The following is a 54,871-nucleotide window of genomic DNA, read 5'->3' as shown; positions in this document are numbered from 1 at the left end:
TCGCCTCTGAGGTGGATATCGAAGGCGACAGCGCCAAGATCACCCGCGAGGTTGACGGCGGTCTGCAGACCATCAGCGTCAAGATGCCGACCATCGTGACCGTTGACCTGCGCCTGAACGAGCCGCGCTATGCTTCGCTGCCCAACATCATGAAGGCGAAGAAAAAGCCGCTGGACGAGAAAACTGCTGCCGATTACGGCGTCGACGTCACTCCTCGTCTGGAAATCGTCAAAACCGAAGAGCCGCCGGCACGAGCCGCTGGTATCGTCGTGGGCTCGGTTGACGAGCTGGTTGCGAAACTCAAAGAAGCGGGGGCTGTGTAATGGCTGTTCTTCTTCTCGCCGAAGTCAATAATGGTGAACTGGCGCTGGACGCCACCGCCAAAGCCGTCAACGCCGCGAAGGCGCTGGGTGACGTGACCGTTCTGGCCGCAGGTGGTTCTGCCGCTGCTGCCGGTGAGGCTGCCGCAAAGATCGACGGTGTATCCAAGGTTCTGGTGGCCGAAGACGCATCGCTGGGTCACCGCCTGGCGGAATCGACCGCGGCCCTGATCGTGGGCCTGGCCGATGGCTATGAGCACATCGTCGCACCGGCCACCACCGACGCCAAGAACGTGATGCCCCGCGTTGCAGCCCTGCTGGACGCGATGGTGATCTCGGATGCATCCGGCGTGGTTGACGGTTCGACCTTCGAGCGTCCGATTTACGCAGGCAACGCGATCCAGACCGTGAAATCGAACGACGCCAAGAAAGTCGTCACCTTCCGTACCGCGTCCTTTGATGCTGCAGGCGAAGGCGGTTCGGCTGCGATCGAGACTATCTCGGTCGGCGACAACCCCGGTCTGTCGTCCTGGGTTGAAGATAAGGTTGCCGAAAGCGACCGCCCCGAGCTGACCTCGGCAGGCGTTGTTGTTTCGGGTGGCCGTGGCGTCGGCTCGGAAGAGGACTTCAAACTGATCGAAACTCTGGCAGACAAGCTGGGCGCCGCCGTTGGCGCGTCGCGCGCCGCCGTTGACTCGGGCTACGCTCCGAACGACTGGCAGGTGGGTCAGACCGGTAAGGTTGTTGCCCCTGATCTGTATGTTGCCGTCGGCATCTCGGGCGCGATCCAGCACCTTGCTGGTATGAAGGACTCGAAGGTCATCGTTGCGATCAACAAAGACGAAGAAGCACCGATATTCCAGGTTGCTGACTTCGGTCTGGTTGCCGACCTGTTCCAAGCCGTACCGGAACTGACCGAAAAACTCGACTGATCTTAAGCGGAGGCTTTTCGGCGAAAATCTGACAGGCCCGCCAAAGTGGCGGGCCTTTTTCTTAATGCAGATCTCGAATTGGGCCCGCCAGTGCCTCGGCTATGGTCCTGTGCGCAGCGGGCCCTATCATGTACTCAGCCATCGGCTGCTGCAAAGTTCCAAATAGCATGTCTTCAAGCTCGTCCGATTGCCCAGAAACGCTGACAGTCTCACGCACGATTGCCGCGCAAAAAGGTCTAACCGCGTCCAGCATTCCAAGAGACAATGGCACGTCTGCTTCATCGGCAGGGTCCCCGCCATCCGATTGACCAACAACCTGCAAACACAGAAGAATCACTGGCACGTCCAGTTTTTCCAGCAGGGCCCGCATCTGCTTTAACCAATTGCGCCGTAGCTCATCCGCGACGGCTTCGAAACGTGCGTCCTGATGGTCGCGCAACAGCGCCATCAGGTGATGCACGAAATTTACGTCGGCAAAATCGACATCGGGGTATAGCGAGATCAGATCATCCTTGGCGGCCAGAAATCGATCATTCCGCCTTGGATGGACGCGATAGAAGCGATTCGATTGTCCAAGTAGGTCCGGCGCTTGCAACACGCACAGTTCAGCCTTGTCCATCAACGACTGAAGACCGGAATCGCGACACAACGCGTCGACACCGCAGAACAGGCTGCCAAGGTTTAAACACCGCCTGTCAAGCTTGTCTTCCAAAACGGACGCGAACGGAGTTTCGACGAAACGGCCAAACGTCTCTGTCCCACCGATGCAAGCCATATATGGCGTATCCAGTGATCGCTCGGGACCACGAAACCAAAGCCGCGAGCCCGAATACTGGCAGACGGCATCCTCGGGAACCCCCGAGCCTGTTTGGTAATAGCTCATTACACTCACCCATTTTTCACCCGGGAGACACTTTGCAGCCGCATATCTTGAGAAATTACTAATGTGCGCATTTGAAGCAAATTCGATGGGTCTCATCCTCTTGCCGCCCGCCCCCATCTGCCGATACTGTCGCCATAACCCGTGGGACAGAGGCACCTGAATATGGATGTAAAATCAGTCGGAGTGATTGGCGCAGGTCAGATGGGCAACGGTATCGCCCATGTGTTGGCCTTGGCGGATTATGATGTTGTTCTGAACGATGTCAGCCAGGATGCGTTAAACGCTGCGATGGCCATTATTGAAGGCAATTTGACCCGCCAGGCATCACGCGGAAAGATAACGGATGAGGCGGTACAGAACGCCTTGAAACGCATCACAACCACGCTGGAATTGCCGCAACTGGGCAAGACCGATCTGGTGATCGAGGCGGCCACCGAACGCGAAGCGATTAAGCAGGCGATTTTTGAGGATCTGCAACCTCATCTTCTGCCGCATACGATTCTGACATCGAATACGTCGTCTATATCGATCACGCGTCTGGCCAGCCGTACGGACCGCCCCGAAAGGTTCATGGGTTTTCATTTCATGAACCCGGTTCCCGTTATGCAACTGGTCGAGCTGATTCGCGGCATCGCCACAGATGAAGAAACGTTCAGCGCGTGTAAGGCCGTCGTCGACAAGCTGGGGAAAACTGCAGCCAGCGCCGAGGACTTTCCGGCCTTTATCGTGAACCGTATTCTCATGCCAATGATCAACGAGGCGGTTTACACGCTGTACGAAGGGGTCGGGAATGTGCAATCGATCGACCAGTCGATGAAACTAGGGGCAAACCATCCTATGGGGCCCTTGGAACTGGCCGACTTTATTGGGCTGGACACGTGTTTGGCCATCATGAACGTGCTACATGATGGTTTGGCGGACACCAAGTATCGCCCTTGCCCATTGCTTACGAAATATGTTGAGGCAGGGTGGCTTGGTCGCAAATCCCAGCGCGGGTTTTATGACTATCGAGGTGAATTCCCCGTTCCGACCCGTTGAAGGGGGCAGCCCCCTCGCCCGGACGTTGTCCGGGCTCACCCCCGAGATATTTTTAGCCAGATGAAGAAGCGGATCAGGTTCCGCGTGTCTCCCCCAAGGATAATGTGTGCTTTCGGAGCCACGCCATGAAACCGCGTGGATCGCGTTCCAGAAGTTGCATGTCATCTTCCGATATAGGTTCACCAATGACTGGGGATTGAGGCTTGTTGCAAGACCTGACGATCTCGTGCAGCAAAAGGCCCTGGCGCATAATGGCTGATAGTTTGTTCGCGATCTGATAGGCGCGAGAGTTGCGGCCCGGGAAGAAAATCGGCACCACCTGCGCGCCGGATCTCCGGATCATCTTGGCAGTGAAAACGTTCCACTCGCGTTCAATCGCAGGGCCGAACCAATCATCCGAGGACATAACGACACCTGACGGGAACAGAGCCACAACGCCTCCGTTTTTAAGGTGATCCATCGCCTTGCCACGCATTTCCAGCATTTTGGCCTGCGCTTCCGGGTCATGTGGGAAAGGCACTGGAATCATAAACGACGTCGCGGCCTCATCCAGGCCAGTCAGGACCGAGCGTGTCAGAATGCGATAGTCGTTGCGCACCTGACCGATAAGCTCGGCCAAAATCATGCCATCGACCATACCGTGAGGGTGATTTGCCACGACGACCACAGGTCCGGTTTTGGGGATACGGGCAATCTGTTCCTGCGGTGTGGTCAGATTGATTCCCATCACCTCAAGCGCGCCGCCCCAGAAACGCTGGCCCCGGTAGTATTCGTTCTTCTTCTCAAACTTGTTGACCATACGCAAAATGGTCAGCTTACCGGTGCACCATTCGATGGCGCGAATGGCTGTCGCGGTCCAGGCGTCGTCAAACGAGTTCGCATAGGTCAGGGTTCTACGGTCGTAGATTTCGCCCTGGTCCTCGGTCCCATCGACAACCGGGCCTGTCTTGGTCTCGTGCGTAGTTTCCGCCAATTCCTGGTCTTCCCGTTATTGGTATCGCGGCTGATGCGCTCAGAACCCCTCCCCGAACTTGTCGTTCACGAGGGTTTCCAACGCATCGGCCAACGCCTCAGCATCCGGTCCGGACGTCTCGACGTCAATAGTCGTTCCACGCGACGCTGCCAACATCAAAAGACCCATAATACTGTCGCCCGACGCTGAAAGCCCGTCTTTTGACACTTCGGCCTGTGCATCGAACCCTTCGACCACTTCAACCAACTTAGCCGAGGCGCGCGCGTGCAGGCCCTTTTCATTAATTATTTTCAAGCTTCGGGTGGTCATTCTTAGTCGGTCCGCTCTTGGTCAAAGGTCACGTTTTGCGCATTGATATACTTGCGCCCAGCTTCCATCGCCTGCCGCACCGCGTCGCCAATTGGCAAGTGGCGGGATTTAGCCAGTTTGATCAACATAGGCAGATTTGCACCGTAAAGGATACGTCGGTCATGAGGTGCACAAGCGCGTAAGCTGAGATTCGAAGGGCTGCCGCCGAAAAGATCTGTCACGACAACGACGCCATCGCCAACATCAACGCTGTCGGCGGCAGCACAGATTTCTGCCTGCTTGGCCTCGCGGTCATGGTCCGCTTCGATCGAAATCGCCGCAAGGCCAGGTTGCTTTCCTACGACATGCTGCATGGCCGCAAGATATTCCTGCGCCAACCCACCATGTGCTACGAGTACGATCCCGATCAATCCGGCCTCACATTCAACGATCGACGTTCCATTTCGCGATGCCTAATTGCCACCTGCTGCCCCCCTTCCGCAAGAGCCTTTGCAACCGCTTCCGCTGTGGCGACCGATCTGTGCTGACCGCCCGTACACCCGAATGCAACGGACAGATGCGCTTTTCCTTCGGCACGATAGGCCGGAAGCAGGATTAAAAGCAGATCGACCACGCGTTCAAAAAACGGCGCATAATTTCCGTCTGATTGAACGTAGCGCGCCACGTCCGGGTTTCGACCGTCTTCGCCCCGCAGATCTGGCTGCCAGTATGGGTTAGCGAGGAAACGGCAATCAAATACCATGTCCAGACCACGGGGTAACCCGCGTTTATACGAAAACGACTCGACCGATACAGCTAGATGTCGGCCTCCCTGTGGCGCGAACCAACGTTCGACCTCTTGCCGCAGCTGGTGCACGTTGAGCGGGCTGGTATCAATTAGCGTGTCAGCAATCTCTCGGATCGGCGCCAGCAACTCTTTTTCCTGCATCACCCCGGTTTCAGGGCTGGCATTCGCCGCGACTGGATGGCGCCGTCGCGTTTCAGAGAACCGACGTAGCAAGACCTCATCGCTACAATCGAGATACAAGGTGGCCAGGTCGACATCAGCCATACGGCGCAGTTTCGCGGCTAGTTCGATAAAACCAATTGTCGAGAAATCCCGATTTCTTGCATCCAGCCCCAAAGCCATGGGCCGCTCGCGCGCCGGTCCTTCCAGCAAGCGAAGCAATAGGCCCATCGGTAAATTGTCTATGGCTTCAAAACCCAAATCTTCGAGCACCCGAATAGCAGTGGATCTCCCAGCACCAGAAGGTCCGGTCACCAGAACTATCCGTTGTTGTGTCATGCGTTCGGCCATTCTGGACCCACTCGCCCCATTTTCAAAAGCTGCATAAGAGCTGCTGACAAATTGGGGGCAGCCGCTGCCCGTAGCAAGGGAACAGTTTGCCTCAGGGCGAGAACAGTTGCGTGTTCGGGCAGGCGCGCGTGCTCGGGCGTATCTAGATCAACAACATAACGAAGTGGTACGGGCCCGACCGGAACAGCTTGCAGAAGGCCGATGCCACGGGCCTCGATTATGCCGCTAATATTGGGGGCGGCATCCGCTAATACAGCTCCGCTCTTCATGCGTAGACTGACGCGGTCGTCTGCAACCAACCCGGCGCCCGCCGCCATCATCTGCAACCCAAGCGCGGATTTCCCTGAACCGGACGCGCCAATGATCAAGATACCGCGCCCGTCGACCGCAACGCAGGTGGCGTGAACAACTGCAGAATCCAGATTTTCAACGGCCGACAGCGTGGTGTCCGGCATGACCTATACGGGCAACCCGACGACAAACCGGGCGCCCAGCGGATCCGAGGTGATGTCCGCTTCGGTCGGTCGAATGTTTTCGGCCCAGATAACGCCGCCATGTGCTTCGACAATCTGCTTGGAAATCGCCAAACCAAGGCCCGAGTTGTTCCCGAAATGCTCGGCCGGGCGCTGGGAATAGAAGCGCTTGAACACCTTCGTCAGTGCCTGTTCCGGGATGCCGGGACCGGTGTCTTCAACAACAATCAAGACCCGATTCTCGCGCTGGCGGACCCAGACACGTATCGCATCGCTGTCCTCGCAGAAAGAAATCGCATTGGTGATTAAGTTGACAAAGACCTGTGCAAGGCGTGCTTCGAGACCGTGGATCACGATCGGTTGACTCGGCATATCCGTGATGTAATCGATGCCTTTTTCGCGCGCGTCCTCGCCCAAATACTGGCCGATGTTGCCCAGTAGCTTGAGCAAATCGAACGGCTGCTCTTCTTCCTTGACCAGTTCGGCATCAAGACGCGATGCATTTGAGATATCGCTGACCAGACGATCCAACCGCCGCACATCGTGCTCGATCACACCCAGCAGTTTGTCCCTCTGGTCTTCGCGTTTGACCATACGCAGGGTGCCAACTGCGGATTGTAGGCTGGCCAAAGGATTCTTGATCTCGTGTGAAACATCGGCGGCGAACTGTTCGTTTGCGTCAATGCGGTTGTAAAGCGCCGTCACCATGCCTCGCAATGCCCGGCTAAGACGCCCTATTTCATCCGGCCGCGCACTGAGGTCGGGGATACGGATACGGCCAGGGTTCATACCTGTGCCACGGTCTCTGCCCGTCTCTGCAGCAGAGGCCAAATCCGCCAATGGGTTTGCAATGGTCGAGGCCAAAACAAGGCTTAACCCGATGGAGACAAGCAAGGCGACCACGAACATCTGTAAAATACGCTCTTGCTCACGTCGCGCCAGAGCGTCAATTTCGCCTGCGGGGCCCGTTATCGCAACAGCCCCGACTGGTACTCCGTCCTGCAGGATCGGCGTAGCCGCAACGACGACCGTCTCGCGTTGTTCGTCCTTTACCGCCTGAACCTGTGTTGCGCCATCAAGCGCCGAGGGGACAATAGCCTGAACCCGCTGCGCCAAAGTGGGTGCCGTGCTGGGATCGTAGTTCGTGAAAACGCGGGTCAGGCCGTTCCACACCGCATTCAATGCGTCGCTGATCAGCGTGCTGCCTGTCTGAACCTCGGCATCAGTTCGCAGCAGCACGGCCATTGTGGATGATGAAGCCTCACCGCGCGTCCAACCGATAAGAGTGCCGGACATGTCATACACAAAAACTTCGCCACCCGGCGGCAGGCTCAGACCGGCCAACGTGTCTTCAACGTCCAATTGACTGGCATCTTGCGACGGTTGATCGCCGGTTTGACGCAACCGTGTTTCAAAGACGTTGCTGACCAGTTGCGCGTTTCCGACGATATTTCGCGCAGTCTGCTGAACTTGTTCCTCACGAGAATCGTCCAAGTACAACAGTCCGGTTACCAGAATAACCAAGGCCACCAAGTTGATAGTAACGATTTTGCGCGCCAGCGGGGACTCACGCAAGGCGAACAGATTTCGGCGACGCCGCGATGCGCGCAGCTCGCCTGATTCTCCGTCCTGTGGAATGACCCAATCATCCCCCAGAACGACATCGCCATCCTTGAATTCGCTGGCTTGTTCCGTATCGCGCACGAGACCCAACTACCCTTTCAGATTGGCGTTCTTATTCTTCGTTGTACCGGTAACCAATGCCATAGAGCGTTTCGATGGCCGAAAACTCTGAATCAGCGGCGCGCATTTTCTTGCGCAGACGCTTGATGTGGCTGTCAATGGTCCGATCGTCAACATAGACCTGATCGTCATAGGCCACGTCCATCAGTTGATCGCGGCTTTTGACAAAGCCTGGTCGCTGTGCCAACGCCTGCAGCAACAGGAACTCGGTCACTGTCAGGGACACGTCTTCTCCCTTCCAGCTGACCGCATGGCGCAGAGGATCCATCCGCAGTTCTCCGCGTTCCATAACCTTAGCGTCGCCAGTATTGGCGACAGTCGCGTCACCTGAAGTGGCTTCCTGTCGGCGCAGCAATGCCCGGATACGCTCGACCAGCAAACGCTGCGAGAAAGGCTTCTTCACATAGTCATCCGCGCCCATACGAAGGCCAAGAACCTCGTCAATCTCGTCATCTTTCGAGGTCAGGAAAATCACTGGCATCTGGGTCTTCTGCCGCAGGCGCTGCAACAGATCCATGCCGTCCATACGCGGCATCTTGATATCCAGCACAGCCATGTCAGGCAGTTTCTTGTTGAAGGCGTCTAGCGCGGCCTGCCCGTCATTATATGTTTCAACCTCAAAACCTTCGGCTTCGAGAGTCATGGATACGGACGTCAGAATGTTTCTGTCGTCATCCACCAATGCAATCTTTGACATCGGGTTAACCCCTATTCCTGCTCACTCATGCAATTTATCGCTTATTAGTATGGCATTTCTGGCGTTTTTAAGGCCGCGAATCAATCCGTAACTGCGAATCGTGCGATTGTTGTCACATAGATGCAGCAAAAAAGCCGTTAATGTTGCCGGAAAGGCGCTTTGATTTCCGACAGGAAATTTGTGATGGCGCTAAACTTGGGCTTGGTTGCGCTAACTGCGTCAAACCCTCCTGTTCATGTCCCGAATGACCGTGGTAAGACGCGGCCATCCGCCGGTTTTTCCCGGCTAATTGCCCAATGGCGCATCCGGCCCAACCGCCAACGCGCCGCCACACGGAGAAGACACACATGGCATCTGGACGGGTTAACCCGCAATTCCGCCTCGAGGATCAGGGCATCGAGGGTCTGGGAAATGTCTATTACAACTTCATGGAACCGGCGCTGATCGAAGAGGCGCTGAAGCGCGGCGAAGGCACTCTGGGCAATGGCGGAGCCTTTTTGGTTACCACCGGCAAGTTCACCGGCCGCTCGCCCAAGGACAAACACGTCGTGCGCACTGACAGCGTTGCAGACCATATCTGGTGGGAAAACAACGCCGAGATGAGCCCCGAGGGCTTTGACGCGCTGTATCAGGACATGCTGGCCCACATGAAAGGCCGCGACTATTTCGTGCAGGATCTGGTTGGCGGAGCCGACCCGGCCTATTCGATCAACGTGCGCATGGTTACCGAACTAGCTTGGCACAATCTGTTCATCCGTCACCTGCTGCGACGCCCGGATCGTGAAGATCTGAACGAGTTCATCGCCGATTTCACCGTCATCAACTGCCCCAGCTTCCAGGCCGACCCGGCCAAGCACGGCTGCCGGTCTGAGACGGTGATCGCGATGAACTTCGATCGCAAGATGATCCTGATCGGCGGCACAGAATATGCAGGCGAGAACAAGAAATCTGTCTTTACTCTGCTGAACTACATGCTGCCGGAAAAAGGCGTGATGCCGATGCACTGTTCGGCCAACCATGCGGTTGGTAACCCGGTCGACACCGCCGTCTTCTTTGGCCTGTCCGGCACTGGCAAGACAACCCTGTCCGCTGACCCGGCCCGCACTTTGATCGGCGATGATGAGCATGGCTGGTCCGATCGCGGCACCTTTAACTTCGAAGGTGGCTGTTATGCCAAGACGATCAACCTGAACGCCGAGGCCGAGCCGGAAATCTACGCGACCACCACCAAATTTGGAACTGTGATAGAAAACATGGTGTTCGATCCCGAAACCAAGGAACTGGATTTCGAGGACGACTCCCTGACCGCAAACATGCGCTGCGCCTATCCGTTGGAGTATATCTCGAACGCGTCCAGCAGCGCACTGGGTGGCCACCCCAAGAACATCATCATGCTGACCTGTGATGCGTTCGGCGTGCTGCCTCCGATCGCGCGGCTAACCCCGGCGCAGGCGATGTATCACTTCCTGTCGGGCTTCACCTCCAAGGTTGCCGGGACCGAGCGCGGTATTACCGAACCTCAGCCCACCTTCTCGACCTGCTTTGGCGCGCCGTTCATGCCGCGTCGCCCGGAAGAGTACGGCAACCTGTTGCGCGACAAGATCGCCCAGCACGGCGCAACCTGCTGGCTGGTCAACACCGGCTGGACCGGTGGCGCCTATGGTGTGGGCAGCCGGATGCCGATCCGCGCGACCCGTGCACTGCTGACAGCTGCGCTGGACGGATCGCTGCGGGATGCCGAGTTCCGCAAAGATGCCAATTTCGGCTTTGACGTACCGGTTTCGGTGCCCGGCGTGGCCGAAGTCCTTTTGGACCCGCGCCGCACCTGGGATGATCAGGCGGCCTTCGACAAGCAGGCTGAAAAACTGGTGCAGATGTTCGCCGAGAACTTTGAACAGTACCTTCCGTTCATCGACGAAGACATCAAAGCCGTAGCAATCGGTTAGTCGAAAAAAGGGGGCGAAATCGCCCCCTTTTCTTTAAAGAGTCTCACCACATCGTGATCGCGCATAAGTTGTATATTGCAAAATGTGAATGCAATTGCGTTGCTCGAAGTGTCGATCTGAGGTATCTCGGCATGTCAGAAATATGACAAAACCCGACGCTCTCGCGTCGGGTGAGAAGTGAAAAGACCTATGGGATGCTCAAGCGCACACTCACAAACGCGATTTAAGCAGCCTAATCAGATAGCTAGTGTATTCTGAAGGGGATGAGTGTCAATATGAGATTTGCCGGGTAACTCGTAAAACGGCATACCTCAGTTCGTCACCGTAAAGGGGCGTAAGACACGGAATAAGGCAGGTAACGATATGACAGAAATCTCGAAACTCACCGAACTGCGTAAATTGATGCAAAGCATGGAGCGGACGCTGGGCCTGGAACAACTCTCTCCGGTTGAGCGCGATATCTACTACGCGGCTGAGGAATTGTCGAAAAACGATCAGGAAGTTCGCACCTTTGGTTTGATCGAACATACACTGGTTCAAAGCGTATCGCGCCCGACATTTTTCCGTGCACTCAAGTCCCTGGTGCAAAAGGGATACCTTTCGCAAAGCGGCAGCGCAAACCGGGGGCGGTACGTCGTTCATGCTCCCAGGTGACGCGCCCAACAGCTACGACAATGGCTGATTGTCGTGCGCAAATGGGCTTCTGAAACGTTTTTTGCCTCGTTGGCATATGTCGTGGCATCGTTCCTTACATTCGAGGTTCTGATGCCCCTTCAGAACATGTTTTTTCCAGAATACCCAAGCCGGGCCAGCCTTCTGTTCCTGCCCCATGGGGTTCGGGTATTGTCTGCATGGCTATTGGGCTGGCGAGCCATTTTTGCCCTTCTTCCCGGCGTTTTCATCGTCTTTGCGGCGCTGGGGGGCAGCGACGTTTTCCTGCCCAGCCGTCTTGCCGCTATTGCAATCGCCGTTCTGACAGTACCGGCAGTCTTCTATTTGCTCAAATGGGCCGGATGGGATCTGTTTCCAAGGGCTGATCGCAAACCGTGCTGGGTCTGTGTCATGGGTGTCGGTGTGATCACCTCATTCCTTGTGGCAGGTTTGACAAATATGGCTTTTGGCAGCGCACGCGTCGAATACATTGCCTATTTGATCGGCGATATTTCAGGTCTGTTCTTCCTGATGCTGGGTTTGTATTTCGCCTTCCGCTTTGCAGATAGCCGCAGTTAACCCATCACCGCTTTACGCAGAAGGTTCAATCCTGCGATCAATAGCACCATCAAAGTCAGTTTCCGAAACCGCGTCTGGTCGATGCGCGCCTGCAGGCGAAGTCCGACCCACATCCCAAGCAGTGCGGGCAGGATCAGAATTGCCGAGAACGGTGCTGTCTCGGCCCGCAAAATACCAGAGCCCAGATGCGCAATAACCAATGCGCCCGCCCCAAGCCCGTAGATTACGCCTTGTACGCGCATTTGCACATCCTTGGGTGTATTCAACGCTGTCAGGTATGCGACCGTCGGAGGCCCCCAGATCCCCGACATACCCCCTACGAAACCGGCTACGGCTCCAATCGCAGCCTCAACTCGGGTCGAGGTCTTTTCGAGGGTCAGTTTCCACCCGGCGATCTGAATCACCGCAAAGACCGAGACCGGAATGCCGATCATCAACAGAAACACCGTCTCGGGCACGAAGCGGACCAGTTGTGCCCCAGCTAACAAAAACACGAGGCCAACCAACAGAAAAACGCGAAACTGCCGTATGGCGTCGATCGCGGCCGGACCCCCTTCGCGCAATGCCTGCACGCCATTTGTGACCAACGTAGGCAGGATCAATCCCGCCAGCGCCAGTTGCGGCGACAGGAAAACACTAAGTCCAGAGACAAGCACCATGGGCATGGCAAAACCGACCATCCCTTTGACCCAACCCGCGGCAAAAGCGACGGCAAGGGCAAACAGAATATCCGACGGTGACACAACGGAGAATAGGGTCATGCGCCTGTGATATCACTCCTGAAAAATTCTGCATCGCAAAACTGCGCAAGAAATTTTTGAACTATTTCGCAACGTAATTCGTATTTTTGTTGCGCTGCACGTGCAGCATGGTATGACCAATCGACCCAGAAAAGGACTTGATTCATGGCCCATGACGGACAGGATATGACCCAGATGACAGCATCCGCGATTTTGCCCGACCTTCTGACACTGACCCGCGCCGCAGTCCCGGCAGTCGAAGCTGTGTTCGACTGCGCGCGTGACTCTGTGCGCGAGATGGTGACTGTCGAGGGTCGCGTGTCCGGTGCGTTGATCGAAGCCAACCAAACGGCCGCTCATGGCCTCGCGTGGCTGGCCACCTACAGTCAGTCGCTGCAACAGATGCAGCGTTGGGCCGAGACGTTGGATCGTGATGGCAAGTTTGGTGAAATCGAACAGCTGCTGCATCAAATCGCGTTCGGCGAATATCTGTGGCAGGTCTATGGCGGCATCCAAATGAATCAGGGTGAAATCGTTCGCCTGCAGGATCTTGGCCTCAGCCAAGATGATATGCGCGCATTGATGATCCCTGAGGTGATGACTCTGACCCAAGGCGGCAATACACAAGCCGCCCGCAGCCGCCTTGTAGAATTGATGGAAGATCAGGCCGGTGCCACAATGTTTGGCGCATCCGGTTTGGACGAAGAACTGGAAATGATCCGCGACCAGTTCCGCCGTTATGCGGTCGAAAAGGTCGAACCGCACGCCCATGAGTGGCACCTGAAAGATGAGCTGATCCCGATGGAAATCATCGGGGAACTGGCTGAGATGGGCGTCTTTGGCCTGACCATTCCCGAAGAATTCGGCGGGTTCGGCCTGTCCAAAGCCTCGATGTGTGTGGTGTCCGAGGAACTGTCGCGCGGCTATATTGGCGTGGGTTCGTTGGGCACCCGGTCCGAGATCGCGGCCGAGCTGATCATCGCCGGCGGCACGGACGAGCAAAAGGCCAACTGGCTGCCAAAACTCGCGAGCGCTGAGATTCTGCCCACCGCCGTGTTCACCGAGCCCAACACCGGGTCCGACCTTGGCAGCCTGCGCACCCGCGCAGTCAAGAATGCCGAAGGCGATTATGAGATCACCGGCAACAAGACCTGGATCACACACGCGGCCCGCACCCATGTGATGACCCTGCTGGCCCGCACCAACCCCGACAGCTCTGACCACCGCGGGTTGTCGATGTTCCTGGCCGAGAAAACTCCCGGCACGGACGAGGCCCCCTTCCCCACGCCCGGCATGACCGGCGGCGAGATCGAGGTTCTGGGCTATCGCGGCATGAAGGAATACGAGCTGGGCTTTGACGGCTTTAAGGTCAAAGGTGAGAACTTGCTGGGCGGCGAAGAAGGCAAAGGCTTTAAACAGCTGATGGAGACCTTCGAATCTGCCCGCATTCAGACCGCTGCCCGCGCCATCGGCGTGGCGCAAAGCGCGCTGGATATCGCCATGCAATACGCGCAGGATCGCAAGCAGTTCGGCAAGTCGCTGATCAACTTCCCCCGCGTCTCGGGCAAGCTGGCGATGATGGCGGTCGAGATTATGATTGCGCGCCAGCTGACCTATTTCAGCGCGTGGGAAAAGGACAACGGACATCGCTGCGATCTTGAGGCCGGCATGGCCAAGCTGCTGGGTGCACGGGTTGCGTGGGCTGCTGCGGATAATGGCCTGCAGATTCACGGCGGCAACGGGTTTGCGCTAGAATACAAGATCAGCCGCGTTCTGTGTGATGCGCGCATCCTGAACATTTTCGAAGGGGCTGCCGAAATTCAGGCACAAGTCATCGCTCGGCGTTTGCTGGGTTGATCTGAAAGGTAGCCCTGTTTCCCCAACTTGACCCGGCGCGCGCGCCGGGTCTTTTTTTGCTAATGACATAGGCCCAGTTTCGCCAACGCCCGGAATTTCTCACTACCACGATGCCTTGAATACGGTTACATCAGCCGGGACAGTGAACAGGAAATTACACGACATGATGCGATCTATTCTGGCCTGCCTCGCAGTAATAGTGGCTATGGCGCTAGGAGGCTGCGCCAAGCAATACCCAGCCGCTGGCCAGAACGACATTGACGAACTGGCGCTGGCTATCCGCGACCTCGGGCCCAACGTCGACCCTGTCGAAGCGCAGCAAGCCGCTGAAATCGCGTACACATACTCAAGCCGTTTGGCGCAGGAATGGAACGTGACCGATCCAGCCATCATTCACAACGCCAAGGTCGTCAATGGCCTGCGCGAGAAGGGACTGTGCAACGATTGGGCCGAAGCCATGACTGCCCGGCTTCGGCAAGAGAATTTTGAGACTTTGGATCTGCATTGGGCGACTTCGCCCCCCACGGCATTTCGCATTATCCACCATTCTGCGCTGATCAGCGCCAAGGGGGATTCGATGTATGATGGGCTTATTCTTGATCCATGGCGCAACAGCGGCGCACTGACCTGGGCCCCGACGCGCGAGGATACACGATACAATTGGCGCCCTCGCAGCGAAGTACGGGCCGAGTTGGTAAGCGGTCAGAACCCCTATTAACCCTGTTCGGATTTAGGGTGATTTGGACTAACGTGATCAAATGATACGACTAACCCTGATGCTGCCCTTCATGGCACTGTTTCAATGCGACAGGGATGAAACCGTCGCCGCCTATGGTGCGGCGGATAGAACATGGGCGCTGCAAGAGATCGACGGTCAGCCATATGAAGCCAGTGCTTTGTTACGTTTTACGGAAGACGGGAAGATTGCGGGTAACGCCCCGTGCAACAGCTACAGCGGCACCCTAAGCGCCCCATATCCCTGGTTTGAAGTGACTGAATTGACTGCCACCCGCGCAGCCTGCGCGGGGTTGGAAGCCGAAGGATACTATTTCGCCGCTCTGATCGCCATGACACAGTCCGAAGTGGCCGGAGACGTTTTGATCCTGCGGAACGAGGACGGCCACGAAATGGTGTTCAAAGCCGCCGAGTAAACTGCTCGACAAACCGAGCCCGCGCTTCGGGCAGCGGGCGATGACCGAGGGACGGTGCGACCCGGTGCTCTAGAAAATACCCGGTGGTGCGTAGTGCCTCGGCAATCTCGGGATCCGGCGCGGCCCCCTCGCCGCGCAGACATGGGGGCAGTGGCAAAAGCTTATCCGCCCATTCCCCCGCCCCTTTCTCACTAACCGCGCGGCCCGATTTCGGAGAGACATAGATCAGATCTTCGACCGCCCCGGTAACTGCACAAGCGGTCAGATCAAGACCAAACCCCAACTCTTCAAGCATGGCCAATTCCCATCGCAAGTAGGCCAGGGGCCATACATCATCCTGCCCCAGCAGGTCCATCAACTGTTCGGTTTGTTTGTAGATGACCGGGTGGGGTTCACGTTCGGGCAGGCAGAAGGCCAAAAGTGCCACGACCGCGTTTAAGCCCGCCAGTGCCAGCCGCCCCGAAAACGCCGCCGCTGCACGAGAACGCAGGGGTTCTACCTGAAACGTGCCTATATGCTCTTCGAGCCGCGCGCGCCAAAGCACGTCCAGCTGCGCACCCGGCTGCAGGATCGGCGCAGTTTTCCGACTTGCCCCACCGCGCACAACCCCGGCATGGCGTCCGTGGATTTCGGTGAAGACCTCGATGATCGCCGCTGTCTCACCATGTCGGCGTGTGGTCAGAAGTATACCGTGATCGCGCCAGTCCACATTGCCGCCGTTTGTCTCAGAATGTAGGTAGAAAATCCAAAGATAACGCCCAACACAAGTTGTTTGTTAATAATGAGCACCGACTTCGTCGGCAAAAGCACTATTCATCGGTGGTTGATAAAGGCTTTTCTGATCAGTCGTCTAAAGCAGGGGCGCCAGCTTAAGCCGACGCCCCATTTCATCAATCGTCGTCGCTTGTGATTCTGCCACTGACGCTGTTTCCGTCATCCAAAGAACTACCGGCGTTACCCCAACCCGACAGACCTTTGCCCGCTGCGTTTTTGCCGCTTACATCTGCGGCGACACTCGCAAATCCACGGTTCCCTTGCAGTGCGCCTGACATTGCCTGAGCCTGATCGTTATTTCCTTTTCCCTTGCTCTTGCCCGGATCGGCCATTGCAACAGAACCCAGTGCGACAGCCGCGGCTGCCGTGATTGTTAAAATCTTCATAATTTCCTCCCTTTTTGGTAGACATGTGCTGTAACTACGGGGGGCGCGGCGCGTCGGATCAATAAAACGTGAAATTCTAAAATCGGGTCGTACAGAAATACCGGACAGAAGTTGCGGTCTTTTCAGCTTTTAAGTGAGGCGGGCAATTACTCTAACCCGTCTTCTCCCAACAAATGCCGCCCCTGTCGATCTTCGACCTCGACCACCCAAAGGTCTGGATCAAAACTGCGTTGTTTTGTAATCGCCACATCCACGTCGGCCTCGGGACCAGCGGATAGTTCGACCCATTTGCGCTCCCCACTCATCAGATCAAAACTGCGCTGGAACGCTACGGCCTGCCCATCCAGAGTATTAAGTTTGATCAGCACCGCACCGGCCGTGTCATCACCGTGGGCAACCACAAAGGCAGGAATTTCTTGAAACCGCAGGCGGGCCAAGTAGGCGTGAACCCAAAATTCCGCCGTCAGCCGGGTCATTGCGCGCTCCTTAGCAAAGGCGCCAACAATTTTCGACGAGATTTCTTCGTCCCGCTCATGCGTTGCCGTCTTTGAAGTCCAGACCCATTTCCGAGTAACGCTCAGATTCCTCAAGCCAATTTGGACGCACTTTGACCTGAAGGAACAGGTGAATTTTGCGGTCAAGAAACTCTTCCAGCTCGGCGCGCGCAGCTTGGCTAACCGCCTTGATCGTCTCGCCACGTTTGCCCAGAACGATACCCTTGTGGCCGTCGCGCATAACATAGATGACCTGATCGATTTTGGCGGATCCGTCCTTGCGCTCTTCCCAGTTCTCGGTCTCGACGGTCAGCTGATAGGGCAGTTCCTGATGCAGGCGCAGGGTCAGTTTCTCGCGCGTCATTTCGGCGGCGATCATGCGCAGGGGCAGATCAGCAATTTGATCCTCTGGGTAGAGCCAAGGCCCTTTGGGCAGCTCGCCCGCCAGCCATTTGCGCAGGTCTTCAACTCCGTGGCCTTTTTCGGCTGAGATCATGAAGGTTTCAGCAAACGGATAGCGTGCGTTCAGGTCGCTGGTCAGGGCCAGCAGTTTCTCGGATGGTACTTTGTCGATCTTGTTGATGGCCAGGGCGACGGTGCGGCCTTGCCCGATCTCGTCCAAACCTTCCAGAATGCGTTCAACCCCTTCGGTGATACCGCGATGAGCTTCGACCATTAAGACCACGACATCTGCATCAGCTGCGCCCCCCCAGGCGGCAGCGACCATGGCGCGGTCCAGCCTGCGGCGTGGCTTGAAAAGGCCCGGCGTGTCAACAAAAACCAACTGGGCCTCGCCCTCCATCGCGACGCCGCGAATGCGCGCACGCGTGGTCTGCACCTTATGCGTCACGATCGAGACTTTGGCCCCTACCATGCGGTTTAGAAGGGTGGATTTGCCCGCGTTGGGCTCTCCGATCAGGGCGATAAATCCGGCGCGTGTGGTCATGTGTACTGCGATCCTGTTTGCAAGTGCGCACCCCTATAGCAGAAAGACTTCACGGGCCAGAGGGTTTTGTCTCATAGCGGGTTTGCACTTCTCTTGGAAAGAAAACACCGTCAGAGCAGCTGTGGATAAGAAAGTGGGCTCATCTGGATTGGTTGTCGACGTTGGCAGACCTGATCTGGCTAGAGTTTCCGATGCTTGCCAAAAGAGGCGTCGCGGCCTTTAGGAATGAGGCGTTTTATCACTGGATAATCGGCTGTCAGGTCGGGTGGTATCAGGTCGTTTCAATTTCGAATTGTTTGCGCCAATCCAATCCAGAGGGAGCCAGCCTCCTCGCCAAAGGGATATGCTATTTCGTTAACTGATCGAGTAGCGATTTGGCTGCGGCCTGTTCCGCCTGGCGCTTTGATCCGGCAGTGGCTTGCGCCTCTGTACCGTCCTGCAAACGCGCGGCGATCGTGAATACCGGGGCGTGATCGGGTCCGCTGCGTTTGACCTCGACGTAAGACGGGGGTTTCTGGCCGCGTGCCTGCGCCCATTCCTGAAGAGACGTTTTGGCATCGCGCGCATCCGCTTCGACCGAATGGATGCGATCGCCCCACAAAGCAATGATCACGTCTCGTGCCGCTTCGAACCCGGCATCGCGGTAGATTGCGGCGATGACCGCCTCCATCGCGTCGCCCAGAAGTGCCTGTTTTCGACGGCCACCCGACAGCATCTCAGATCGGCCCAGTTTCAGAACCGCACCGAGGTCGATCTGTCGCGCGACATCGGCGCAGGCTTCTTTTCGGACCAACGCATTGAATCGCGGAGCGAGTTGACCCTCAGTTGCCTTTTTGTCGGCCTCTAGCAGGGCCGTAGCCATAACCAACCCCAATACACGGTCGCCCAAAAACTCTAACCGCTGATTATCCGGACGGGTTGAGGACGAGACTGAGCCATGAGTCAGCGCGCGAACAAGCAGCTCAGGGTTGGAAAACGTGTAGCCCAACCGATGCTGAAAAGACTTTATCTCAGCCGAAAGCTTCACTTGACCGCCTTGAAGAACCGGTCACTCCGCCAGGTCCAGAAGAACAGCATCGACCGGCCAGCGGAAGAGAACATGATCCGATCTGCGCGACCAATCAGGTTTTCGTAAGGCACATAGCCCACGCCACCCGCAGATTGCGGCAGACGGCTGTCGCTGGAATTGTCACGGTTGTCGCCCATGAAGAAATAGTGACCTTCGGGAACAGTGTAGATCCCGGTGTTGTCGGATCCCTGGTTGCCGATATTGAGTACGTCGTAAGAGACGCCGTTTGGCAACGTTTCGATCGTCCGGGACTTTTCGCAAATCGCCCCAATCCCGACCGGGCCGTTTTCACATCGCGGACGAAGACCTTGCGGCCCCTGTGGCAAAGCGGTTTCGGTGAAAACACCATCCGGTTGCTGTGGAACAGGCGTACCGTTCAGGATGATCTGGCCTTCGCGGATCTGGATACGGTCACCGGGCAACCCAATCAGGCGTTTGATGAAGTCACGCCCTGTAACAGGGTGACGGAAGACGATGACATCCCCGCGTTCAGGATCGCCGGCCCAAAGGCGCGAGTTATCGTCACCCGACATCCAGCCGCAAACATCCTCGGCATCGATATTCAGGCCAACACTGGGAATTATCAGACTAGGGCACGAGGCATAGGAATAACCATAGGCCATCTTGTTCACGAACAGGAAATCTCCGATCAGCAGGGTCTGTTTCATCGAGCCCGACGGAATCCAGAAGGGTTGAAAAAACAGTGTCCGGAAAACGCCTGCGATCAGCAATGCGTAGACGATGGTTTTAATCGTCTCCCACACGGGATTTCCGGTTTTGACGTCCTCGGCCATACTGCTCTCCGGTCCTTGGTTTGTTGGGGTGCTACATGCGGGGCGCAGAGAGGTTAGTCAAGGCTGGCTGCTGCGTTCGTGATGGCGCGCGCTTCAATCACCACGAAAGCCTGCGCCCAAGGGTGGTCGTCGGTCAAGGTGACGTGGATGATCGCCTCATGGCCTTCGGGGGTCATCTCGCGCAGGCGCTCGGCGGCCCAGCCGGTGACGTGCATGACCGGCTGGCCGGTGTTCAGGTTGGTGACGGCCATGTCCTTCCACGCGATGCCCATGCGCAGGCCGGTGCCCAAAGCCTTAGAGCACGCCTCTTTCGCGGCCCAGCGCTTGGCATAGGTGCCAGCCGTGTCATGGCGACGTTCGGCCTTGCGCTGTTCGGTGTCGGTGAAAACGCGGTTGCGGAACCGGTCACCGAACCGGTCGAGCGTACCCTGAATACGCTCGATATTCGCGAGGTCTGTGCCGATGCCTAGGATCATATCGCGCTTTCTTTGCTACGCCGTCTGGCAATCGCCCTGAGTTCCATTTTGGTCGGCAGATAGAATAGAACGCTGTTGGCGAAGAAAGCAAAAATCGCCAGATACAGCATAAGGCCGCCCATATAGCCACCTCTGTGCCAATACATCAGAAGCGACGTATCGACCGGTCCGATAATGCTGATCGCCAAAATCAGATAGGCCGCAGCGTTCACGATCATGAATATCACGGTCCCCGCAACCGCAAAGACCAGCACCTCGCGCAAGTGCGGCATTCGGCCCATCGACCGCGCTATGCCGCATCCCGTTATCATCGCTGCGGCGATCGCAGACAGGAAGGGTATCTCCACATTTGCTAAATTGAGCCCGGTCACATGCCACAGAACGACAATAGCGATCGGCATTAAAAACCGGACTTGGACAAGCAAGACGCTGTAGCGCCACAAATTGTTCGAATCCATAGCGTTACCTTTGCGATCAGACGACTGCCCGCGCCTCATCCATCAGCCGTCGCATCTCGGCAATCGCCGGGGTCAGGCCGCGAAAGATAGCCTCACCGATCAAGAAATGACCGATGTTCAACTCGCGCACCTCAGGGAAAGCCGCGACGGGTTGCACGGTGTCATAGGTCAGACCATGGCCCGCGTGGACTTCCAGCCCAAGCGAATGGGCAAACGCGGACATCTCACGCAGGCTGTCCAGCTCTTGGTTGGCTACGTCTGTGTGGCCCTCGGAGACGGCGTCGCAATAAGCACCGGTATGCAGTTCGATCACCTCGGCACCGATGCGATGCGCGGCTTCGATCTGGCGCTGGTCGGCAGCGATGAAAATGGACACGCGGCAACCCACGTCGCGCAGGGGGGCGATAAAATGGGCCAGCTTGTTTTCTTCGCGCGCGACTTCCAAACCGCCTTCGGTCGTCCGTTCCTCGCGCTTTTCGGGAACGATGCAAACCGCATGCGGTTTGTGCCGCAGGGCGATCTGCTGCATCTCGGGCGTCGCGGCCATTTCAAAGTTCAACGGGACCGACAGAACCTCCATCAACCCGTCGATATCTGCGTCCGATATATGACGGCGATCTTCGCGCAGATGGGCTGTAATGCCATCAGCCCCGGCCTCTTCGGCCAGTTTGGCGGCGCGCAGAGGGTCAGGGTACGCCCCGCCACGCGCATTGCGCACGGTGGCCACGTGGTCGATATTCACGCCCAAACGCAGGGGATTGTCAGACATCGCTTGATTCCTTTGCCGAATTCTGGCTCGAGCCTAGTGGTTTTGAAACTGAAACGGCAGGCTTGGATTCTGCCAAACGGCGGATTTCGTCAAATTTCGCTTTGATCTTGGCTCGACGCCGCTGCTGGTAGGTTCGGATCAAAGGCAGGCTCAGATAGTGGCAGATCGCCCCGGCCAGCAAACCGGGCAAAATGCCCCCTATCAGGTAGGGAAAGAACACCTCGTCATAGAATATCCGCAACCCGGACCAATCAGCCATGCGATCAGTGAAAATGGCAATGAAGTTATCCTTGAGGTCGCCCAGCGCGTCGGCAAACTTACCCATAAGGCCATGGGTGTCGCCCTCCTGAAACTCGGTTCCCAAAATGAAATGACCGGCCTGAAGGCAGATGACACCAATCGGAACGTAAGTTAGCGGGTTTCCGAAAAACGTTCCGCTCAGCGCAGCCAGAATATTGCCGTTGATCAAACGCGCCGCCAACGCAGCCACGACGAAATGCAACCCGTAGAACGGAGTAAACGCTGCGAACACCCCTGCCCCGATACCGCGTGCGATGCGTTCAGGGGAGTCCGGCAACCGGCGGACGCGGTGTTTGACATAGTGGAACGCGCGGGTCCATCCGCCACGGGGGTAGACGAATTCAGATGCGATCTGGACAGGCGAGCGTCGATCTCGGCGCTTGAAAACCACTCCTGATCACCCCTTCTCAGCCAGCCGCCACGGCGGTCTTGGTCCTGTCTCTGTAGCGTTCGACCGCAGCAACATCGCTTTCTGCCTCAAGCATCAGCATCAAAGAATGAAGCTGTTCAAGGTCGCGCAGTTCGACATTGATCAGAAGACGGTAAAAATCCGGTTTCCGGTCGACGAATTCAAGGTTCGAGATATTGGCCTTTTTCTCACCGATCAATGTGCAAATACGCCCCAGTACGCCCGCATCATTGCCAATGGTCAGATCCAGCGTCGCGCCATAGACCGCCGGATGGGTGCCAGTGTGCCAATGCAAGTCCACCCAACGCTCGGGTTCGCCTTCAAACTCGGTCAGGCGGTCACAATCGATGGCATGCACCACCACCCCTTTGCCACGATAGGTGATGCCGACAATCCGCTCTCCCGGCAGGGGCTGACAACATGGCGCCCGGTCGAATTTCTGACCCGGCTCAAGACCAATCACAGCGCGGCGCAGGGGGATCGCGTCCCCTTCATCCTGCGTAAGCTCTGGATAAACGGCGCTGACCACGTCATGGGCCGTCAGTTCGGCACTGCCCAAACGAGCCAACAATTCGTGTCGGTCCTTCAGACGCAAATGCTTGGCGGCCGTGTCCAGCGCCTTGTCCGTCGCCTTTCGGCCCACATGTTCGAACCCCGAGCGCGCCAGTTCCTTGCCCAATTTGATGAAACGCTCGCGGTCGACTTCACGCAAGGCGCGCCGGATGGCAGTGCGGGCTTTGCCAGTGACCGCAATCTCAAGCCATGTGACCTGCGGGGTCTGCCCGTCGGCCGTGATTACATCGACCGACTGACCGTTCTTGATCCGGGTCCACAGCGGCACTCGGATACCGTCCACCTTGGCCCCGACACAGGCATGGCCAATCCGCGTGTGGATCGCATAGGCAAAGTCAATCGGTGTCGCCCCACGCGGCAGTTTCACCACATCGCCCTTGGGCGTGAAGCAGAACACCTGGTCGGAATACATCTCAAGCTTGACGGCTTCGAGGAAATCCTCGTGATCATCCTCGCTGTCAAATTGCTCGGTCAGGTTGGCGATCCACTTGGCCGGATCGACGGCGAACGGGTTTTCGGACCGCACCCCGTCGCGGTACGACCAGTGCGCCGCCACACCCGTTTCGGCCACGTCGTGCATCTGGCGAGTTCGGATCTGAACTTCGACCCGTTTGCCATCCCGCCCCGACACGGTGGTGTGAATCGAACGGTATCCGTTCGATTTTGGCTGGCTGATATAGTCCTTGAACCGTCCCGGCACCGCGCGCCAGCGTTGGTGGATCGCGCCAAGGGTCCTATAGCAGTCTTCCTCTGTCTGAGTGATAATGCGGAAGCCATAAATATCGGACAGACGCGAAAAGCCCTGATCCTTTTCCTGCATCTTGCGCCAGATCGAATAGGGTTTTTTGGCTCGGCCGAACACCTCGGCTTCGATCCCAGCCTTGTCCAATTCAAGGCGCATATCACCAGTGATCCGATGAATCACATCGCCGGTTTCCCGTTGCAGAGTGATAAACCGCCGGATGATCGACTGCCGACCTTCGGGGTTCAGCACGCGGAAGGCCAGATCCTCCAGCTCTTCGCGCATCCATTGCATCCCCATACGGCCCGCAAGTGGCGCGTAGATATCCATCGTCTCGCGCGCTTTTTGAACCTGTTTTTCGGGGCGCATCGCCTTGATCGTGCGCATGTTGTGCAAACGGTCTGCCAGCTTGACCAGAATGACCCGCAAATCTTTGGACATGGCCATGAACAGCTTGCGGAAGTTCTCGGCCTGTTTGGTTTCCCTGCTGGACAGCTGCAGGTTGGTCAGCTTGGTGACGCCATCGACCAGCTTGGCCACTTCATCCCCGAACAGCTCGGACACCTTGCCGTAATTGGCCTTGGTATCCTCGATCGTGTCATGCAGCAGTGCGGTAATGATCGTGGCATCATCCAGGCGCTGTTCGGTCAGGATGGCGGCAACGGCGACAGGATGGGTGAAATAGGGTTCGCCAGAGTGGCGGAACTGACCCTCATGCATCTGGCTTCCGAACTCATAGGCACGGGCGATGCGGTCAGCATTTGTCTTGGGGTTGTAGTTGCGGACCAGCGCAATCAGGTCTTCAGCAGAAATCATCCGGTCCGCACCTTCGTTTTTGGGGATTACCCCTGGCCTTGAGCCTCCATAAGAGCGCGCAGCAGCTTCTCTTCGGACATGTCATCATCTGCAGGCTTGTCGGATTCCGCACCCATCAACAGCGCCATCTGATCCTCTTCGGGCTCATCAACCTCGATCTGGGTCTGGTTGGCCTCGATCAGGCGTTCGCGCAGTTCATCAGCGCTTTGGGTTTCGTCGGCGATTTCGCGCAGCGACACAACCGGGTTTTTGTCATTGTCGCGGTCCACAGTGATCGCAGCACCTGCGGAAATCTCACGCGCACGATGGGCGGCAAGCATCACCAGCTCAAACCGGTTTTGTACCTTGTCTACGCAGTCTTCTACCGTCACGCGGGCCATTGGGCGCTCTCCGTTACTGAATCCATGTCAGGAAGAGGTTTATCTAAGGGCGAATCCCTGCCTTGACAAGCAGGAAATGCCGCAAATGCACCGATCACAAAGGGGTGACGGCGGCAATATCATCGACAGGCAGGGCTGCCACCATTTCCCGGACCGTCAGACCCAGCACGGGATGGTACCAATCCGGGGCGACATCAGCCATTGGCACCAGCACGAAGGCGCGATCCTGAAGACGCGGATGCGGCAGGATCAACTGGTCCGGCGCCTGCTGCATCTGTTCCTGCGACGGCAGCGTCCGCCATTGGTTATAGGTTGATGTATCCGGAAGCACTTGGTCGCCGAAACATACCAGATCCAGATCCAACGTCCGCATCCCCCAGCGCTGTATTCGTTCGCGCCCGAATTCGTGTTCGACCTCATGCAGCAGTTGCAACAAGTCTGCAGCTGACTTGTCCGTTTCGACCAAAACAGCCGCGTTCACGTAATCCGGTCCAGCACTCGCTGGAAAACAGGGGGTCTCGTAGAATCGGCTGACGGCGCGAATCACCAAGCCCTGACGTGAAATTGCGTCAATCGCCTGTTCTAGTGTCACCTTGGGTCCGCAGCCTCTCAAATTGAGATTTGCGCCCAATGCAATGACCGATTCTGACGTAAATTTGCACATACTATTCCCTATATTCGGCGAATTGCATACTTGCGATACACATTAAATGCCCTAATTATAGGCGTATCAGCACGCCGCCAATTTCCTAGCTCACTCACGTAACACCCGGCGTTCTGGTAGATACCGGAAGGACCTATTTATGTTTTATAAAGACGAACGGCTAGCGCTGTTCATCGACGGCTCGAATCTTTATGCGGCCGCGAAAGCACTTGGATTTGACATCGACTACAAACTGCTGCGTCAGGAATTCATGCGCCGTGGGAAGATGCTTCGTGCTTTTTACTACACAGCGCTTTTGGAAAATGACGAGTATTCGCCCATCCGCCCCCTGGTAGACTGGCTGCATTACAACGGCTTCACCATGGTGACAAAACCGGCGAAAGAATACACCGACAGCATGGGGCGTCGGAAAGTCAAAGGAAACATGGATATCGAACTGACCGTCGATGCCATGGAACTGGCACCGCGCGTTGATCACATCGTGCTGTTTTCGGGCGATGGGGACTTCCGCCCGCTGATAGCGAGTCTGCAACGTCAGGGCGTGCGCGTTTCAGTTGTGTCGACTATTCGCAGCCAGCCTCCGATGATCTCGGATGAGTTGCGCCGCCAGGCCGACAACTTCATCGAGCTTGAAGACCTGCGCGATGTGATCGGCCGCCCTCCGCGTGACATTCCGATGGAACCGCGCAGCGTGGCTGCAAGCGGTCAGTAACACGCGCCAAACACCAAAAGATAAAGAACGCAGTCAGGGTTGATGCCCTGACCGCGCGTCTTAAACTAGAAACAGGTGATGAAACATCTGTTTGATAGCACTGATTCATGTCAGATGAATGACACTGTCCTGTCTGGACCATGGCGAGGAAAAGACCTACCTGTGGCCTTAAGGAGAACGTGACATGACAAAGCCATCCCTGACGCTGTATCTGGCAGCACCGCGTGGGTTCTGCGCCGGTGTAGACCGGGCGATTAAGATTGTGGAAATGGCGCTACAGAAATGGGGCGCTCCGGTCTATGTGCGCCATGAGATCGTGCACAACAAATTCGTGGTGGACGGCCTGCGTGAAAAAGGTGCGGTGTTCGTCGAAGAACTGGATGAATGCCCCGATGACCGGCCGGTAATTTTTTCGGCCCATGGCGTTCCTAAATCGGTACCTGCAGCGGCTGCCCAACGCGAGATGATCTATGTCGACGCGACCTGTCCGCTGGTGTCCAAAGTCCATGTCGAAGCGCAGCGCCATGCCGAAGCCGGGTTGCAGATGATCATGATCGGTCACAAAGGACACCCCGAAACTGTCGGCACCATGGGGCAACTGCCCGAGGGTGAGGTCCTACTGGTCGAAACCGTCGAAGACGTCGCCACCGTGGCCGTGCGTGATCCCGACAAGCTGGCCTTTGTAACGCAAACGACCCTGTCCGTTGATGACACCAAGGACATCATCGCAGCGCTACAGGCGCGGTTTCCCGCCATTGTCAGCCCACATAAAGAAGACATTTGCTACGCGACCACGAACAGGCAGGAAGCTGTCAAAGCTGTGGCCCCCAAATCCGATGCGCTGTTGGTTGTGGGGGCACCCAATTCGTCCAATTCACGTCGTCTGGTCGAAGTTGCCGCACGCGCCGGGTGTAACTATGCGCAACTGGTACAACGTTCGACAGATATCGACTGGCGCGCCTTGGAAGGGATTTCCTCGGTCGCGATCACCGCTGGTGCGTCTGCTCCCGAGGTCTTGGTGAATGAAGTGATCGACGCATTCCGAGATCATTTTGATGTAAAAGTCGAATTGGTCGAAACAGCGGTTGAAAACGTCGAATTCAAAGTCCCGCGCGTTTTGCGCGAACCGGCATGAACGGAATTCCACGCGCCCCTTTGGTTCTGGGGCTGGCCGGGTTGATCCCCTTCGTCTGGGGGGCGCTGACTTACTTGATCGATGATATGCATGCCTGGGGCACACAGGCGCTGGGCCCCCGTTTCGTGGGGCCTTACGTTCAGCTGTTCTACGGCTCGATCATCCTCAGCTTTATGTCTGGCGTTTTGTGGGGGTTTGCGACGAAGACATCGGGCAGTAAGGCTGCGACCTGCTATCTGTTGTCCGTTCTCCCCGCGCTTTGGGCCTTTTTCAAAACGGGCGGTGGACCCCTCGCGGCAGGTACCAACCTGATGTGGGGCTTTGCCGGGTTACTTTTGCTGGACGCTGTGTTCTCATACTGGCGACTGACGCCGGCTTGGTGGATGCGTCTGCGCATGTTGCTGACAGCCGCCGTTCTGGTCTGCCTTGCCGTTGGAGTATACTTGTGACCGACAAAAGAACGATTGACGCCTATTCCTCGCGCGTCGCTGATTACCTCAGTGTTCCCCTACCCCCTGAACAGATCGAAGCCCGCATGGCCTTTGCAGAAGCGGTCGCGGAAGGCGGACACGTACTGGATCTCGGGGCCGGCCCGGGATCGGACAGCGCCTTTCTGCAACGGCAAGGTCTGCGCGTCCGCGCCATCGACGCCACACCCGCTTTTGTCGAACACGCGCGTGAAAACGGTGTGGACGCTCATCTGGGGACGTTCGACGACGTGACCGAAGAGGCCGAGTATGATGGAGTCTACGCAAGTTTCTCGCTGTTACATGCCCCTCGCGCCGATTTCCCCCGACACCTGTCAGCCATCCACAAGGCGCTGAAACCCGAAGGAGTCTTTTTTCTGGGGTTAAAACTCGGGACTGGTGAACATCGCGACGATCTGGACCGCCGTTACACCTATTTCTCGCAGACTGAAATCGAAGAAGCGCTGTCCCAGACCGGATTCACCATCGACTGGATCACCACGGGCGTGGGTGCGGGCCTTGCGGGCTCGTATGACGGTTTCATTCTGGTGTTGGCCCATGCCTGAACTGTTTGCCTATACCGACGGCGCATGTTCCGGCAATCCGGGCCCCGGCGGCTGGGGGGTGCTTTTGCGCGCGATGGATGGCGACAATGTCCTGAAAGAGCGGGAACTTAACGGCGGCGAGGCCGAGACCACAAACAACCGGATGGAGCTGCTGGCTGCGATCAGCGCGCTCGAAACGTTGGACCGGGCCTCGAAGATCACCGTTGTGACAGACAGCGCCTATGTGAAAAACGGCGTCACGGGGTGGATTTTCGGGTGGAAGCGGAACGGTTGGAAAACCTCGAATAAGAAGCCTGTCAAGAATGTAGATCTGTGGCAGAGGCTGGACGAGGCACAAACTCGTCATGACGTGACCTGGGAATGGGTCAAAGGCCACGCGGGCCATCCTGAAAACGAAAAGGCTGATGAACTGGCCCGCGCCGGTATGGCACCGTTCAAGCCAAAAAAGACACAGGCATGAGCTGGCTGGCGCTGCTCGACTATGCCTCGGTTCTGGTTTTTGCGCTGACGGGGGCGCTGGTGGCCAGCCGGGCGCAGTTGGATCTGGTGGGTTTTGCCTTTATCGCCAGCCTGACCGCCGTGGGTGGCGGCACTGTCCGCGATCTGCTGCTAAACCGCGACCCGGTTTTCTGGGTCGGACAACCGGATTACATCCTGATCGCAGTGGCCGCCGCCGTATTGGTCTTCTTCACCGCACATCTGGTGGAAAGCCGCTATAACTGGCTGATCTGGCTGGACAGTTTTGCGCTGTCAATCGCCGTCGCAGCCGGATCGGCCACCGCTTTGTCGCTGGGGCAATCGGGCGTGGTGGTCGTGCTGATGGGGATCAGCACCGGATGTCTGGGCGGGTTGATGCGCGATGTGGTCTGCAACGAAGTGCCTCTGGTGCTGAAACAGGGCGAACTTTACGTCTCGTGCGCCTTTGCGGGGGCGCTGACCGCCGTTGCCGCCAGCCGCCTTGGGCTGGACGATCTGGCCGTTCTGGCGTCTTGTGCGCTGGTCTGCTGGGCCTTGAGGGCGGGGTCATTGCTGTTTGGTTGGAAACTGCCTGTCTACAAAAGCCGCCCACCGCGTGTTTGAATAGGGCCTCTACGCATGAAACCTGCATTTTGTACCGTCATCGCCGGACTCGCCGCCCTCGCTGGCTGCGGTCAACAATATGACCCCATGCAGTTTGCCGCGCAGGGAGATCAAATCGTGGCCACAGGTACTATCGACCATACGACGCTGGATGCGTTTCTTGAGGTAATCCAGCGAAACCCCGACGCAAAAACACTGGTGCTAAGCTATATTGAAGGCTCGATGGATGACGACGCGAATGTGGTTTTTTCCCGCGTGGTCCACGAGCAGGGGTTCGATACGATTGTGCCCTCAGACGGGCTGATCGCTTCGGGCGGAACCGACCTGTTTCTGGCAGGGAAGCGCCGCGTGCTAGAGCCCGGAGCCTGCGTCGGCGTCCACAGTTGGGGCGGCTGGAACATCGTCGCCACCGAAATCCCCAAGGACGACCCGGAACATGACCGATATCTGGACTATTTCGAAGATATCGGCGTGGATGAGGCGTTCTACTGGTACACGTTGGACGCGGCCCCGTCCGAAGGGATGCATTGGATGAACGCGGCAGAGGCTGACCGGTTCGACATGACCACGGGTGGCGCACCCCGTCTGGGATCAGCCGCCCAATGTGACGCGCGGTAGGGTCAGCGCGACAACAGACGCCCGCCGATTTCCTTGACGAATTTCGCCGCCACCATCGCGGTGATGCCATAGGGATCGCGGTGAGGGTTCAGCTCGACGATATCCGCGCCAACCAACTGGCCCTTGAAACGGTGGATTAGGTTTATCACCTCACGCGTGCTCAGCCCGCCGGGCTCGTGATGCGAAACACCCGGCGCAAAGGCCGGGTCCAGCGCGTCCAGATCCAGCGAAAGGTAAACAGGGCCGTCAAAGCTTATCTCAAGATCCGGGCTCCAGCTTTGCATGTCGATGACCTCGACGCCGAACTTGTCGGCCTGTTCCTGCTGATGCTTGTTCATGGTGCGGATACCGACCTGCACCAGACGCTTGATCTGGCACGTCTCCATCACCCGCGCGAAGGGGCAACCGTGACCCAGCGGGCCGACCTGCTGACTGTCGTAAAGGTCAGGGTGCGAGTCGACATGCAGGATGTTCAATCCCTCATACCGCTCTGAGTGCGCCTTAATTAGCGGATACGCGACCGAGTGGTCGCCCCCCAGCGACAACAGCCGCGCGCCGGTTGCGATACGCTCGGCGGCCCCGGCCTCGATCCGGTCGATGGGTTCCTGTCCAATCATCTCGAACACGTCCAGATCGCCGGTATCCTTAAACCGGTCGGTCGCGCCCAGATCGGTGCCGTCTTCGGCAGTCAGGTTGGCAGCTCCGGAATGCAGTGCCTCACGAATGCGGCCCGGCGCAAAGGCAGGCCCCTGCAGGAACGAGGAATGCAGGTCCAGCGGAACGCCCATCAGGGCAACGTCACCGGGGTTCAAGTCATGCGACATGGGGCGCCTTTCGGATAGAAATTCCTGGCGATCTGGCCGGGTTCGACCCGAAAGGTCAAGGGGTCAGCGACGCAGATATCTCTGCCAGACCCAGATCACCAACAAAGCGCCCAGAACCGCGCCAACAAAACCCGACAGCCAGCCCGCCACGGCAATCAACGCGCGCAGGATAAACCCGCCCACCAATGCGCCGACAATGCCGATCAGCATGGTTGTGGGTATATCCGCCTCGATCCGCATCAGGCGGGTCGCCAGAAACCCGGCTGCAGCTCCAATGATGATCAGGGCGATGACGGGCACGTTATTTCCTCCAATGAGTCGGAACGATGATGAGCGCACCAATCGAGGACAGCACGGCATCAAAGCCAGGTGGGCCAAAGCTAATGCCGAACATGATCCGGACAAAGTAAAACAGGAACGCTCCGCCCACACAAATGATGATTGAGGGCAGATACCCATTGTGGGTAAATCCCGTCTTCTCAGACAGATACCCTACAATGCCAGCGATAACCACCGTACCCATCAAGACCATGAACATCTACTTTACCCCGACGTTAAATTGGTCCCAGCTGCGACTGGCCAACCCCTTAGGAAAGTTGCTGCATCCTGCGCCGCTTTCCCAGCCCGCTGCAAGCGCAATAGGTCAATCGCGCCATCGCCACAGGCAACGCGGAGGGTATCATCCAACAGCTCACCCGGCTGCCCCTGCCCCACTGCCAACCGAGAGGCCAACAGCTTGATACGCTCGCCTCCAATCTCGGTCCAGGCGCCGGGAAAGGGGGACAGGCCCCGGATTTGCCGGTCGACCTCGACGGCTGGGCGGGTCCAGTCGACACGCGCCTCGGACTTGTCGATCTTTGCCGCGTAGGTCACTCCGTCCTCGGGCTGAGGTTCCGGTGTCAGGTCCGATAAGGTGTCCAACGTTTCCACAATCATCGCTGCACCCATTTCTGACAGTCTGTCATGCAGGTGCGCCGTGGTTTCCTGTGTCCCGATATCGGTGGCACGTCGCAAAAGGACCGGCCCGGTATCCAGTCCGGCCTCCATTTGCATGATGCAAACGCCGGTCTGAGCGTCCCCCGCCATGATTGCGCGCTGCAGCGGCGCGGCCCCGCGCCAGCGCGGTAAAAGGCTGGCGTGAATATTCAGACACCCCTGTTTGGGCGCATCCAGAACAGGTTGCGGCAACAGCAGACCATAGGCAACGACAACGGCCACATCCGCTTTCAGCGCTGCGAAGGCTTCTTGTTCTTCGATCGACTTTAATGACACCGGGTGACGAACATCAAAGCCAAGCGCTTCGGCCCGTGCATGAACAGGGGTTGGCCGGTCTTTCTTACCCCGCCCTGCTGGGCGTGGTGGTTGGCAGTAAACAGCGGCGATCTCATGCCCGGCTTCGACCAGCGCGTCCAGTACCGGCACCGAGAAATCGGGCGTTCCCATGAAAATGATGCGCATTTCTACCCCTGCTTTCTGGCTTTGCGCAGCAGAATATCGCGTTTGACCTTGCTGAGACGGTCGAAATACATCCGACCGTTCAAGTGGTCGATCTGGTGCTGCACGCTGGTGGCGTCAATCCCCACAAAATCACGACGATCGATCATGCCCTGTTCGTTCAGGAATTTCACCGTCACCGCCCGGGGGCGTTTCACCTTGGCAGACACGCCGGGCAGGTTCGGGCTGGCTTCATCATGCTCGCTCAGTTCAATCGAGCTGTGCAGGATTTCCGGGTTCGCCAACCGCACCGCACGCCCACGCTCGGTCGAGCCATCCACCACGGCCAGCCGCAACATCACTCCGATCTGAGGGCCCGCAAGACCAACACCGGGCATCGCCTCCATCGTGTCGATCATGTCGTCCCAGATGGCCCGGATTTCATCGGTAATCTCGGTCACGTCCTCGGCCTTGGTCCGCAGGCGTTTGTCGGGCCAAGGCAGGCAGGTGCGAACGGTCATGCGCGGGCCTTTTCGCGTTTCAACTTCTGCATCTTACGCGTGATCATCTGGCGTTTCAGCGGCTTGAGATAGTCGATGAACAGCTTACCGTTCAGGTGGTCGATCTCATGCTGCACGCAGGTCGCCCAAAGGTCATCAAACGTTTCTCGCTGTGCGTTACCGTCACGATCCATCCAAGCCACCTCCACCACTTTGGGACGGGTGACTTCGGCATATTGTTCGGGAATCGACAGGCAGCCTTCTTCATAAACATTTGTTTCGTCCGAAGAGGCCACGATCTCGGGGTTGAACATGATCAGGGGGCGCGGTGCCTCGCCCTCTTCCTTGACGCAATCCAACACGATCAACCGATCCAGGATGCCAATCTGCGGTGCAGCCAGCCCGATACCAGGAGCGTCGTACATTGTCTCCAGCATGTCATCAGCCAGTTTGCGCAGTTCATCCGTCAGGTCAGCAACGGGGGCGCAAACTTTTTTCAAGCGCGGATCGGGGTGAATAAGAATTGAGCGTTTCATGTCGTTGATTTAGGCCATCGCGCCCCCCGCCGCAACGCCCCCCTTGCACCCGCCACGATTGTGACTAGCTTTCCGTCCGACAGATGGAGACAACATGACGTTCAACGACTTGATCGACCGCCGGGGCACCAAAAGTTCTAAATGGGATAAGATGGAGCGCCTGTACGGCGTTTCACCGGATGACGGGCTGGCCATGTGGACGGCCGATTCCGATTATCCTACGGCGCCATGTGTTGTCGATGTCGTGCGGCAAGCTGCGGACCATGGGGTTTTTGGCTATTCTTGGATGCACCCGGACTATCTGAGTTCGGTCCAGTGGTGGATGAAAAACCGTCATGGATGGGACATCGACACCGATTGGGTTCTGACTTCACAGGGGTTGGGGAACGCGATCGCCCTATGTCTGGACGTTTGGACCGAACCGGGCGACGGAGTTGTCATCTTTTCGCCCGTTTACCATGAGTTTGCGCACAAGGTGAACAAATCCGGCCGCAGGGTGGTAGAGTGCCCGTTGGCGCGCGATGGCGACAGCTACGGGGTGGATCTGGACGATGCGCAATCGCGGCTGGACGGATCAGAAAAGATGCTATTGTGGTGTTCGCCTCAGAACCCGTCGGGGCGGGTCTGGACACCAGATGAGCTGCGCGCCGTTGCAGCTTTTGCCGAACGGAATGGGCTGGTTCTGGTGTCGGATGAAATTCATCATGACCTGGTCTATCCCGGCCAAACGTTTGTGCCGATGGACGTGGCCGCCCCGGATGCGCGGCCCTGGACCGTGACACTGACGGCGCCTTCCAAAACGTTCAACATCGCCGGTCAGCGCACTGGCAACATGATCATCCCAGATCCCAAATTGCGCGCGGCCATGCGCAACCGCATCCAGACGCTGGACTACGACCCCAGTGCGCTTGGCGTGGCGATGATCACGGCCGCCTACACCCCCGAGGGTGCCGCATGGGTCGACGAGCAGATCGTACATCTGGACAGCAACCGCCGTCTGTTTGATGCAACGATTGCGGAAATCCCCGGCCTTTGGTCTATGCCCCTGCAGGCGACCTATCTGGCTTGGGTTGATTTCTCGGGCACCGGAATGGACCATCCCGAATTCATTCGCCGCCTGCGTCAGGATGCCAAAATCGCCACCACATCGGGCCCCGGCTTCGGCGCGGGCGGAGAAACCTTTGAGCGGTTCAACCTGGCCACCCAACGCAGCCGAGTGGAGGACGCCTGTGCCCGCTTGAAACAAGCGTTTGCCGATTTGCAGTGAGGCAGGCGTTAAAGATAACTCTTATGCTGTGCCTGATCAGCGCAGCATGGGTTGGGTAGCACCGATACGGGCCACGTCCGCCCGCGCCGGAATGGTTCCCGAAACCGCACAGATCGACCACTTCCTGATCGAAAAATCCGCCCCTAGTCCTCGTGCCCCAACAGCGCGATCGGCGCATCCGGCGCGCGGTAGAAATCCAGCGGCGCCTTGTCGGCTGCGGCGGTGCTGCGTTTGAAGTCATAACGCATTTCACCCGCCTGCGCGTCATCCGCGATGATCAGGCATTGGTACAAATGGCGCGCGCCGTCATAGATATCGACCAGACCACGCAGTTGCGGAGTGGTTTCAGCCTCAACCGTGAAGCCATCCTTCCACAATCTTAAAATTTTGAAGGTATTGTCGCCAAATTCCACACGAAGACGGCTCGTCCTCTTCAGGCCCGCGATTCGAGCCGCGTCCAGTTCAGCGCTTATTTCCTTGGAAACATAGGTACTCATCAAAAAACTCCCCCGGCAGTGAGTACTATTGTGCGCTCTCAATCGTAAAAATCTAGTGAAACCGGTTACTTTAAATCCAGTCTTCATCACAGTGTTGCGGGCACACGCGCCATGGTCTGTGCGCAAACGCAGGCAAATTGCGCGCCTGCTCGCATAGGAACACCGCGCTCAAGCGCCTATCTTTCGAAAAATCGCTAAGCGGAGGAATACAGATGGGCCTGTTGGTCGATGGCAAGTGGCATGACACGTGGTATGACACCAAATCCACAGGTGGCGCGTTCAAACGAAGCGCCGCGCAGTTCCGCAACTGGCTAACCGCCGACGGCACGCCCGGCCCTTCGGGCAAGGGTGGGTTCAATGCGGAACCGGGGCGCTATCACCTCTATGTGAGCCACGCGTGCCCCTGGGCGCATCGAACGCTCATCTTCCGCGAACTCAAGGGGCTAAACGACCTGATCTCGGTTTCGGTCGTTCATCCGGATATGCTGGATAAAGGTTGGACCTTCGAGACGGATGACAACGGCGCGACCGGAGACGATCTTTACGGGCTGGATTATGCCCATCAGGTCTATACCAAGGCGGATCCGTCCTATTCCGGCCGTGTAACTGTGCCAATCCTTTGGGACAAACGGCAAGAGACTATCGTTTCCAATGAAAGCTCGGAAATCATCCGCATGTTCAATTCGGCGTTTGATGGCATCACCGGAAACACCGATGACTATTGGCCCGAGGCGATGCGCGACGACATCGAGGAGGTCAACGCTCGCATCTATTCCGACGTCAATAACGGGGTCTACAAGTCCGGTTTCGCCACCAGCCAAACCGCTTATGACAGTGCGGTGGGACCGCTATTTGATACTCTGGACTGGCTCGAACAGCGCCTGTCTCAGAGCCGCTATCTGATGGGTGACCGCGTCACCGAGGCCGATTGGCGCCTGTTTACCACTCTGATCCGGTTCGACCCGGTCTATCATCTGCATTTCAAATGCAACCGGCGGCGACTGATCGACTATCCGAACCTGTGGGCCTACACGCGCGAGCTATACCAATGGCCGGGCGTCGCACACACGGTCAACATGGAGCACATCGTGCGCCACTATCACTATAGCCACGAAAGCATCAATCCGCATCGCATCATCCCGACCAACCCGGTGCTGGACTTCATGGAACCTCATGGGCGCGGTCAGCGACCCGCTGCGTAGTGCTCGACCATCGCCGCCAGATCCTCTGGCGGCGTTGCGCTTTGCACATAAGCGCAAGCGTTAGGGCTGTGGGCAAAGACCGACCCGTCCGAAAAGAAGGTGGTATTGGTGACAAAAATCACCCGTGCCTCGGGGCGGCGATAACTGGCAAAATCTGCGACCGCCAGCGCGCTGCCCGCCTCTAACACCAAATCGAGCACGATGATATCGAACTCAGCCCCATAGAGCGCAAGAATTGCAGCCTCTTGACCAGTGACCAACGTCACCGCGGCACCTTGTCGTTCAAGATGCCTTTGCCAGACCCGACCCAGATCGGGGTTACTCTCAACAATCAAAACATTCATACGCAAAACCTCGGCCCATGTTGTGGTGAGTAGTGCCGATCCCTGTGGTTTGTGATCACGTTATTTCCTTAACAAAGTGTTAACGCTGTTTTCGGCTTTTCGTGACAGCGCGGATTCGCTTGTAAAAACGGCGAAAATCCGCTTGAAACAGCCAGAAATACGCGATTCCGGCGGGACCTAGATGACAAGCTCTGACAAAAACTTGAACCCACGGGCTGCGCGAGACCACGGCGGCGGGTTGGATGCAGCGATTGCGGCCTATGGCGGCGCGCGCGGGAACTGGATCGACCTTTCGACCGGAATCAATCCTCATCCGTACCCCATAGCCGCGCTGTCCCATGAAGATTGGACCGCCCTTCCAGATCACGGCGCATTCGAACAGCTGTCACTAGCCGCCCGAAACTTCTGGTCAGTCCCGGTAGACGCGGCTATTTTGCCCTCGCCCGGCGCATCGGCCCTGATCGCCCGTATCCCCGCACTTGCGCCGGCAGGCCGCGTTCAGATCACCATGCCCACTTACAATGAACATGCCGCAGCCTTTTCCGCGCAGGGCTGGAAAGTCCAATCTGGTGGACCGGCCCAGGCCCGCGTCATCGTCCACCCCAACAATCCAGATGGTCGCTATTGGGACGAGTCAGACGTGAATGCCCCGCTGACCATAATTGACGAGAGCTTTTGTGACGTCACTCCAGAGGTGTCACTGATCCACCTGGCCGCGCGACCGGGCGTGATCGTTTTGAAAAGCTTCGGCAAGTTCTGGGGGCTGGCCGGGCTGCGTCTAGGCTTTGCAATCGGTGATCCACTGCTGATCGCCCGCCTGAACGACCTGACCGGCCCTTGGGCAGTGTCTGGGCCGGCGCTTCGCGTCGGTCAGCGCGCCCTGACCGATCCCGATTGGGCCAATTCCACCCGTCAGCGCCTGACGACGGACACCGCTCGGCTGGATGCGCATATGATCGCAAAGGGCGCGCGGCTTGCTGGCGGCACCACACTGTTCCGCCTCTATCAAGTCGATGACGCTGCCCAATGGCAAACCCGTCTGGCCCGCGCCCATGTCTGGAGCCGCATCTTCCCCTATTCCCAAACCTACCTGCGGTTCGGCCTGCCCCCTGCAGATGGCTGGGACAGGCTAGAGGCCGCACTGTGAGCACCGCCTTCCTGCTGGTCTGCGCCCTATGTCTGGACGCCGCCTTAGGTGAGCCAGACTGGCTATGGTCGCGCGTCAAACACCCGGCGGTCATGATCGGCAACGTGATCGGCGCGCTGGACAAGCGCTTGAACCACGGGGCGCAGCGACGTTTGAAAGGCGTAGGTGTGGTCGTTCTACTGGTCGTAGGCGCGCTGGGGATCGGTTGGGGGCTAAGCTTGCTGGGTTCGGTGGTCCAGATCATCGCCTGCGCCATCCTGCTAGCGCAAAAATCGCTGGTGGCCCATGTACGCGCAGTCGCAGACGGATTGCGGGTATCCCTGCCCGAGGGGCGCGCCCAGGTCGCGATGATCGTTTCACGCGATACGCGCGACATGACGCAGGCGCAGGTGGCACGATCCGCCATCGAAAGCGCGGCCGAGAACCTGAGCGACGGGGTCATTGCGCCCGCCTTCTGGTTTCTTATTGGCGGTTTGCCCGGATTGCTGGTCTACAAAGCCGTTAACACGGCCGACAGCATGATCGGCTACCGGACCGACAAATACCGAGACTTCGGTTGGGCCGCCGCCCGTCTGGACGACCTGCTGAACCTGATCCCTGCCCGCCTGACCTGCATGATGATCGTAGCCCTATCAGGCCAATGGGCGCGCTGGTCTGAGATGGTCGCCGATGCGCACCGCCATATCTCGCCCAATGCAGGCTGGCCCGAAGCCGCAATGGCCCGCGCTCTGAACGTGGCCCTAGCCGGGCCTCGCAGTTATGACGGGCAATTGCGCGATCTTGCCTGGGTCAATGGTGACGCCCCCCGCGATATCGGCGCGTCAGAAGTTTTCCGCGCATGTGACATGCTCTGGCGGGTTTGGGGGCTTGCGCTTGGCCTCGTGTCGGTGTGGGTTGGGTTCAGCTTTATTCTGTAACGGACCCGTTTCATGCGCTTGCTTTCTGGCCTTTTGGCCACCGCCCTGCTGACCTCGCCCGCCTTTGCCCAATGTGGCGGAGGGTTCAATAGTTTCGTCAAGGATCTGAAATCCGAGGCCGCGCAGCAAGGCTATGACCGCGCCACCGTCAACGCCTTCTTCAAAGGTGTGCAACAGGACAATGCAGTGCTTAAAGCCGACCGCGCGCAGGGCGTGTTTCAGAAACCGTTCATTGAATTCTCGCGCCGCCTGATTTCGCAAAACCGGATTGATCGCGGGCGGGCAATGTCGCGCAAATATGACGCGGTTTTTGACCGGATCGAGCGCGAATACGGCATCTCGCGCGGCGTACTGCTGGCCTTCTGGGCGTTCGAAACCGATTACGGCGCGTTTCAGGGCGATTTCAACACCCGCAACGCGCTGGTCACGCTGGCCCATGATTGCCGCCGTCCCGAACTGTTTCGCCCTCAAATCTTCGCCGCTATCGAATTGTACGAGCAGGGCAATTTCGACCCCGCCCGTACCACCGGGGCCTGGGCCGGAGAAATCGGCATGGTCCAGATGCTGCCCCGCGACATTCTGGAAAACGGTGTGGACGGGGATGGGGACGGTAAGGTCTCACTGAAAACCTCGGCCCCGGATGCGCTGATGTCGGGCGCAAAAATGCTGTCGAGCTTTGGCTGGCAGCCGGGTCAGCCATGGCTGCAAGAAGTTACGGTACCCGAGCGAATGGACTGGTCCCTGTCCGGCCCTGGCAAGCCGCGCCCTGTGTCCGAGTGGCAGGCGATGGGCGTTCAGGCCCGCAGCGGGTCGCTGTCCAACCTGCCCGCCTCGCTGATCCTACCGCAGGGGCATAAAGGGCCTGCCTTTCTGGCCTATCCGAATTTCGACGTCTATTTCGAGTGGAACCAGAGCTTTACCTACGTCCTGACCGCCGCCTATTTCGGCACGCGGTTGGAGGGCGCGCAGATTTATGATGCAGGCAACCCGGCGCAGGGCCTTTCGGGCGCGCAAATGAAGCAACTACAGAGCAAACTTCAGGCCCGCGGCCATGATGTGGGCAAGATCGACGGGATTCTAGGGGCCGGAACACGGGCGGCTGTGCAGGCCGAGCAGGTGCGGCTGGGATTGCCCGCGGATGCGTGGCCAACAGTCGCGTTGTTGGGACGGTTGTAAATACTCAAATAATTGGCCGCAATAACTCTGAATGAAGTTAACGTTGGGTCAAAAAAGTACTACTTGCGAGCTATGTTTTTTCACCCGGCAGTCGCAGCTTTATGGCGCCCACAAGGTATTTCCACGGATATCTTTTACAGTGATCCAGTTGCTGCAACTTTGAGGAATAAGTAAATGCCAGTCAGCATCGGCTCCAAGACACGGAAGATTAAAAAATTTGTGAAAAGGAAATGAAATGAAAGAGGAGCTGGTTTTGCACATTGGTGCCCACAAAACGGGTACAACTACAATTCAACGAGCATTGGCTCTCTATCGAGAGCAATTGTCAAAAAAAAACGTTCATTTTGCAACAACGGGTGACCACAACAATGTTCACCAGTCACTTGGACCGGTCGAGTATCAGAAGCTTATTCCAAAGGGCTTTCGTGTTTATAAAATCGATGATCTAGTTCAAAATCTTACGAATCATGACATGGACCGTGTCATAGCATCGTCTGAGAATTTTTCGTTTTTTTTCGCAGAAGACAGCATCAATAGGCTGGCTCAGAGGATTAACCCGTTCTTTAATAAAGTCACGATTTTGACATACCTTAGGCGCCAGGACGCTCATGCCGTTTCACATTATCAAGAAGGAGCAAAACCAGATCGATTGGCGGAGGAGCAACTTTATGGTTACAGACCGACTCCGTTGCCTATGCGAAGCAATGTGTTGGATTTTTATCTTGATTACAATCAACGAATTGGAATGTGGGCAGATGTATTTGGAGAAGAAAACATAATTGTCCGTCCTTTCGAGAGGGACCAATTAGAAGGTTCAGACATCTGGTTGGACTTTTTGAAGACTTTGTCGATTGAACCGGAGGGCATGATAGATCATCCCTTGCTAAATGCATCTATGGGTAAGAGTAGGACGTTTCTGGGTCACATTATGAATGAAATGGGTCTTCCATCGTCAACAAAACAAATTCTCCTGGATCTTACCGAGGAAGACAAAAAGTATTTACCTTGCAGGCGTGACGCCGAAGCATTTTACAGCCCATACAAAGAAAGTAACCAAAAACTTAACGAAAGACTAAGGGTGAATGGAACCTATGGGATATTCAGTGAACGTTTTGAAGAATATCCGGAAAGCGAAGTGAACCTGTGGACTGAAAAGTCCGTGGAGCAACTAACCAGAACATTGGTTCAGTTCATAGCTAATATGCGTGACAATAATAGTTACACAGCAAAAATTAGTGAGTTGGAGCACGAAAGAGACGTCGCTTGCAAGCAGCGCGACCATGCGAGGCGCCACCCTTGGAAATATTTTGGCTATGCATTGAAATCAAGAAAAAAAAAGCTCGCCGGACCACGCCGCTTTTAAGTTGGCCAGGTGGCGTTCAGCGCGCAGGACGTATGACAACCGATGTCCGGGAGGAAAGGGTATTTTCCAAGATCGTCGTTCAAGAGAATCCGGTCGAGCCTGACGCCCCTTTCGACATCGTTCTGCGTAGTAACAAACTCAAGATTACCTTGCCCGGTGATCCGGATTCAAACCTCATCTCATTGATCCAAGTGCTCTCATGATCTCGCCATCCGGAAACTTCAAATTCTACACTTGAAGCGCTGTTTGAAGATCTCGATTGGCAACGAGTTGTTCCTCGTCATATGCGAAAGCCAGTGGCTGTCTGATACCGCAACGCGGACCTTGTGGCAGAACGCAGCGGATGGTGGGAAAGAGCCCAAAACACCGATGCTGCATACGAAACAAACTGCCCTAAATCACGCGAAGCTGCCGTTGTGGCAGAATTGATGGAATCCCCGTACAAGACTGACAGCTCTTCGCTGTCTGCCAATTTGGCGAATTGATGAAACTGGGGGCAAGCATGAATTGACTTTTTTGGATCACGTTGACCAGTTGAATCCCATCCCAAGAAGATGCTGCTGAAGTAGATGTCTTGAGACCCAACGTTGGTCTTCTTTCTTTTCCAGAGAGAAGAGCAGACAATCAAACCGAGGGATCAAGTACCTTACCCTTAATTGTTGCTTCAGGCATCCGCTCCTATCAAATCGCTGGCCCTTTCGCCGATCATGATGGCTGGCGCATTGGTGTTACCACTCACGATTTCCGGCATGATCGAGCAGTCGGCCACTCGCAAGTTCGCTATTCCGTGTACTTTTAGTTTTGCATCTACGACCGATGCTTCGGTGCTTCCCATCGCGCAAGTGCCAGTGGGATGATAGATTGATGCGGTGTTTGATCTCACCCACTCCAGCGTGCCTTCATAGTCGTCGCAACTCAGCTGAGCTGTTGGCCGAAACTCCTCTGAAATCTTCGAGGCCAAGGGATTGTGCTTGGCTATTTCGCGCGCGATGTTCACTCCGTCGACAATGGTACGGCAATCCGTTTCAGTGGACAGATAGTTCGGTATTATTTTTAGGTGTTTAGACGGATCCGGGCCGTCCAAACGTAGCTCTCCCCGGCTTTCCGGGCGCAGCTGGCAAACCGACATGGTGAAGGCTGAAAACGGATGTACGCCCTCGCCGGGGCTGTCGGCGGACCAGGGTTGAACGTGGAATTGAATGTCGGGCGTCTCTACATCCGGGCGGGTTTTCATGAATCCGGTAGCAAGGCTGGCGGCCATGGTCATAGGGCCTGCACGGAACAGCGCGTATTTCAGGGCGATGCGCGTCTTATTGAACAGGCTGCGGACTTCATCATTCAGCGTCGGCTCATTGCATTTGAATACTAGCCGGGCCTGCAAGTGGTCCTGTAGCCCTTTGCCGACACCTGGTAAGGCGTGCAGCGGCTCGATGCCATTTTCCTTTAGGTGTTCTGGGTCCCCGATTCCTGAAAGCATCAGGATTTGTGGTGAGTTTATGGCCCCGCCGGACAGGATGATTTCGCGTCGGACTGTCAGGTTCTTCTCAGCGCCGGAACGATCTCGGTAGACCAAACCGGTAGCCTTTTTCCCTTCCAGAACCACGCGCGTGACCAGAGCGTTCGTGATGATGTTCAGGTTTTGTCGATCCCGGATGGGTTTCAAATAGGCAACGGCAGCGCTGCACCGGCGGCCATTGCGGGTGGTCAGTTGGAAGTACCCCACCCCCTCTTGTTCTGCACCATTGTAGTCCGGGTTGAACGGATATCCTGCCGCCTGCGCTGCGGCCACCCATGCGTCGCAGATCGGGCGTTGAATACGCATATTGGACACGGACAAAGGCCCGCCAACGCCATGAAATTCATCTTCACCCCGCTCCTGATCCTCGCAGCGCTTGAACAGGGGCAGGACATCGTCCCAACCCCAGCCTTCATTGCCCATTTGTCGCCAGCGGTCGTAGTCCTCTTTCTGTCCGCGGACATAGAGCAACCCGTTCAGTGAAGACGAACCGCCCAGCACCTTGCCGCGCGGCCAATCGATGGATCGCCCGTTCAGCCCTGGGTCAGGTTCGGTGCGATAGCACCAGTCGACCGAGGGGTTATGCATGGTTTTGAAATAACCGACAGGGATGTGAATCCACGGGTTGGTATCGCGGCCACCAGCCTCGAGCAGTGCAACAGTCGTGTTAGGATTGGCGCTGAGCCGGTTGGCAATGACGCAGCCAGAAGACCCAGCGCCCACAACCGCATAATCCACTTCCATGACTGCCTCCTCCTCGTGCCGTTGAAAAAACTCTATGCAAGATGCAAGAATTACACTAGCATTTTTTGATACAAAACGTCTCATTAATTGCAATCAGGGAGGTAAGCAATGGAGATCGGTAAAAAACTAAGTGGGATTTCGCGGCGGGATTTCTTCCGCGTGGCTGGCCGTTATGGAATGAGTTCCACGTTGCTGGCAGCAGGTGGGTTCGGGGGGGCGATGAGTCTGGCGAATCTGGCTCAAGCCGCAGAATCAACTTATGAAAAGCGTTTTTCGAAAGAGCCTAAACACACCCTGAAATTCGGTGCTTCGGGCTTCAACACCCGCAACCTTCTGATCGAACGTGCCGGGGCCATCGAGTTCGCGCGCGATCTGGAAGAACGCACAGACGGTGAGATTCGGATCGAGTTCATCGGCGACAACCAGATCTGTGGTCAGCTCAGCTGTGTTGAAAAAACCCAGCAGGGAATCGTCGATATCTACGCCGCTTCGACTCAGAACTCGGCTGGTGGCGCGCCTTATCTGAACGTACTGGACTACGCCTATATGTTCCCAAGCCGTGCGGCGCAGTACCATTTCTTCTACAGCCCTGCGAGCCAGCGCATTCTCCGCGACCCCCTGGAGAAACGGCATGGGTTGAAGTTTCTGTTTACCCATTGTGAGTTGCGTGGCCTGCAAATGGGCTCGTCGTTTGCCGACAAGCCTACAGTGACCAAACTGGAAGAGCTGTTCGGCACCAAGAACCGCGTGACAGGCACGCAGCTGGGTCGGATAGCGATGCAGCTGCTGAACCTGAACCCGGTACCGGTCGCGTGGGAAGAAACACTGGACGCCCTGAAAACCGGTCTGATCGACGGGGCCGAAACCTGGGCTTCGGCCGTGGCTTACGCCAATATGGCACCAGTGGTTTCGCAGTCGGTGAACCTGAAGTTCTTCTGTGGCACCGAGCATACCTCGATGTCAGCCAAGGTCTTCGACGGTCTCAGCGGCGAGTTGCAGGACGCGGTGATGGAATCCTCGTATTTCACACAGGCTTTGATTCAGGGCGCGAATGAGGCGGCGCTGCTGAACACCGTGGGATTCTCGGACCCGCAACTGCCCAACACGATCTTTGCCGAAAACGGCGTGCGTCCCGCTTTCCTGCCCGACGATCAGATCAAACTGGCCGAAGAGATGTGCGCCCCGAACTATAACCCTGAGCCTTGGGCACAGTGGCGTGAACGTCTGAACAAATGGGCTGGCGGCATCGATACGTATCAGGAAATTTACGATATCGCGCGTGAAATTCCGGCTGACACACTGCCAGAAAACGTCGAACCGCGCCGTTGGTGGATGGGCCAAGCCTGATAAGCTGATGTGAACTGGCCCCAATCGGGCCGGTTCCAAAAACACACCGACTGGGAGGACGGGGTACATGTCGTTATGGGCAGACATAGGCGCGATCTTCAGCGCCTTTCTCAGCCAGGATTCGTTCGAGATTCAATCCGCTCTGGAATCTGACGCTGCTTGGGTTCTGGGTGCAGTGGTTTCTGCATTTGGCGGGCTTCTGGTCATGCTGGTCTATCGAAAGGTGCCCTTTATAGAGCGCCATCTCGAACGATCCGTGATGGTCTATTCGTATCTTACCATTGCGCTAATCATTTTCTGGGGTGTGATCGACCGCTTTGTGTTTAATGATCAAGAGCCATGGTCAACGACCATTCCGCCACTTTTGTTTATGGTCATGGCTTGGTTCGGAGCATCTTACAACGTACGCCTGCGTACGCACTTGAGCTTTAGCGAATTCCGCACTGCGATGCCGAGGGCAGGTCAGCTGGCTTGCCTCATCCTTGATGCGGTTCTGTGGTATATTTTCGCGATGATCGTCATCGTCACCACGACCCGGCTGGTGGCGCTTTCTGCATCTAATTTCCAGATCGTACTGGGTACTGACAATGTCATGCAGTGGTGGTTTCTTCTGGCCGCGCCGCTGTCTTTCTTTCTGATGGTCGGACGCGTATTTCAGAACCTCGCCGACGATCTGCATAACTGGACAACAGGCAAGCCGCTGATTCAGCAGGCCGTGATCGGAGCAGACTGATGACAGACGGAACTATGGTCACACTGATCTCGCTTGGGGTTACGTTTCTATTCATGCTGGGCGTGCCAGTTCTGTTGGTGATCGGCTATTGGGTCATCGGCTGTTCCTTTGTCCTCGGTCTGACACTGGACAATATGGGCGCCGAACTGCTGAACGTTTTCAACAAAGGATTTGCCCTGCTGGCGATGCCATTGTTCATCCTGACTGGAGACCTGATCAACAAATCAGGTATTGCGCGGCGCCTCAGCGATTTTGCCTATGCCTGTCTGGGCTGGATACGCGGTGGCTTGGCAATGGCCTCGTTGGGGGCCTGCGGGCTGTTCGCGGCAATTTCGGGGTCCAACTCGGCAACAACAGCAACCATCGGGTCGATGCTGCACCCTGAGATGGTTAAAGGTGGCTATGATGAACGCTTCAGCGCTGCCACCGCAGCTGCGGGTGGAACTGTAGGGATCATCATTCCTCCGTCTATTATCTTTATCGTCTACGGATTCTTGATGAACCTGCCGATATCTGAGCTGTTTGTGGCCGGCATAATTCCTGGTGCGCTGATGGTCATAGGGATGCAGTTCGCCTGCTGGATCATCTGCCGCATGAATGGCTGGGGGCATCTGATCCCGCTGCAATTGAACCGAGTGTTGAAAACCGCGTTCGGTGCTTGGCTTGGCTTCTTTGCCATTGGTTTGGTTCTGTGGGGCATCTACACCGGTAAATTCTCACCCACCGAAGCGGCCGGTGTGACAGTCGGTTTTTGCGTGATCGCAGGCTTGGTCAGCTATCCGATCAACCGCCTAATGGGCGCGCGCAGCAACGTTTCACCGACCGAAAAAAGCTACGCCGAGATGTTCGTGGTCGAAGGTTTCACGATCCCGGAGATCCCGTCAATTGTGATCCGGTCAGCTCAGATCACCGGTATCCTTGCGCCGTTGATTGCGATTTCCGTAGTGATGCAGCAGATTCTGTCCCTTTTGGGTGCGCAAGAAACCATTGGGAGCTTTGTAACCTCAATGGGCGGCTACCACGCGGTTTTGTTCACCTCGATGGTGATCGTGTTTTTCTCGGGCATGGTGCTGGAAAGCTTGCCAGTCACGATCATTCTGGCCCCGATCCTTGCGCCGATTGCGGCCTCGGTCGGCGTTGATCCGATCCACTTCTCGGTGATCTTTCTTGTTGGCGCGTCCATTGGCTTTATCACCCCGCCATACGGCTTGAATCTCTACGTCGCCTCCGGCGTGACCGGCGTGCCGTATTTCCGGTTGCTGCGCTACACGGTGCCGTATCTGGCGGCGCTGCTATCGGTGTGGATTTTGGTGTCTCTGGTGCCCGATCTGGCCTTGATACTGCTGCCAAATAACTAGAATGTTGCGGGATGCCTGAGACGGAAACACAAGACAAAGAAACTCAGATCCCGACCAACCTGCGCCTTCTTCTTATCCTCGAGGAGGTGGCGCGGCGTGGGGTCGCCGTCAAACCAGCAGACCTGATCGAGACATTGGGACTGGCGAAGCCCACAATCCACCGTTTGTTGCAAACCGCAGAGGCCGAAGGTTTCCTGCAGCGAGATATAGATGGTCGCTCGTATGGCCCTGGGTACCGGCTGCGGTTGCTTTCGGTCAATACCATGTCTTCCGAACACCTTCGTACTGCGCGTTTGGCTATCTTGCGCAGCGTCGCTGAAGACGTCGGTGAGACGTGTAACTTAGCCATCCCAGACCGGGAAGGAATGATCTACCTCGACCGGGTTGAAACGAAATGGCCGCTTCGCATCCAATTGCCGATCGGTACCCAGGTGCCCTTCCATTGCACAGCTAGCGGCAAGATGTACCTGTCTACTCTGCGACAGAAGACGTTGGATGGGTTTCTCTCTGCTGGCAATTTACAACCGCAAACCGAACGATCCCTGACGAACCCTAAAGCACTACGCGAGGAAATCCGTAGAGTCGCTGAGAATGGTTACGCGGCGGATGATGAGGAATTCATGGCCGGAATGACGGCCATCGCTGTGCCCATTCGTGATGGACAAGCCAGATTGGTAGGCACACTTTCGGTACATGCTCCAACCCAACGTCACAACGTCAACAGCCTGCTGTCCTTTCTGAACATCCTGCAAAAAGGCGCAGGTGAGCTCTCGGAGATGTTAACGGACTGATCTTTTCAAGCCGCTTGAAGAGCCAGACTGTCTGCGCAGTATAATTCGCCGCGTCGGGTCAGCCCGTCGTAGGCGGCGATGCCGACGAGAGGCAGCGCGGCGGCTTCCCGCATACTTAGCGTCTTGGGTTTGTGTGCAACCAGACGAACATCTGCCTTAAAATTCTCTGCCAATGAACCCGGTAAGTCCATCAAACCACCTGCACGCCCGTAAACCTCACCACCTACGGCAAAACCTTTCACACCGTCGCCAATCGCAACGACCGGGTCTGGTATTTCGGGAAGCCCGAATAGCGCATCTGGTCCTTACGAGTTGACAACCATAGCTTTCGTTGAGGTTTTGCTTTTGCGAAATGGCGTCAGGCCCACGTGGAAACCGCGCACGCCTGACCAGATCATTGTCTTGTGGGTGGTCAGTTGATGTCTTGCACCTGCATCACCAGATCGCCCCATTTGCGCTGGTTCTCGATGTCGTGCTCCAAACCTTGTTCATCCGCGATCATGAAGCGTTTTACGGCCGGAGTTTTGCTGGTCGCCTGATACAGCCAATAGGCTTCGGCCTTCAGCGCCTCATCGATGGGCTTGTCGATGGACTCGTAGACCATCTGTTTACAGGCATTGATCGACTCAGCAGGGAATTGTGCGATCCGTTCGGCCAGCGCGGTCACATACGGGCCGATTTCATCCGCTTCCAAAGCCTTGTTGATAGTGCCCAAACGCTCGGCATCATCTGCGTCGTAGTCTTGTGCACTCAGAATGATCTCAAGCGCTTTGCCAAGGCCGGTTTGACGGGCCATGCGCGAGGCGCCACCGCCGCAGGGAAGGATGCCCATCCCGACCTCCATCTGCATGAACTTGTATTTTCCCCGCGCCGCAAATCGCATATCCAACGCCAAGGCCAATTCGTGCCCGCCACCGCGCGCAAACCCTTCCAGTTTTGCGATGGTCGCCTGTGGCACCTTGCTGATCCGCTCGCAAACTGATTGCAGGTCCAAAAGCTGAGCGTCCTCGCGAGAAACAGCTTCGGTCGACATGTCCTTCAATAACTCAGTATCGTAGTGGCAGACCCAGATTTCCGGATTGGCCGACTGAAAGATCACGACCTTGGTGTCACGGTCCCGCTCTAGCCGCATGGCCAGACTATTTAGGTCGGCCAGCATTTCCTGGCCCTGAACGTTCACGGAGCCAAAGTTGAAGGTAACCGTGGCAATGCCGTTTTCAACATTTACGTCAAAGGTTTGAAAGTTCTCGTATTTCATCAGGCCGTCCTTTCTTGGGCCTCGACGCGGCACGCGCGAGGGGTAAGGGAATGTTAAAGGTGGAAGTTCGTGGCGTTTTAGCGCCCGGATGGTCAGCTCGTATGGCTGATCAAATCTGCAATAATGTTCATGACGTCGGTAGCGTGGTTCTCGTCGAGCGCTGCGGCATGGGGGTCAGCGAAGGCCCCACTGTCATTGTCGAAATAGGCTCCTGACGCGTCAGCAAACCGCACACCCAAGGCTGCGTCAATCAAGATATCAGCGCCAATGTTCATATCGTTGCCAGCCAGACCAAAGCCTTCTTTCACCATCTTTGAGGCCAAAAGTGATCCGGGATTTACGGCAACCATCACAGGTGCATTGGACAGCGATTTGGTCCATTCGCGGGTCCAGATGGTGATCGCCAACTTGCTCTGGGCGTAGGCTTCCATATCCGCCAGTTGCACATTGCCCTGCATGGCCCGGATGTTCACCGGGGCCTGTGCCGCAGATGACAGGTTCACGATACGCCCGTCGGCAGGAATGACCGGCAGCAGCAGTTTGGTCAGAAGATACGGTGCAAGCGTGTTCACCACAAAGCGAATGTCCTGGCCATTTTCCAACACGGTTTGCGGGGCTTTCAACACACCTGCATTGTTGATCAACACATCCAGTTTGTCATGTCTGGCCCGTACGCTTTCGGCGAGTTTTCGAACCGCGGAGAGATTGCTGAGATCAGCGGCATAGGTTTCGACATCGCCTCCGACCGCGGCAGCAGCGCTCTCCAGTTTTGATGCGTTGCGTCCATGGAGGAGCACTTTGTGCCCATCAGCAGCCAGCCTCGTAGCTGTCAGCAGGCCAATGCCGTCGGTTGAACCCGTGATGAGAATAGTTTTGGTCATCAGTCTGATCCTTCAGGAAAAGTCAGGCAGCACAGTGTCCGCCAGATGTTCGAGGGTTGTATCGATAGGCGCTTGATTGAACCTTAGGTTCAGCGCGACGTGATTGACCCCGAGCGTTTCAATCTCGCGCAGATAGTTGCGTAGGAAATCAGTTCCAGACTGAAACCCAAGATGGATTGGGCGCGGAGGTGCAGCAGGGTCGGCAACAACATCGACATAGAGCGATTGCATGACCGGCTTGTCCGGTTGACCTGCCGCCTTCACACGCCTGCGGAAATCCGTGATGACTTGACCCTGAGCCGCAGCATTGCGCGGATATGTCATCCAACCATCTCCGTTCTGCGCTACCCAATCAGGTGTTTGTTGGCTACCACCCGTAATGAGCATCGGCAGGCGCGTTCCATGCGGCTTTGGCAAAAGATCAATCCCGCCATTCAGTTTGCCCTGTGCATTTTCATGCGTGGGGTAAGCCGATCCAACCGCGCGGATGTACCCAAAACTATCGCGGAACCGTGCCCCCCGGTCCTCAAAGCCCTGGTTCATCGCCGGGTACTCCTCGGGCCGATCACCGGAAGCGATACCCAAAAGCAACCGCCCGCCCGAGAGCACATCTGCTGTCGCTGCTGCCTTGGCGACATGAGCGGGGTGACGCAATGGCAGGATCACACTGGACGTTCCAAGCGCAATCCGATCCGTCGCCGTTGCCAAAGCTCCCAAATAGACAAATGGATCGAAAACTTGCCCGGGGTCACCGAAGCTTGGAACATTAAAGGGCACGTCCCGTAGCCAAAGTGCCGCAAACCTAAGTTCCTCGGCTTTCTGAGCCGCTTCTAGGTGCTCCCGTAGAGTCGGCTCTGCGCCGACGGCATAAGCTTCGAGAGGCAGCACAAGGCCAATGCTCAGTCGTCCGGGACGGAACACTTGGTTGTAGGCCAAATTTATTTGCTCAAACCCAGACAGCTGCGTTTCATCCAACATGTCTGCCCCTCCCCTAATAGCGCACCAAAGTACGGCTTTCGATGCTTTTGCGAACGGTATTGATGTTTGGATCTTCGACCATGTCGAGGGCGCTATGAGCAACCGAAGCCCGGCCTTGATTGTCATAGATGTTGAAGACCGCGACCTCATTCGGCGTCATCTTGGATTGATAGATCCACTCATGTTTGGGGTTGCCCACCAGCCCCATGATTTGTCCCGTGCGGTCGGGATAGATCAGGTCCAATAAAATCCAGTCCGACGGGTCAATTGAAGAGGGGCGAACGAACCCAAGTGGTGCTGAATTGATCGGATGCTCTATCGGACGCCATACATTGACAAAGGCAAAATGACCTTGCGCCCACTCCGTTGCGGCCTCGGCGCCCAGCAAGTCGACAAGCCGCTGTTCGGCTCCGTCCTTGCTGTAGTCGCTATGAACATTGCGCGCCGGTTTACGTATTGCTTCAGGATCGTCCACCCGAACAGTGTGATCAAAAACCACGACGTCTCTCGCACCCAACCTGTCCTGCAGCATGGCCTTGAGCTCCGCATCGTAAATCGACTCCCAGCTGCCGCCTGCAAAGTCTCGGACCTGCGTTTCGAGCGGCATGATTTCAACGGCATCGCACGCAAATGAAACCGACGAGGTCGTTGTGCGGTTGTCTGCTAGCACGACAGATGTCGCGAGCAGTTCAGGGCAAATCAGGTTGCCAGCGATCCCGCCAGCATCAAGCTCAAAGGCTTGCCGGTAGGATTTGTGAACATGGTAGTTAACCGTGGCCGTCCGTGTCATTTGCGCCTCGTGCCTAAGCTTTACTGTATCTGTGAAAGAGATTTAACCTCGATCAAATTGCAGATAAACTGCCCAATAATGTATTTATAATTCGGAAAATGAATATAATGGGCTTGGACACAGACGCTCTTCGATTGTTTATTAGGGCAGCAGACATGCTTAACATCAGCGCGGCGGGGCGTGACCTGGGCATGGCCCCAGCGGTCTCCAGCGCAAGGCTTGCCAAGTTGGAGCAGAACCTCGGTATTGAGCTTTTGCACCGCACGACTCGCAAAGTTTCGTTGTCGGTGGAAGGAGCGAATTTCCTGCCTTTCGCACGTGAGATCATTGCGCAGGAAGAGGCGGCATTTGCTGCATTGGGTAGGCAAATGGCAACGATCAAGGGCACTTTGCGTTTTACGGCGCCAAGCAGTTTCGCACAGCTCTACATCGCGCCAATCCTGCCTAAGTTTCTTGAACAGCACCCTGATCTCATGCTCGATCTGCGCCTGTCGGATGTGCAGTTCGACCTGATCGAAGGAAGCTATGATCTAGCCCTTAGGAACGCGCCACTTGTCGACACCAGTCTGAAGGGTCGCAAACTGGCTGATGACCAGCGCATTCTATGTGCTGCACCGCAGTACCTCGATACGCATGGCGTTCCCGATACACCAGCCGATTTGACAAGCCACCGTCTGATCGCTTTCCAAAACCTCCAACCTCGGCCACTGACAGGGCCAGCAGGCGAAAACGCCTTTTTTGATCCCGCATCAGCCAAAGGCCAATTAACTATCGATGACGGTCAAAGCCAAGTCCGCGCCACATTAGCGGGGGCCGGTATTTCCTTAAATGCTAGATGGAGCGTGCATGAACAACTGATGTCAGGCCGTTTGGTGCGTGTTCTTCCAAACTTTGAAGTCAGCGAAGACAGTGTTTTGTGGCTGATCTATCCCAAGTCCAACGTACTATCCCCAAAAGTGCGGGTGTTCATGGACTTTTTGGTTGCAGAGATTGGCGCAAAGCCTCCTTGGGAAACACAAGTGTAATTTAGGTCAATCGGGCTGTCATAATTCCTGTCTCCAATCTCGGAGACGGGCGTTGAGGGGACATGCCTTGTCCAATCGCAAAAGTCTGGTTTGTCCCGCAACTGCAGGGTTCAGTCAGGTTGCGGCGAAAGGTCGGTCTCGGTTCGAGCGATTCTGACAGCCGCGAATGACCCGAATGACGACTTGTGCCGTCAGGCGTTTGCACGGTACGTTACTTCGACAGGCGAACCGATAACAAACGCCGCTCGCGTTTGCGCTGAAGCATCTCGAAGTATCGACCCAAGCATTCCAACGTCGCGCGACGCGAAGGAGTTACCAGATTGCATCGTGAGCGCGCTTTACCTACTAAATCGTTGCTCAGATTCGCGACTAATTCGTCCAGCGCTTTCGCTCGAAAACCGGACCCAAGCACCCCTATCCCAGAAGACTTTCGTGAAGAACTGGCATCCGCCAAACGACATGCTAAAGATACTTACAGCAACTGTGTCCTCGAATTTGGCTCTGTATTTCTCAACGTGACCAGTAAAGGTGCACGTGACTTCTCTATCACCATGAAAACAAGCCATATTTTATCTCCAAATTTTAGCCGCGAGTTTTAAATTCTCTGAGCACGCGAAACCCAACGTATCTTGCCCGACTTCCGTATATGGCACGCCCTCGAGAGGCGGTGCGCGCGAAATCTATTGCACGCCTGTAGGCTCCGCCACGAGTGACGTTGAATTCGCACACAGTCGAATTAGCTTTTTGAAAGTAAAGGCTGGAAGTCGGCCACCCTTCGTATCGCTTTGACCAACAAGACATCGTCAATTCCGCAACATTTCCTGACATATGCCTCAGACCCCAAGCGTTCGCTGCATGAAGCTGATCAACCTGTACAGGTAGTCGACGTGAGACCAGATCAGGACGATCTACTCCCAACATCTTTTCGGTCGCAGAACCGCTAAAGTTTGCTTGATCAGCAGAAACCTCTTCACCTTGGGCAAAGGGGGTCTGAGTTCCTGCCCGCGCGGCGTAGTCCCATTCGGCTTCAGTGGGCAGCCGATAAACCTTAGTCCCAACCTTTTGATTAAGCCAATTCGTATAGTTTATTGCATCATCAAACGAGACGTAGATAACCGGAAAGCTTCCAGTCAATGACACACAGGAACCATCGAGCTGGGGAATACAGTTTTTCGGAACGAACCCGCTACATCCCCCGTCTTGGACACACGCCATCCATTGATCGTAGGTTACTTCGTTTCGCCCCATTGCAATCGGAATGTCGATTTCCACGCGGTGAACCGGACCCTCATGCTTTGCTATATACGGCGCTTCCGGTGTAGCTGTACGCGTTTTCCCATCAGCGAAATAAGTAGTTCTCCGAGATTCCCCCTGCGGCCCTCCCATCATGAACTCGCCAAGCGGCAACGCGATCATTTCGGGACAGACGTCGCATTCCTGGAACATCTCAAGCGGCGCAACAGTCGTGCCGTCCGCCAGCTGATATTCCGCGGGAATAGCCTCTGTCGGGCGTGTCAGTAGCACAGCGAAAGGTAGTATTTTCCGCCACAACCCTAAAGAGTATAGAGTTTCTTGACCAGTTGTACCGGGGAACGCCCCAAAAAGAGGATTAGACCATTTAAGCATTTTCGCCACTCAACACTATGAGTCTCAGCCAAAAATACTCGTTCAATTTCAATTCGCTGGTTAAACATCAACGAACTGGCAAGACTCACAAAAATTTTATCAATAGTGAAACTGTTAACGAGAGACGAACAATCCGTCAACTTAAGAGAGATCACAATTTGGGATTTCATTTATATTCTTGGATTGTGATTCTTCTTATTGAATGAGCAAAGGTCGCAGGCTTTTCCCGCGCGTTTCAAATTTAGTGGAGAATCTTGAGACACGGCGTGAGGTAGTGTTGCGCGTTCACCACAGTGCGGGTTCGCCCTTTTTACTTCCACAGTGCTTCCAGTTGTTTTTGTATAAATAGAAACGCCGCCCGAAGGCGGCGTGTAAGCTATTGTTTTCTGACTGAGAGTAT

Annotated in this window: 65 protein-coding genes (1 of these 65 cut by a window edge); 27 read left to right on the top strand and 38 right to left on the bottom strand. The window is 56.4% G+C overall.

Features of this window, described 5'->3' with window-relative positions:
• Window positions 1-323, top strand: partial view of an electron transfer flavoprotein subunit beta/FixA family protein gene (locus ABWV79_RS21640; RefSeq protein WP_353394817.1) — the end only. The gene continues 436 nt to the left of window position 1, outside the view; only the last 323 of its 759 coding nucleotides appear in the window; its start codon lies beyond the left edge, outside the window; the stop codon is at window positions 321-323.
• Window positions 323-1,252, top strand: coding sequence for an electron transfer flavoprotein subunit alpha/FixB family protein (locus ABWV79_RS21635; protein ID WP_353394815.1), 930 nt, complete (start codon window positions 323-325; stop codon window positions 1,250-1,252). Before ABWV79_RS21640 ends, ABWV79_RS21635 begins: the two co-directional genes overlap by 1 nt.
• A 61-nt stretch (window positions 1,253-1,313) precedes the next feature.
• Here the strand turns inward: ABWV79_RS21635 and ABWV79_RS21630 are convergent, their stop codons facing one another.
• The gene (locus tag ABWV79_RS21630) at window positions 1,314-2,135 is read right to left on the bottom strand and encodes a DUF6473 family protein (protein ID WP_353394814.1); all 822 of its coding nucleotides are present in this window, start codon (window positions 2,133-2,135) and stop codon (window positions 1,314-1,316) included.
• Window positions 2,136-2,297: 162 nt separating this feature from the next.
• Between ABWV79_RS21630 and ABWV79_RS21625 the strand changes: the two genes are divergently transcribed.
• On the top strand, window positions 2,298-3,173 hold the full coding sequence (locus ABWV79_RS21625; protein WP_209198265.1) for a 3-hydroxybutyryl-CoA dehydrogenase: 876 nt from the start codon (window positions 2,298-2,300) through the stop codon (window positions 3,171-3,173).
• A 73-nt stretch (window positions 3,174-3,246) separates the two neighbouring features.
• On the opposite strand, the gene ABWV79_RS21620 is transcribed toward ABWV79_RS21625, so the two are convergent.
• The 7 genes from ABWV79_RS21620 to ABWV79_RS21590 are packed head-to-tail and all read right to left on the bottom strand — an operon-like array spanning window position 3,247 to window position 8,665.
• The gene (locus tag ABWV79_RS21620; protein WP_170756054.1) at window positions 3,247-4,146 is read right to left on the bottom strand and encodes a lysophospholipid acyltransferase family protein; all 900 of its coding nucleotides are present in this window, start codon (window positions 4,144-4,146) and stop codon (window positions 3,247-3,249) included.
• A gap of 39 nt (window positions 4,147-4,185) precedes the next feature.
• Window positions 4,186-4,455 (bottom strand): HPr family phosphocarrier protein, encoded by a 270-nt coding sequence (locus tag ABWV79_RS21615; RefSeq protein WP_170485943.1) that lies wholly within the window; start codon window positions 4,453-4,455, stop codon window positions 4,186-4,188.
• A gap of 2 nt (window positions 4,456-4,457) precedes the next feature.
• Window positions 4,458-4,865 (bottom strand): PTS sugar transporter subunit IIA, encoded by a 408-nt coding sequence (locus ABWV79_RS21610; RefSeq protein ID WP_170356716.1) that lies wholly within the window; start codon window positions 4,863-4,865, stop codon window positions 4,458-4,460.
• Entirely contained in the window at window positions 4,862-5,740 is an 879-nt protein-coding gene (gene rapZ, locus ABWV79_RS21605) for an RNase adapter RapZ (RefSeq protein WP_234899570.1), read from the bottom strand. The genes ABWV79_RS21610 and rapZ overlap by 4 nt, the downstream gene beginning before the upstream one ends.
• Window positions 5,737-6,207: an HPr kinase/phosphorylase gene (locus tag ABWV79_RS21600; RefSeq protein ID WP_353394811.1), complete on the bottom strand. Its 471-nt coding sequence runs from the start codon at window positions 6,205-6,207 to the stop codon at window positions 5,737-5,739. Before ABWV79_RS21600 ends, rapZ begins: the two co-directional genes overlap by 4 nt.
• Before the next feature lie 3 nt (window positions 6,208-6,210).
• On the bottom strand, window positions 6,211-7,929 hold the full coding sequence (locus ABWV79_RS21595; RefSeq protein WP_170356718.1) for an ATP-binding protein: 1,719 nt from the start codon (window positions 7,927-7,929) through the stop codon (window positions 6,211-6,213).
• 31 nt (window positions 7,930-7,960) lie between these two features.
• Window positions 7,961-8,665, bottom strand: a complete 705-nt coding sequence (locus ABWV79_RS21590; RefSeq protein ID WP_170356719.1) for a response regulator transcription factor — start codon at window positions 8,663-8,665, stop codon at window positions 7,961-7,963.
• Window positions 8,666-9,012: 347 nt separating this feature from the next.
• Between ABWV79_RS21590 and ABWV79_RS21585 the strand changes: the two genes are divergently transcribed.
• From ABWV79_RS21585 to ABWV79_RS21575, 3 genes are all read left to right on the top strand, one after another.
• Window positions 9,013-10,611, top strand: a complete 1,599-nt coding sequence (locus tag ABWV79_RS21585) for a phosphoenolpyruvate carboxykinase (protein WP_353394809.1) — start codon at window positions 9,013-9,015, stop codon at window positions 10,609-10,611.
• Window positions 10,612-10,974: 363 nt separating this feature from the next.
• On the top strand, window positions 10,975-11,265 hold the full coding sequence (locus tag ABWV79_RS21580) for a hypothetical protein (protein ID WP_170356721.1): 291 nt from the start codon (window positions 10,975-10,977) through the stop codon (window positions 11,263-11,265).
• A gap of 111 nt (window positions 11,266-11,376) precedes the next feature.
• The gene (locus ABWV79_RS21575) at window positions 11,377-11,841 is read left to right on the top strand and encodes a hypothetical protein (protein ID WP_247742659.1); all 465 of its coding nucleotides are present in this window, start codon (window positions 11,377-11,379) and stop codon (window positions 11,839-11,841) included.
• On the opposite strand, the gene ABWV79_RS21570 is transcribed toward ABWV79_RS21575, so the two are convergent.
• Window positions 11,838-12,602, bottom strand: coding sequence for a sulfite exporter TauE/SafE family protein (locus ABWV79_RS21570; RefSeq protein WP_170356723.1), 765 nt, complete (start codon window positions 12,600-12,602; stop codon window positions 11,838-11,840). The two genes, ABWV79_RS21575 and ABWV79_RS21570, sit on opposite strands and share 4 nt — an antisense overlap.
• Before the next feature lie 144 nt (window positions 12,603-12,746).
• Here ABWV79_RS21570 and ABWV79_RS21565 point away from each other — a divergent pair, with 144 nt between their 5' ends.
• From ABWV79_RS21565 to ABWV79_RS21555, 3 genes are all read left to right on the top strand, one after another.
• Complete coding sequence (locus ABWV79_RS21565; RefSeq protein ID WP_353394807.1) at window positions 12,747-14,438, top strand: acyl-CoA dehydrogenase family protein; 1,692 nt, start codon at window positions 12,747-12,749, stop codon at window positions 14,436-14,438.
• 163 nt (window positions 14,439-14,601) lie between these two features.
• Entirely contained in the window at window positions 14,602-15,156 is a 555-nt protein-coding gene (locus ABWV79_RS21560) for a hypothetical protein (RefSeq protein ID WP_353394805.1), read from the top strand.
• Between the two features lie 40 nt (window positions 15,157-15,196).
• Entirely contained in the window at window positions 15,197-15,589 is a 393-nt protein-coding gene (locus ABWV79_RS21555) for an META domain-containing protein (RefSeq protein WP_353394803.1), read from the top strand.
• Here the strand turns inward: ABWV79_RS21555 and recO are convergent.
• From recO to folK, 13 genes are all read right to left on the bottom strand, one after another.
• Window positions 15,573-16,298: a DNA repair protein RecO gene (recO, locus tag ABWV79_RS21550; protein ID WP_353394801.1), complete on the bottom strand. Its 726-nt coding sequence runs from the start codon at window positions 16,296-16,298 to the stop codon at window positions 15,573-15,575. The two genes, ABWV79_RS21555 and recO, sit on opposite strands and share 17 nt — an antisense overlap.
• Window positions 16,299-16,479: 181 nt before the next feature.
• Window positions 16,480-16,749 (bottom strand): hypothetical protein, encoded by a 270-nt coding sequence (locus ABWV79_RS21545; RefSeq protein WP_353394800.1) that lies wholly within the window; start codon window positions 16,747-16,749, stop codon window positions 16,480-16,482.
• A gap of 146 nt (window positions 16,750-16,895) precedes the next feature.
• Window positions 16,896-17,225 carry a DUF1491 family protein gene (locus ABWV79_RS21540; RefSeq protein WP_353394798.1) on the bottom strand — a complete coding sequence of 110 codons (330 nt, stop codon included), beginning with the start codon at window positions 17,223-17,225 and terminating at the stop codon, window positions 16,896-16,898.
• 55 nt (window positions 17,226-17,280) lie between these two features.
• Window positions 17,281-18,189, bottom strand: a complete 909-nt coding sequence (era, locus tag ABWV79_RS21535) for a GTPase Era (RefSeq protein WP_353394795.1) — start codon at window positions 18,187-18,189, stop codon at window positions 17,281-17,283.
• A 346-nt stretch (window positions 18,190-18,535) separates the two neighbouring features.
• Complete coding sequence (rnc, locus tag ABWV79_RS21530) at window positions 18,536-19,216, bottom strand: ribonuclease III (protein ID WP_353394792.1); 681 nt, start codon at window positions 19,214-19,216, stop codon at window positions 18,536-18,538.
• On the bottom strand, window positions 19,213-20,052 hold the full coding sequence (lepB, locus tag ABWV79_RS21525; RefSeq protein ID WP_170356730.1) for a signal peptidase I: 840 nt from the start codon (window positions 20,050-20,052) through the stop codon (window positions 19,213-19,215). The genes rnc and lepB overlap by 4 nt, the downstream gene beginning before the upstream one ends.
• A 53-nt stretch (window positions 20,053-20,105) precedes the next feature.
• Complete coding sequence (gene acpS, locus ABWV79_RS21520; protein WP_170356731.1) at window positions 20,106-20,528, bottom strand: holo-ACP synthase; 423 nt, start codon at window positions 20,526-20,528, stop codon at window positions 20,106-20,108.
• Entirely contained in the window at window positions 20,525-20,929 is a 405-nt protein-coding gene (locus tag ABWV79_RS21515) for a hypothetical protein (protein ID WP_353394789.1), read from the bottom strand. Before ABWV79_RS21515 ends, acpS begins: the two co-directional genes overlap by 4 nt.
• 73 nt (window positions 20,930-21,002) lie before the next feature.
• Window positions 21,003-21,755 (bottom strand): pyridoxine 5'-phosphate synthase, encoded by a 753-nt coding sequence (locus ABWV79_RS21510; protein ID WP_170356733.1) that lies wholly within the window; start codon window positions 21,753-21,755, stop codon window positions 21,003-21,005.
• Window positions 21,748-22,446: a DUF2062 domain-containing protein gene (locus tag ABWV79_RS21505; RefSeq protein WP_170356734.1), complete on the bottom strand. Its 699-nt coding sequence runs from the start codon at window positions 22,444-22,446 to the stop codon at window positions 21,748-21,750. The genes ABWV79_RS21510 and ABWV79_RS21505 overlap by 8 nt, the downstream gene beginning before the upstream one ends.
• Before the next feature lie 16 nt (window positions 22,447-22,462).
• Window positions 22,463-24,595 carry a RelA/SpoT family protein gene (locus ABWV79_RS21500; RefSeq protein WP_170356735.1) on the bottom strand — a complete coding sequence of 711 codons (2,133 nt, stop codon included), beginning with the start codon at window positions 24,593-24,595 and terminating at the stop codon, window positions 22,463-22,465.
• Window positions 24,596-24,621: 26 nt separating this feature from the next.
• Window positions 24,622-24,975 (bottom strand): DNA-directed RNA polymerase subunit omega, encoded by a 354-nt coding sequence (rpoZ, locus tag ABWV79_RS21495; RefSeq protein WP_170356736.1) that lies wholly within the window; start codon window positions 24,973-24,975, stop codon window positions 24,622-24,624.
• A 94-nt stretch (window positions 24,976-25,069) separates the two neighbouring features.
• On the bottom strand, window positions 25,070-25,639 hold the full coding sequence (gene folK, locus ABWV79_RS21490) for a 2-amino-4-hydroxy-6-hydroxymethyldihydropteridine diphosphokinase (protein WP_353394786.1): 570 nt from the start codon (window positions 25,637-25,639) through the stop codon (window positions 25,070-25,072).
• A 139-nt stretch (window positions 25,640-25,778) separates the two neighbouring features.
• On the opposite strand from folK, the gene ABWV79_RS21485 reads away from it, so the two are divergent.
• The 7 genes from ABWV79_RS21485 (at window position 25,779) to ABWV79_RS21455 (ending at window position 30,217) form a co-directional block, all read left to right on the top strand.
• The gene (locus tag ABWV79_RS21485) at window positions 25,779-26,351 is read left to right on the top strand and encodes a LabA-like NYN domain-containing protein (protein ID WP_170356738.1); all 573 of its coding nucleotides are present in this window, start codon (window positions 25,779-25,781) and stop codon (window positions 26,349-26,351) included.
• Between the two features lie 184 nt (window positions 26,352-26,535).
• Window positions 26,536-27,486 (top strand): 4-hydroxy-3-methylbut-2-enyl diphosphate reductase, encoded by a 951-nt coding sequence (gene ispH, locus ABWV79_RS21480; RefSeq protein WP_170356739.1) that lies wholly within the window; start codon window positions 26,536-26,538, stop codon window positions 27,484-27,486.
• On the top strand, window positions 27,483-27,935 hold the full coding sequence (locus ABWV79_RS21475) for a DUF3429 domain-containing protein (protein ID WP_353394782.1): 453 nt from the start codon (window positions 27,483-27,485) through the stop codon (window positions 27,933-27,935). The genes ispH and ABWV79_RS21475 overlap by 4 nt, the downstream gene beginning before the upstream one ends.
• The gene (locus tag ABWV79_RS21470) at window positions 27,932-28,519 is read left to right on the top strand and encodes a class I SAM-dependent methyltransferase (protein WP_353394780.1); all 588 of its coding nucleotides are present in this window, start codon (window positions 27,932-27,934) and stop codon (window positions 28,517-28,519) included. Before ABWV79_RS21475 ends, ABWV79_RS21470 begins: the two co-directional genes overlap by 4 nt.
• On the top strand, window positions 28,512-28,979 hold the full coding sequence (gene rnhA, locus ABWV79_RS21465; protein ID WP_170356742.1) for a ribonuclease HI: 468 nt from the start codon (window positions 28,512-28,514) through the stop codon (window positions 28,977-28,979). Before ABWV79_RS21470 ends, rnhA begins: the two co-directional genes overlap by 8 nt.
• Window positions 28,976-29,599: a trimeric intracellular cation channel family protein gene (locus ABWV79_RS21460; protein WP_170356743.1), complete on the top strand. Its 624-nt coding sequence runs from the start codon at window positions 28,976-28,978 to the stop codon at window positions 29,597-29,599. Before rnhA ends, ABWV79_RS21460 begins: the two co-directional genes overlap by 4 nt.
• 15 nt (window positions 29,600-29,614) lie before the next feature.
• Window positions 29,615-30,217 (top strand): COG3904 family protein, encoded by a 603-nt coding sequence (locus ABWV79_RS21455; protein WP_353394778.1) that lies wholly within the window; start codon window positions 29,615-29,617, stop codon window positions 30,215-30,217.
• Window positions 30,218-30,219: 2 nt separating this feature from the next.
• On the opposite strand, the gene speB is transcribed toward ABWV79_RS21455, so the two are convergent.
• The 6 genes from speB to def (ABWV79_RS21425) form a co-directional block, all read right to left on the bottom strand.
• Window positions 30,220-31,041, bottom strand: coding sequence for an agmatinase (speB, locus tag ABWV79_RS21450; RefSeq protein ID WP_353394776.1), 822 nt, complete (start codon window positions 31,039-31,041; stop codon window positions 30,220-30,222).
• A 63-nt stretch (window positions 31,042-31,104) separates the two neighbouring features.
• Entirely contained in the window at window positions 31,105-31,341 is a 237-nt protein-coding gene (locus ABWV79_RS21445; RefSeq protein WP_353394774.1) for a GlsB/YeaQ/YmgE family stress response membrane protein, read from the bottom strand.
• A 1-nt stretch (window position 31,342) separates the two neighbouring features.
• Complete coding sequence (locus tag ABWV79_RS21440; RefSeq protein WP_170756075.1) at window positions 31,343-31,579, bottom strand: hypothetical protein; 237 nt, start codon at window positions 31,577-31,579, stop codon at window positions 31,343-31,345.
• A 5-nt stretch (window positions 31,580-31,584) separates the two neighbouring features.
• Complete coding sequence (fmt, locus tag ABWV79_RS21435; protein ID WP_353394771.1) at window positions 31,585-32,499, bottom strand: methionyl-tRNA formyltransferase; 915 nt, start codon at window positions 32,497-32,499, stop codon at window positions 31,585-31,587.
• A 2-nt stretch (window positions 32,500-32,501) separates the two neighbouring features.
• Window positions 32,502-32,996: a peptide deformylase gene (gene def / locus ABWV79_RS21430; protein ID WP_353394769.1), complete on the bottom strand. Its 495-nt coding sequence runs from the start codon at window positions 32,994-32,996 to the stop codon at window positions 32,502-32,504.
• Window positions 32,993-33,511 carry a peptide deformylase gene (gene def / locus ABWV79_RS21425; protein ID WP_353394767.1) on the bottom strand — a complete coding sequence of 173 codons (519 nt, stop codon included), beginning with the start codon at window positions 33,509-33,511 and terminating at the stop codon, window positions 32,993-32,995. The genes def (ABWV79_RS21430) and def (ABWV79_RS21425) overlap by 4 nt, the downstream gene beginning before the upstream one ends.
• Window positions 33,512-33,605: 94 nt before the next feature.
• Between def (ABWV79_RS21425) and ABWV79_RS21420 the strand changes: the two genes are divergently transcribed.
• On the top strand, window positions 33,606-34,778 hold the full coding sequence (locus tag ABWV79_RS21420) for a MalY/PatB family protein (RefSeq protein ID WP_353394765.1): 1,173 nt from the start codon (window positions 33,606-33,608) through the stop codon (window positions 34,776-34,778).
• A gap of 143 nt (window positions 34,779-34,921) precedes the next feature.
• Here the strand turns inward: ABWV79_RS21420 and ABWV79_RS21415 are convergent, their stop codons facing one another.
• Complete coding sequence (locus ABWV79_RS21415; RefSeq protein WP_170756079.1) at window positions 34,922-35,275, bottom strand: hypothetical protein; 354 nt, start codon at window positions 35,273-35,275, stop codon at window positions 34,922-34,924.
• 212 nt (window positions 35,276-35,487) lie between these two features.
• Here ABWV79_RS21415 and ABWV79_RS21410 point away from each other — a divergent pair, with 212 nt between their 5' ends.
• Window positions 35,488-36,477 (top strand): glutathione S-transferase family protein, encoded by a 990-nt coding sequence (locus ABWV79_RS21410; RefSeq protein ID WP_353394763.1) that lies wholly within the window; start codon window positions 35,488-35,490, stop codon window positions 36,475-36,477.
• Here the strand turns inward: ABWV79_RS21410 and ABWV79_RS21405 are convergent.
• The gene (locus tag ABWV79_RS21405) at window positions 36,459-36,821 is read right to left on the bottom strand and encodes a response regulator transcription factor (protein ID WP_353394761.1); all 363 of its coding nucleotides are present in this window, start codon (window positions 36,819-36,821) and stop codon (window positions 36,459-36,461) included. The two genes, ABWV79_RS21410 and ABWV79_RS21405, sit on opposite strands and share 19 nt — an antisense overlap.
• Before the next feature lie 181 nt (window positions 36,822-37,002).
• On the opposite strand from ABWV79_RS21405, the gene ABWV79_RS21400 reads away from it, so the two are divergent.
• The 4 genes from ABWV79_RS21400 (at window position 37,003) to ABWV79_RS21385 (ending at window position 41,424) form a co-directional block, all read left to right on the top strand.
• Complete coding sequence (locus ABWV79_RS21400) at window positions 37,003-37,968, top strand: threonine-phosphate decarboxylase (protein ID WP_353394759.1); 966 nt, start codon at window positions 37,003-37,005, stop codon at window positions 37,966-37,968.
• Entirely contained in the window at window positions 37,965-38,885 is a 921-nt protein-coding gene (gene cbiB / locus ABWV79_RS21395) for an adenosylcobinamide-phosphate synthase CbiB (protein WP_353394757.1), read from the top strand. Before ABWV79_RS21400 ends, cbiB begins: the two co-directional genes overlap by 4 nt.
• A gap of 12 nt (window positions 38,886-38,897) precedes the next feature.
• A complete protein-coding gene (locus ABWV79_RS21390; RefSeq protein WP_353394755.1) occupies window positions 38,898-40,061 on the top strand; it encodes a lytic murein transglycosylase in 1,164 nt (387 codons plus the stop codon).
• Between the two features lie 235 nt (window positions 40,062-40,296).
• Complete coding sequence (locus tag ABWV79_RS21385; protein ID WP_353394753.1) at window positions 40,297-41,424, top strand: hypothetical protein; 1,128 nt, start codon at window positions 40,297-40,299, stop codon at window positions 41,422-41,424.
• A 664-nt stretch (window positions 41,425-42,088) separates the two neighbouring features.
• Here the strand turns inward: ABWV79_RS21385 and ABWV79_RS21380 are convergent.
• Window positions 42,089-43,684: a GMC family oxidoreductase gene (locus ABWV79_RS21380; RefSeq protein ID WP_353394750.1), complete on the bottom strand. Its 1,596-nt coding sequence runs from the start codon at window positions 43,682-43,684 to the stop codon at window positions 42,089-42,091.
• Between the two features lie 108 nt (window positions 43,685-43,792).
• Between ABWV79_RS21380 and ABWV79_RS21375 the strand changes: the two genes are divergently transcribed.
• The 4 genes from ABWV79_RS21375 (at window position 43,793) to ABWV79_RS21360 (ending at window position 47,913) form a co-directional block, all read left to right on the top strand.
• The gene (locus tag ABWV79_RS21375; protein ID WP_170356762.1) at window positions 43,793-45,031 is read left to right on the top strand and encodes a TRAP transporter substrate-binding protein; all 1,239 of its coding nucleotides are present in this window, start codon (window positions 43,793-43,795) and stop codon (window positions 45,029-45,031) included.
• Window positions 45,032-45,098: 67 nt separating this feature from the next.
• Window positions 45,099-45,764, top strand: coding sequence for a TRAP transporter small permease (locus tag ABWV79_RS21370; RefSeq protein WP_170356764.1), 666 nt, complete (start codon window positions 45,099-45,101; stop codon window positions 45,762-45,764).
• The gene (locus ABWV79_RS21365) at window positions 45,764-47,122 is read left to right on the top strand and encodes a TRAP transporter large permease (RefSeq protein ID WP_170356766.1); all 1,359 of its coding nucleotides are present in this window, start codon (window positions 45,764-45,766) and stop codon (window positions 47,120-47,122) included. The genes ABWV79_RS21370 and ABWV79_RS21365 overlap by 1 nt, the downstream gene beginning before the upstream one ends.
• Before the next feature lie 11 nt (window positions 47,123-47,133).
• Complete coding sequence (locus ABWV79_RS21360; RefSeq protein WP_353394747.1) at window positions 47,134-47,913, top strand: IclR family transcriptional regulator; 780 nt, start codon at window positions 47,134-47,136, stop codon at window positions 47,911-47,913.
• A gap of 5 nt (window positions 47,914-47,918) precedes the next feature.
• Here ABWV79_RS21360 and ABWV79_RS21355 read toward each other — a convergent pair whose 3' ends face one another.
• The 5 genes from ABWV79_RS21355 to ABWV79_RS21335 all read right to left on the bottom strand — a co-directional run bounded on the left by ABWV79_RS21355 (window position 47,919) and on the right by ABWV79_RS21335 (window position 51,820).
• A complete protein-coding gene (locus tag ABWV79_RS21355; RefSeq protein ID WP_353394745.1) occupies window positions 47,919-48,155 on the bottom strand; it encodes an MDR/zinc-dependent alcohol dehydrogenase-like family protein in 237 nt (78 codons plus the stop codon).
• Window positions 48,156-48,325: 170 nt separating this feature from the next.
• Window positions 48,326-49,171 (bottom strand): enoyl-CoA hydratase/isomerase family protein, encoded by an 846-nt coding sequence (locus tag ABWV79_RS21350; protein ID WP_353394743.1) that lies wholly within the window; start codon window positions 49,169-49,171, stop codon window positions 48,326-48,328.
• 92 nt (window positions 49,172-49,263) lie between these two features.
• Complete coding sequence (locus ABWV79_RS21345) at window positions 49,264-50,052, bottom strand: SDR family NAD(P)-dependent oxidoreductase (RefSeq protein ID WP_353394741.1); 789 nt, start codon at window positions 50,050-50,052, stop codon at window positions 49,264-49,266.
• A 12-nt stretch (window positions 50,053-50,064) separates the two neighbouring features.
• Window positions 50,065-51,030, bottom strand: coding sequence for an LLM class oxidoreductase (locus ABWV79_RS21340; RefSeq protein ID WP_353394739.1), 966 nt, complete (start codon window positions 51,028-51,030; stop codon window positions 50,065-50,067).
• A gap of 13 nt (window positions 51,031-51,043) precedes the next feature.
• Window positions 51,044-51,820: a CmcJ/NvfI family oxidoreductase gene (locus ABWV79_RS21335; protein WP_353394737.1), complete on the bottom strand. Its 777-nt coding sequence runs from the start codon at window positions 51,818-51,820 to the stop codon at window positions 51,044-51,046.
• Between the two features lie 113 nt (window positions 51,821-51,933).
• On the opposite strand from ABWV79_RS21335, the gene ABWV79_RS21330 reads away from it, so the two are divergent.
• Window positions 51,934-52,845, top strand: coding sequence for a LysR family transcriptional regulator (locus tag ABWV79_RS21330; RefSeq protein WP_353394824.1), 912 nt, complete (start codon window positions 51,934-51,936; stop codon window positions 52,843-52,845).
• 582 nt (window positions 52,846-53,427) lie between these two features.
• Here ABWV79_RS21330 and ABWV79_RS21325 read toward each other — a convergent pair.
• Together ABWV79_RS21325 and ABWV79_RS21320 are read right to left on the bottom strand one after the other, a co-directional pair.
• The gene (locus tag ABWV79_RS21325; RefSeq protein WP_353394735.1) at window positions 53,428-54,471 is read right to left on the bottom strand and encodes a formylglycine-generating enzyme family protein; all 1,044 of its coding nucleotides are present in this window, start codon (window positions 54,469-54,471) and stop codon (window positions 53,428-53,430) included.
• 170 nt (window positions 54,472-54,641) lie between these two features.
• Window positions 54,642-54,871, bottom strand: a 230-nt coding sequence (locus ABWV79_RS21320; protein WP_353394733.1) for a hypothetical protein, incomplete at its 5' end; no start/stop codon positions are given.

Source organism: Ruegeria sp. HU-ET01832, from assembly GCF_040371315.1.
GTDB lineage: Bacteria > Pseudomonadota > Alphaproteobacteria > Rhodobacterales > Rhodobacteraceae > Ruegeria > Ruegeria lacuscaerulensis_A.
Note: the sequence above shows the minus strand (reverse complement) of the source record. Positions and strands in the feature narration are given on the sequence as shown.

Coding starts and splice junctions, on each gene's coding strand:
- ABWV79_RS21635 (WP_353394815.1), top strand. CDS start 323: ATGGCTGTTCTTCTTCTCGCCGAAGTCAATAATGGTGAACTGGCGCTG.
- ABWV79_RS21630 (WP_353394814.1), bottom strand. CDS start 2,135: ATGAGCTATTACCAAACAGGCTCGGGGGTTCCCGAGGATGCCGTCTGC.
- ABWV79_RS21625 (WP_209198265.1), top strand. CDS start 2,298: ATGGATGTAAAATCAGTCGGAGTGATTGGCGCAGGTCAGATGGGCAAC.
- ABWV79_RS21615 (WP_170485943.1), bottom strand. CDS start 4,455: ATGACCACCCGAAGCTTGAAAATAATTAATGAAAAGGGCCTGCACGCG.
- rapZ (WP_234899570.1), bottom strand. CDS start 5,740: ATGACACAACAACGGATAGTTCTGGTGACCGGACCTTCTGGTGCTGGG.
- ABWV79_RS21600 (WP_353394811.1), bottom strand. CDS start 6,207: ATGCCGGACACCACGCTGTCGGCCGTTGAAAATCTGGATTCTGCAGTT.
- ABWV79_RS21590 (WP_170356719.1), bottom strand. CDS start 8,665: ATGTCAAAGATTGCATTGGTGGATGACGACAGAAACATTCTGACGTCC.
- ABWV79_RS21585 (WP_353394809.1), top strand. CDS start 9,013: ATGGCATCTGGACGGGTTAACCCGCAATTCCGCCTCGAGGATCAGGGC.
- ABWV79_RS21580 (WP_170356721.1), top strand. CDS start 10,975: ATGACAGAAATCTCGAAACTCACCGAACTGCGTAAATTGATGCAAAGC.
- ABWV79_RS21575 (WP_247742659.1), top strand. CDS start 11,377: ATGCCCCTTCAGAACATGTTTTTTCCAGAATACCCAAGCCGGGCCAGC.
- ABWV79_RS21570 (WP_170356723.1), bottom strand. CDS start 12,602: ATGACCCTATTCTCCGTTGTGTCACCGTCGGATATTCTGTTTGCCCTT.
- ABWV79_RS21565 (WP_353394807.1), top strand. CDS start 12,747: ATGGCCCATGACGGACAGGATATGACCCAGATGACAGCATCCGCGATT.
- ABWV79_RS21560 (WP_353394805.1), top strand. CDS start 14,602: ATGATGCGATCTATTCTGGCCTGCCTCGCAGTAATAGTGGCTATGGCG.
- ABWV79_RS21555 (WP_353394803.1), top strand. CDS start 15,197: ATGATACGACTAACCCTGATGCTGCCCTTCATGGCACTGTTTCAATGC.
- ABWV79_RS21545 (WP_353394800.1), bottom strand. CDS start 16,749: ATGAAGATTTTAACAATCACGGCAGCCGCGGCTGTCGCACTGGGTTCT.
- ABWV79_RS21540 (WP_353394798.1), bottom strand. CDS start 17,225: ATGACCCGGCTGACGGCGGAATTTTGGGTTCACGCCTACTTGGCCCGC.
- era (WP_353394795.1), bottom strand. CDS start 18,189: ATGACCACACGCGCCGGATTTATCGCCCTGATCGGAGAGCCCAACGCG.
- lepB (WP_170356730.1), bottom strand. CDS start 20,052: ATGGCCGAGGACGTCAAAACCGGAAATCCCGTGTGGGAGACGATTAAA.
- acpS (WP_170356731.1), bottom strand. CDS start 20,528: ATGATCCTAGGCATCGGCACAGACCTCGCGAATATCGAGCGTATTCAG.
- ABWV79_RS21515 (WP_353394789.1), bottom strand. CDS start 20,929: ATGCCGATCGCTATTGTCGTTCTGTGGCATGTGACCGGGCTCAATTTA.
- ABWV79_RS21510 (WP_170356733.1), bottom strand. CDS start 21,755: ATGTCTGACAATCCCCTGCGTTTGGGCGTGAATATCGACCACGTGGCC.
- ABWV79_RS21500 (WP_170356735.1), bottom strand. CDS start 24,595: ATGATTTCTGCTGAAGACCTGATTGCGCTGGTCCGCAACTACAACCCC.
- rpoZ (WP_170356736.1), bottom strand. CDS start 24,975: ATGGCCCGCGTGACGGTAGAAGACTGCGTAGACAAGGTACAAAACCGG.
- folK (WP_353394786.1), bottom strand. CDS start 25,639: ATGTGCAAATTTACGTCAGAATCGGTCATTGCATTGGGCGCAAATCTC.
- ABWV79_RS21485 (WP_170356738.1), top strand. CDS start 25,779: ATGTTTTATAAAGACGAACGGCTAGCGCTGTTCATCGACGGCTCGAAT.
- ispH (WP_170356739.1), top strand. CDS start 26,536: ATGACAAAGCCATCCCTGACGCTGTATCTGGCAGCACCGCGTGGGTTC.
- ABWV79_RS21475 (WP_353394782.1), top strand. CDS start 27,483: ATGAACGGAATTCCACGCGCCCCTTTGGTTCTGGGGCTGGCCGGGTTG.
- rnhA (WP_170356742.1), top strand. CDS start 28,512: ATGCCTGAACTGTTTGCCTATACCGACGGCGCATGTTCCGGCAATCCG.
- ABWV79_RS21460 (WP_170356743.1), top strand. CDS start 28,976: ATGAGCTGGCTGGCGCTGCTCGACTATGCCTCGGTTCTGGTTTTTGCG.
- ABWV79_RS21455 (WP_353394778.1), top strand. CDS start 29,615: ATGAAACCTGCATTTTGTACCGTCATCGCCGGACTCGCCGCCCTCGCT.
- speB (WP_353394776.1), bottom strand. CDS start 31,041: ATGTCGCATGACTTGAACCCCGGTGACGTTGCCCTGATGGGCGTTCCG.
- ABWV79_RS21440 (WP_170756075.1), bottom strand. CDS start 31,579: ATGTTCATGGTCTTGATGGGTACGGTGGTTATCGCTGGCATTGTAGGG.
- fmt (WP_353394771.1), bottom strand. CDS start 32,499: ATGCGCATCATTTTCATGGGAACGCCCGATTTCTCGGTGCCGGTACTG.
- def (WP_353394769.1), bottom strand. CDS start 32,996: ATGACCGTTCGCACCTGCCTGCCTTGGCCCGACAAACGCCTGCGGACC.
- def (WP_353394767.1), bottom strand. CDS start 33,511: ATGAAACGCTCAATTCTTATTCACCCCGATCCGCGCTTGAAAAAAGTT.
- ABWV79_RS21420 (WP_353394765.1), top strand. CDS start 33,606: ATGACGTTCAACGACTTGATCGACCGCCGGGGCACCAAAAGTTCTAAA.
- ABWV79_RS21415 (WP_170756079.1), bottom strand. CDS start 35,275: ATGAGTACCTATGTTTCCAAGGAAATAAGCGCTGAACTGGACGCGGCT.
- ABWV79_RS21410 (WP_353394763.1), top strand. CDS start 35,488: ATGGGCCTGTTGGTCGATGGCAAGTGGCATGACACGTGGTATGACACC.
- ABWV79_RS21405 (WP_353394761.1), bottom strand. CDS start 36,821: ATGAATGTTTTGATTGTTGAGAGTAACCCCGATCTGGGTCGGGTCTGG.
- ABWV79_RS21400 (WP_353394759.1), top strand. CDS start 37,003: ATGACAAGCTCTGACAAAAACTTGAACCCACGGGCTGCGCGAGACCAC.
- ABWV79_RS21390 (WP_353394755.1), top strand. CDS start 38,898: ATGCGCTTGCTTTCTGGCCTTTTGGCCACCGCCCTGCTGACCTCGCCC.
- ABWV79_RS21385 (WP_353394753.1), top strand. CDS start 40,297: ATGAAAGAGGAGCTGGTTTTGCACATTGGTGCCCACAAAACGGGTACA.
- ABWV79_RS21380 (WP_353394750.1), bottom strand. CDS start 43,684: ATGGAAGTGGATTATGCGGTTGTGGGCGCTGGGTCTTCTGGCTGCGTC.
- ABWV79_RS21375 (WP_170356762.1), top strand. CDS start 43,793: ATGGAGATCGGTAAAAAACTAAGTGGGATTTCGCGGCGGGATTTCTTC.
- ABWV79_RS21370 (WP_170356764.1), top strand. CDS start 45,099: ATGTCGTTATGGGCAGACATAGGCGCGATCTTCAGCGCCTTTCTCAGC.
- ABWV79_RS21365 (WP_170356766.1), top strand. CDS start 45,764: ATGACAGACGGAACTATGGTCACACTGATCTCGCTTGGGGTTACGTTT.
- ABWV79_RS21360 (WP_353394747.1), top strand. CDS start 47,134: ATGCCTGAGACGGAAACACAAGACAAAGAAACTCAGATCCCGACCAAC.
- ABWV79_RS21350 (WP_353394743.1), bottom strand. CDS start 49,171: ATGAAATACGAGAACTTTCAAACCTTTGACGTAAATGTTGAAAACGGC.
- ABWV79_RS21345 (WP_353394741.1), bottom strand. CDS start 50,052: ATGACCAAAACTATTCTCATCACGGGTTCAACCGACGGCATTGGCCTG.
- ABWV79_RS21340 (WP_353394739.1), bottom strand. CDS start 51,030: ATGTTGGATGAAACGCAGCTGTCTGGGTTTGAGCAAATAAATTTGGCC.
- ABWV79_RS21335 (WP_353394737.1), bottom strand. CDS start 51,820: ATGACACGGACGGCCACGGTTAACTACCATGTTCACAAATCCTACCGG.
- ABWV79_RS21325 (WP_353394735.1), bottom strand. CDS start 54,471: ATGCTTAAATGGTCTAATCCTCTTTTTGGGGCGTTCCCCGGTACAACT.